General features: G+C 55.3%; 58 protein-coding genes, 1 tRNA gene and 1 pseudogene (1 of these 60 cut by a window edge). 30 read left to right on the forward strand and 30 right to left on the reverse strand.

What is annotated here, in order from left to right; translation table 11 throughout:
* Together AB4Y96_RS06240 and AB4Y96_RS06245 are read right to left on the reverse strand one after the other, a co-directional pair.
* Nucleotides 1–1,695: the 5' portion of a DUF2339 domain-containing protein gene (locus tag AB4Y96_RS06240; RefSeq protein WP_441916296.1), read on the reverse strand. The gene continues 1,146 nt to the left of window position 1, outside the view; only the first 1,695 of its 2,841 coding nucleotides appear in the window; its start codon is at nt 1,693–1,695; its stop codon lies beyond the left edge, outside the window.
* A 71-nt stretch (nt 1,696–1,766) separates the two neighbouring features.
* Nucleotides 1,767–2,558, reverse strand: a complete 792-nt coding sequence (locus AB4Y96_RS06245) for a transglycosylase SLT domain-containing protein (RefSeq protein ID WP_441916297.1) — start codon at nt 2,556–2,558, stop codon at nt 1,767–1,769.
* Nucleotides 2,559–2,821: 263 nt separating this feature from the next.
* Between AB4Y96_RS06245 and AB4Y96_RS06250 the strand changes: the two genes are divergently transcribed.
* From AB4Y96_RS06250 to AB4Y96_RS06290, 9 genes are all read left to right on the forward strand, one after another.
* A complete protein-coding gene (locus AB4Y96_RS06250; RefSeq protein ID WP_441916298.1) occupies nt 2,822–3,571 on the forward strand; it encodes a FadR/GntR family transcriptional regulator in 750 nt (249 codons plus the stop codon).
* Nucleotides 3,572–3,594: 23 nt separating this feature from the next.
* On the forward strand, nt 3,595–4,569 hold the full coding sequence (locus AB4Y96_RS06255; protein ID WP_441916299.1) for a sialic acid TRAP transporter substrate-binding protein SiaP: 975 nt from the start codon (nt 3,595–3,597) through the stop codon (nt 4,567–4,569).
* Between the two features lie 65 nt (nt 4,570–4,634).
* Nucleotides 4,635–5,207 (forward strand): TRAP transporter small permease, encoded by a 573-nt coding sequence (locus AB4Y96_RS06260; protein WP_441916300.1) that lies wholly within the window; start codon nt 4,635–4,637, stop codon nt 5,205–5,207.
* A 3-nt stretch (nt 5,208–5,210) separates the two neighbouring features.
* Nucleotides 5,211–6,617, forward strand: coding sequence for a TRAP transporter large permease (locus tag AB4Y96_RS06265; RefSeq protein WP_091878780.1), 1,407 nt, complete (start codon nt 5,211–5,213; stop codon nt 6,615–6,617).
* A complete protein-coding gene (locus tag AB4Y96_RS06270; protein ID WP_441916301.1) occupies nt 6,614–7,654 on the forward strand; it encodes an L-idonate 5-dehydrogenase in 1,041 nt (346 codons plus the stop codon). The genes AB4Y96_RS06265 and AB4Y96_RS06270 overlap by 4 nt, the downstream gene beginning before the upstream one ends.
* 146 nt (nt 7,655–7,800) lie before the next feature.
* Nucleotides 7,801–8,673, forward strand: a complete 873-nt coding sequence (locus tag AB4Y96_RS06275; RefSeq protein WP_441916302.1) for a D-alanyl-D-alanine carboxypeptidase family protein — start codon at nt 7,801–7,803, stop codon at nt 8,671–8,673.
* A gap of 117 nt (nt 8,674–8,790) precedes the next feature.
* On the forward strand, nt 8,791–9,375 hold the full coding sequence (locus tag AB4Y96_RS06280) for a hypothetical protein (protein ID WP_441916303.1): 585 nt from the start codon (nt 8,791–8,793) through the stop codon (nt 9,373–9,375).
* Entirely contained in the window at nt 9,375–9,962 is a 588-nt protein-coding gene (locus AB4Y96_RS06285) for a hypothetical protein (RefSeq protein ID WP_441916304.1), read from the forward strand. Before AB4Y96_RS06280 ends, AB4Y96_RS06285 begins: the two co-directional genes overlap by 1 nt.
* Before the next feature lie 4 nt (nt 9,963–9,966).
* On the forward strand, nt 9,967–10,542 hold the full coding sequence (locus AB4Y96_RS06290) for a hypothetical protein (RefSeq protein ID WP_441916305.1): 576 nt from the start codon (nt 9,967–9,969) through the stop codon (nt 10,540–10,542).
* A gap of 3 nt (nt 10,543–10,545) precedes the next feature.
* On the opposite strand, the gene AB4Y96_RS06295 is transcribed toward AB4Y96_RS06290, so the two are convergent.
* Together AB4Y96_RS06295 and AB4Y96_RS06300 are read right to left on the reverse strand one after the other, a co-directional pair.
* Nucleotides 10,546–11,847 (reverse strand): hypothetical protein, encoded by a 1,302-nt coding sequence (locus AB4Y96_RS06295; protein ID WP_441916306.1) that lies wholly within the window; start codon nt 11,845–11,847, stop codon nt 10,546–10,548.
* A gap of 151 nt (nt 11,848–11,998) precedes the next feature.
* The gene (locus tag AB4Y96_RS06300) at nt 11,999–13,183 is read right to left on the reverse strand and encodes an MFS transporter (protein WP_441916307.1); all 1,185 of its coding nucleotides are present in this window, start codon (nt 13,181–13,183) and stop codon (nt 11,999–12,001) included.
* A gap of 223 nt (nt 13,184–13,406) precedes the next feature.
* On the opposite strand from AB4Y96_RS06300, the gene AB4Y96_RS06305 reads away from it, so the two are divergent.
* A complete protein-coding gene (locus AB4Y96_RS06305; RefSeq protein WP_441916308.1) occupies nt 13,407–14,042 on the forward strand; it encodes a glutathione S-transferase in 636 nt (211 codons plus the stop codon).
* Here the strand turns inward: AB4Y96_RS06305 and AB4Y96_RS06310 are convergent.
* Entirely contained in the window at nt 14,023–14,925 is a 903-nt protein-coding gene (locus tag AB4Y96_RS06310) for a DMT family transporter (protein ID WP_441916309.1), read from the reverse strand. The genes AB4Y96_RS06305 and AB4Y96_RS06310 overlap by 20 nt on opposite strands.
* A 6-nt stretch (nt 14,926–14,931) precedes the next feature.
* Nucleotides 14,932–15,345, reverse strand: a complete 414-nt coding sequence (locus AB4Y96_RS06315) for a VOC family protein (protein ID WP_441916310.1) — start codon at nt 15,343–15,345, stop codon at nt 14,932–14,934.
* Nucleotides 15,346–15,561: 216 nt separating this feature from the next.
* Between AB4Y96_RS06315 and AB4Y96_RS06320 the strand changes: the two genes are divergently transcribed.
* A complete protein-coding gene (locus tag AB4Y96_RS06320; RefSeq protein ID WP_091878764.1) occupies nt 15,562–15,723 on the forward strand; it encodes a Thivi_2564 family membrane protein in 162 nt (53 codons plus the stop codon).
* 35 nt (nt 15,724–15,758) lie between these two features.
* Here the strand turns inward: AB4Y96_RS06320 and AB4Y96_RS06325 are convergent, their stop codons facing one another.
* From AB4Y96_RS06325 to AB4Y96_RS06340, 4 genes are all read right to left on the reverse strand, one after another.
* Nucleotides 15,759–16,646, reverse strand: a complete 888-nt coding sequence (locus AB4Y96_RS06325) for a LysR substrate-binding domain-containing protein (RefSeq protein WP_091878762.1) — start codon at nt 16,644–16,646, stop codon at nt 15,759–15,761.
* Between the two features lie 368 nt (nt 16,647–17,014).
* A complete protein-coding gene (locus AB4Y96_RS06330) occupies nt 17,015–17,203 on the reverse strand; it encodes a hypothetical protein (RefSeq protein WP_091878761.1) in 189 nt (62 codons plus the stop codon).
* Between the two features lie 109 nt (nt 17,204–17,312).
* Nucleotides 17,313–17,714: a (R)-mandelonitrile lyase gene (locus AB4Y96_RS06335; RefSeq protein ID WP_441916311.1), complete on the reverse strand. Its 402-nt coding sequence runs from the start codon at nt 17,712–17,714 to the stop codon at nt 17,313–17,315.
* The gene (locus AB4Y96_RS06340) at nt 17,705–18,085 is read right to left on the reverse strand and encodes an ArsR/SmtB family transcription factor (protein WP_441916312.1); all 381 of its coding nucleotides are present in this window, start codon (nt 18,083–18,085) and stop codon (nt 17,705–17,707) included. Before AB4Y96_RS06340 ends, AB4Y96_RS06335 begins: the two co-directional genes overlap by 10 nt.
* A 121-nt stretch (nt 18,086–18,206) precedes the next feature.
* On the opposite strand from AB4Y96_RS06340, the gene AB4Y96_RS06345 reads away from it, so the two are divergent.
* Nucleotides 18,207–19,382: an MFS transporter gene (locus AB4Y96_RS06345; RefSeq protein ID WP_441916313.1), complete on the forward strand. Its 1,176-nt coding sequence runs from the start codon at nt 18,207–18,209 to the stop codon at nt 19,380–19,382.
* A 43-nt stretch (nt 19,383–19,425) separates the two neighbouring features.
* Here the strand turns inward: AB4Y96_RS06345 and AB4Y96_RS06350 are convergent, their stop codons facing one another.
* Nucleotides 19,426–19,887 (reverse strand): YidB family protein, encoded by a 462-nt coding sequence (locus AB4Y96_RS06350; protein ID WP_441916314.1) that lies wholly within the window; start codon nt 19,885–19,887, stop codon nt 19,426–19,428.
* Nucleotides 19,888–20,049: 162 nt separating this feature from the next.
* On the opposite strand from AB4Y96_RS06350, the gene AB4Y96_RS06355 reads away from it, so the two are divergent.
* Together AB4Y96_RS06355 and AB4Y96_RS06360 are read left to right on the forward strand one after the other, a co-directional pair.
* The gene (locus AB4Y96_RS06355; RefSeq protein ID WP_091878753.1) at nt 20,050–20,304 is read left to right on the forward strand and encodes a GlsB/YeaQ/YmgE family stress response membrane protein; all 255 of its coding nucleotides are present in this window, start codon (nt 20,050–20,052) and stop codon (nt 20,302–20,304) included.
* A 160-nt stretch (nt 20,305–20,464) separates the two neighbouring features.
* Entirely contained in the window at nt 20,465–20,932 is a 468-nt protein-coding gene (locus AB4Y96_RS06360) for a VOC family protein (RefSeq protein WP_091878751.1), read from the forward strand.
* A gap of 15 nt (nt 20,933–20,947) precedes the next feature.
* Here AB4Y96_RS06360 and AB4Y96_RS06365 read toward each other — a convergent pair whose 3' ends face one another.
* From AB4Y96_RS06365 to AB4Y96_RS06380, 4 genes are all read right to left on the reverse strand, one after another.
* Nucleotides 20,948–21,958, reverse strand: a complete 1,011-nt coding sequence (locus AB4Y96_RS06365; RefSeq protein ID WP_441916315.1) for a DUF930 domain-containing protein — start codon at nt 21,956–21,958, stop codon at nt 20,948–20,950.
* An 86-nt stretch (nt 21,959–22,044) separates the two neighbouring features.
* Nucleotides 22,045–22,545 carry an ankyrin repeat domain-containing protein gene (locus AB4Y96_RS06370; RefSeq protein ID WP_441916316.1) on the reverse strand — a complete coding sequence of 167 codons (501 nt, stop codon included), beginning with the start codon at nt 22,543–22,545 and terminating at the stop codon, nt 22,045–22,047.
* 177 nt (nt 22,546–22,722) lie between these two features.
* Nucleotides 22,723–23,637, reverse strand: a complete 915-nt coding sequence (locus tag AB4Y96_RS06375) for a hypothetical protein (RefSeq protein ID WP_441916317.1) — start codon at nt 23,635–23,637, stop codon at nt 22,723–22,725.
* Between the two features lie 222 nt (nt 23,638–23,859).
* A complete protein-coding gene (locus AB4Y96_RS06380) occupies nt 23,860–24,885 on the reverse strand; it encodes a fatty acid desaturase (protein WP_091878745.1) in 1,026 nt (341 codons plus the stop codon).
* Between the two features lie 218 nt (nt 24,886–25,103).
* On the opposite strand from AB4Y96_RS06380, the gene AB4Y96_RS06385 reads away from it, so the two are divergent.
* The gene (locus tag AB4Y96_RS06385; RefSeq protein ID WP_441916404.1) at nt 25,104–25,886 is read left to right on the forward strand and encodes a membrane-anchored protein; all 783 of its coding nucleotides are present in this window, start codon (nt 25,104–25,106) and stop codon (nt 25,884–25,886) included.
* 322 nt (nt 25,887–26,208) lie between these two features.
* Nucleotides 26,209–27,237 (forward strand): porin, encoded by a 1,029-nt coding sequence (locus AB4Y96_RS06390; protein WP_091878742.1) that lies wholly within the window; start codon nt 26,209–26,211, stop codon nt 27,235–27,237.
* Between the two features lie 146 nt (nt 27,238–27,383).
* Here the strand turns inward: AB4Y96_RS06390 and AB4Y96_RS06395 are convergent.
* Nucleotides 27,384–27,460, reverse strand: a tRNA-Arg gene (locus AB4Y96_RS06395).
* A gap of 20 nt (nt 27,461–27,480) precedes the next feature.
* Between AB4Y96_RS06395 and AB4Y96_RS06400 the strand changes: the two genes are divergently transcribed.
* Nucleotides 27,481–27,693 carry a hypothetical protein gene (locus tag AB4Y96_RS06400; RefSeq protein ID WP_441916318.1) on the forward strand — a complete coding sequence of 71 codons (213 nt, stop codon included), beginning with the start codon at nt 27,481–27,483 and terminating at the stop codon, nt 27,691–27,693.
* Nucleotides 27,694–27,702: 9 nt separating this feature from the next.
* Here the strand turns inward: AB4Y96_RS06400 and AB4Y96_RS06405 are convergent, their stop codons facing one another.
* The 5 genes from AB4Y96_RS06405 to hglS form a co-directional block, all read right to left on the reverse strand.
* Nucleotides 27,703–27,888 (reverse strand): hypothetical protein, encoded by a 186-nt coding sequence (locus tag AB4Y96_RS06405; RefSeq protein ID WP_091878739.1) that lies wholly within the window; start codon nt 27,886–27,888, stop codon nt 27,703–27,705.
* Nucleotides 27,889–27,929: 41 nt separating this feature from the next.
* The gene (locus tag AB4Y96_RS06410) at nt 27,930–28,175 is read right to left on the reverse strand and encodes a hypothetical protein (RefSeq protein ID WP_139210409.1); all 246 of its coding nucleotides are present in this window, start codon (nt 28,173–28,175) and stop codon (nt 27,930–27,932) included.
* 301 nt (nt 28,176–28,476) lie between these two features.
* Nucleotides 28,477–30,864 (reverse strand): bifunctional diguanylate cyclase/phosphodiesterase, encoded by a 2,388-nt coding sequence (locus AB4Y96_RS06415; RefSeq protein WP_441916319.1) that lies wholly within the window; start codon nt 30,862–30,864, stop codon nt 28,477–28,479.
* A 289-nt stretch (nt 30,865–31,153) separates the two neighbouring features.
* A complete protein-coding gene (amaB, locus tag AB4Y96_RS06420) occupies nt 31,154–32,665 on the reverse strand; it encodes an L-piperidine-6-carboxylate dehydrogenase (protein ID WP_441916320.1) in 1,512 nt (503 codons plus the stop codon).
* A gap of 88 nt (nt 32,666–32,753) precedes the next feature.
* A complete protein-coding gene (gene hglS, locus AB4Y96_RS06425; protein ID WP_441916321.1) occupies nt 32,754–34,157 on the reverse strand; it encodes a 2-oxoadipate dioxygenase/decarboxylase HglS in 1,404 nt (467 codons plus the stop codon).
* 124 nt (nt 34,158–34,281) lie between these two features.
* Between hglS and AB4Y96_RS06430 the strand changes: the two genes are divergently transcribed.
* Both AB4Y96_RS06430 and AB4Y96_RS06435 read left to right on the forward strand, forming a co-directional pair.
* Entirely contained in the window at nt 34,282–35,187 is a 906-nt protein-coding gene (locus AB4Y96_RS06430) for a LysR family transcriptional regulator (RefSeq protein WP_441916322.1), read from the forward strand.
* 136 nt (nt 35,188–35,323) lie between these two features.
* A complete protein-coding gene (locus AB4Y96_RS06435) occupies nt 35,324–36,607 on the forward strand; it encodes an NAD(P)/FAD-dependent oxidoreductase (protein ID WP_441916323.1) in 1,284 nt (427 codons plus the stop codon).
* Between the two features lie 30 nt (nt 36,608–36,637).
* Here AB4Y96_RS06435 and AB4Y96_RS06440 read toward each other — a convergent pair whose 3' ends face one another.
* The gene (locus AB4Y96_RS06440) at nt 36,638–36,871 is read right to left on the reverse strand and encodes a type II toxin-antitoxin system HicB family antitoxin (protein WP_091878729.1); all 234 of its coding nucleotides are present in this window, start codon (nt 36,869–36,871) and stop codon (nt 36,638–36,640) included.
* A gap of 407 nt (nt 36,872–37,278) precedes the next feature.
* Here AB4Y96_RS06440 and AB4Y96_RS06445 point away from each other — a divergent pair, with 407 nt between their 5' ends.
* Nucleotides 37,279–38,124: an endonuclease/exonuclease/phosphatase family protein gene (locus tag AB4Y96_RS06445; protein ID WP_441916405.1), complete on the forward strand. Its 846-nt coding sequence runs from the start codon at nt 37,279–37,281 to the stop codon at nt 38,122–38,124.
* Here the strand turns inward: AB4Y96_RS06445 and AB4Y96_RS06450 are convergent.
* Both AB4Y96_RS06450 and AB4Y96_RS06455 read right to left on the reverse strand, forming a co-directional pair.
* Nucleotides 38,096–39,556: a phospholipase D-like domain-containing protein gene (locus tag AB4Y96_RS06450; protein WP_441916324.1), complete on the reverse strand. Its 1,461-nt coding sequence runs from the start codon at nt 39,554–39,556 to the stop codon at nt 38,096–38,098. The genes AB4Y96_RS06445 and AB4Y96_RS06450 overlap by 29 nt on opposite strands.
* Nucleotides 39,557–39,570: 14 nt before the next feature.
* The gene (locus AB4Y96_RS06455) at nt 39,571–41,070 is read right to left on the reverse strand and encodes an ATP-binding protein (RefSeq protein ID WP_441916325.1); all 1,500 of its coding nucleotides are present in this window, start codon (nt 41,068–41,070) and stop codon (nt 39,571–39,573) included.
* A gap of 242 nt (nt 41,071–41,312) precedes the next feature.
* Here AB4Y96_RS06455 and rpmH point away from each other — a divergent pair, with 242 nt between their 5' ends.
* The 4 genes and pseudogenes from rpmH to yihA all read left to right on the forward strand — a co-directional run bounded on the left by rpmH (nt 41,313) and on the right by yihA (nt 44,536).
* Nucleotides 41,313–41,447: a 50S ribosomal protein L34 gene (rpmH, locus tag AB4Y96_RS06460; protein ID WP_040853797.1), complete on the forward strand. Its 135-nt coding sequence runs from the start codon at nt 41,313–41,315 to the stop codon at nt 41,445–41,447.
* Between the two features lie 48 nt (nt 41,448–41,495).
* Nucleotides 41,496–41,895 (forward strand): annotated as a pseudogene (rnpA, locus tag AB4Y96_RS06465) (ribonuclease P protein component).
* Nucleotides 41,879–43,720, forward strand: coding sequence for a membrane protein insertase YidC (gene yidC, locus AB4Y96_RS06470; RefSeq protein ID WP_441916326.1), 1,842 nt, complete (start codon nt 41,879–41,881; stop codon nt 43,718–43,720). The pseudogene rnpA and the gene yidC overlap by 17 nt, the downstream one beginning before the upstream one ends.
* Before the next feature lie 192 nt (nt 43,721–43,912).
* Complete coding sequence (gene yihA, locus AB4Y96_RS06475; protein WP_210275799.1) at nt 43,913–44,536, forward strand: ribosome biogenesis GTP-binding protein YihA/YsxC; 624 nt, start codon at nt 43,913–43,915, stop codon at nt 44,534–44,536.
* Nucleotides 44,537–44,549: 13 nt separating this feature from the next.
* Here yihA and AB4Y96_RS06480 read toward each other — a convergent pair whose 3' ends face one another.
* Together AB4Y96_RS06480 and AB4Y96_RS06485 are read right to left on the reverse strand one after the other, a co-directional pair.
* A complete protein-coding gene (locus tag AB4Y96_RS06480) occupies nt 44,550–45,269 on the reverse strand; it encodes an anti-sigma factor (RefSeq protein ID WP_441916327.1) in 720 nt (239 codons plus the stop codon).
* Entirely contained in the window at nt 45,266–45,805 is a 540-nt protein-coding gene (locus AB4Y96_RS06485) for a sigma-70 family RNA polymerase sigma factor (RefSeq protein ID WP_091878719.1), read from the reverse strand. Before AB4Y96_RS06485 ends, AB4Y96_RS06480 begins: the two co-directional genes overlap by 4 nt.
* A 169-nt stretch (nt 45,806–45,974) precedes the next feature.
* On the opposite strand from AB4Y96_RS06485, the gene argB reads away from it, so the two are divergent.
* Complete coding sequence (gene argB, locus AB4Y96_RS06490; protein WP_091878718.1) at nt 45,975–46,868, forward strand: acetylglutamate kinase; 894 nt, start codon at nt 45,975–45,977, stop codon at nt 46,866–46,868.
* On the opposite strand, the gene AB4Y96_RS06495 is transcribed toward argB, so the two are convergent.
* Nucleotides 46,869–47,351, reverse strand: a complete 483-nt coding sequence (locus tag AB4Y96_RS06495; protein WP_091878716.1) for an Lrp/AsnC family transcriptional regulator — start codon at nt 47,349–47,351, stop codon at nt 46,869–46,871.
* A 122-nt stretch (nt 47,352–47,473) separates the two neighbouring features.
* Between AB4Y96_RS06495 and phhA the strand changes: the two genes are divergently transcribed.
* Nucleotides 47,474–48,307: a phenylalanine 4-monooxygenase gene (gene phhA, locus AB4Y96_RS06500; protein WP_441916328.1), complete on the forward strand. Its 834-nt coding sequence runs from the start codon at nt 47,474–47,476 to the stop codon at nt 48,305–48,307.
* On the opposite strand, the gene AB4Y96_RS06505 is transcribed toward phhA, so the two are convergent.
* Nucleotides 48,304–48,981 carry a GGDEF domain-containing protein gene (locus AB4Y96_RS06505; RefSeq protein WP_441916329.1) on the reverse strand — a complete coding sequence of 226 codons (678 nt, stop codon included), beginning with the start codon at nt 48,979–48,981 and terminating at the stop codon, nt 48,304–48,306. The two genes, phhA and AB4Y96_RS06505, sit on opposite strands and share 4 nt — an antisense overlap.
* A 242-nt stretch (nt 48,982–49,223) precedes the next feature.
* Here AB4Y96_RS06505 and AB4Y96_RS06510 point away from each other — a divergent pair, with 242 nt between their 5' ends.
* Nucleotides 49,224–49,949: a pyrimidine 5'-nucleotidase gene (locus AB4Y96_RS06510; protein ID WP_091878713.1), complete on the forward strand. Its 726-nt coding sequence runs from the start codon at nt 49,224–49,226 to the stop codon at nt 49,947–49,949.
* Nucleotides 49,946–50,818, forward strand: coding sequence for a DUF817 domain-containing protein (locus AB4Y96_RS06515; protein WP_441916330.1), 873 nt, complete (start codon nt 49,946–49,948; stop codon nt 50,816–50,818). The genes AB4Y96_RS06510 and AB4Y96_RS06515 overlap by 4 nt, the downstream gene beginning before the upstream one ends.
* On the opposite strand, the gene AB4Y96_RS06520 is transcribed toward AB4Y96_RS06515, so the two are convergent.
* Nucleotides 50,803–51,645, reverse strand: a complete 843-nt coding sequence (locus tag AB4Y96_RS06520; protein WP_112523569.1) for an LOG family protein — start codon at nt 51,643–51,645, stop codon at nt 50,803–50,805. The two genes, AB4Y96_RS06515 and AB4Y96_RS06520, sit on opposite strands and share 16 nt — an antisense overlap.
* 154 nt (nt 51,646–51,799) lie before the next feature.
* On the opposite strand from AB4Y96_RS06520, the gene dapD reads away from it, so the two are divergent.
* A complete protein-coding gene (gene dapD, locus AB4Y96_RS06525; protein WP_091878709.1) occupies nt 51,800–52,654 on the forward strand; it encodes a 2,3,4,5-tetrahydropyridine-2,6-dicarboxylate N-succinyltransferase in 855 nt (284 codons plus the stop codon).
* A gap of 84 nt (nt 52,655–52,738) precedes the next feature.
* Complete coding sequence (locus AB4Y96_RS06530; protein ID WP_441916331.1) at nt 52,739–54,034, forward strand: MFS transporter; 1,296 nt, start codon at nt 52,739–52,741, stop codon at nt 54,032–54,034.
* A gap of 5 nt (nt 54,035–54,039) precedes the next feature.
* On the opposite strand, the gene AB4Y96_RS06535 is transcribed toward AB4Y96_RS06530, so the two are convergent.
* Complete coding sequence (locus tag AB4Y96_RS06535; RefSeq protein WP_441916332.1) at nt 54,040–55,068, reverse strand: 2-dehydropantoate 2-reductase; 1,029 nt, start codon at nt 55,066–55,068, stop codon at nt 54,040–54,042.
* Nucleotides 55,069–55,098: the final 30 nt, after the last annotated feature.

Here is a 55,098-nt window from a genome sequence, read left to right on the forward strand (position 1 = left end):
AAATAGCGCAAGAACGGCAAAGCCGATGGATGCAGTATCAAACAGCCATGCGGGCGAGATTGGCTTGATGTCGTCTTTCCATGCGCGTGCCAGCCACGTCGCAGCGCCAAAGCCGATGATTGCCAGCGCCACGGTCAATATTTCTTCGGTTGAAGCCGGTGTATTGCCGAAGATGTAGATCATCACGATGATCATGACGAATGGAACAGCAGTTCCCAATGCCGCATAGGCAAGTCCGCGTATGATGTCAGGTAGCCGGGCAAGCACGGTTGCCGCAATAACGCCGATAGCTGTGAAAGCAAGCGCAATGAAAATGGCAAAGCTGCGATATTTCATCGGGTCGTAGAGCGATAGGCCTGAATTGTCGAAGCCGCTATCCAAAAACTGGTGCATGTCCAGAAGGGTGAGTGGTACGAGCGAGAGCAGGGCCGCCGGAACAAGGAAGGGCAAGGCACGGCGTATAAAGAGCGGTGCCAGTGTTGATACGGCGATGATGATCGTTGCAAGGATCAGATAGCGCGAGGACGCCAGTCCGAAAAGATCGTGCGAGATATAGCCAAGTCCGAGAAGAACCGCGCCAGCGGCACCCGCTATGGTAACAGGGTCGAAATAGGGCTCCTCTATCCGGTCGAACAGTTTGTAGCTTGGCTTCAGATGGCTAAACACCGATAGAGCCAACAGGCTGACCGTTAAAAGGCCGAGCGCGCCGCCATTGGGCAGGGGATCGAAACCCGTATAGGCCGCGCCCCAGAGCGCTGCGAGAATGATTGCGCCGCCGCCGATCAGTGGCCAGTTTTTCGCGCGCGACAGAACAACCGAGACGAGCGTAACAACCGACAGATAGGTCATGAAACTGTAGGGTGCCGGTGCTTGCGAATTCACCAGAGCCGGGGTGAGGTACGAACCGATAAGGCCAAGCCCGGCAATCCACGGGCCATGTTTGATGGCCAAAGCGAGTGTCGCAAGGCCAACAGCTCCGAGCGCAACAAAGGCAGTGGAGGTGCCGATAAAGCCATAGATGCCATGGGCGGCATAGGCGACGGCAAAGAGTGCCGCCGAACCTGCGGCGGTCAGGACACCGGGAATATAGTCAGGACCGCTAACAGAAAGGCCAAGTGGCTTTTCTTTGCGTCGCAGATATTCACCCGCGCCCAAGAGCAGTAGGCCAAAAAGAGCGCCGAGGCAAAGCCGGATACCGGGGCCAAGCAGCTCATTTTCAATGGAATACTGCACGACGAAGATACCGCCGAGGAAAAGCGCGACACCGCCGATCCAGACTGGCCAGTTGCGGCCAAGCGACCGCTCGAAATCGCCATAGGATTTCTTTTTTGGCTGCTCGACTGGAATGCCGGTTGCAGGCGTCGCTTTGACTGTAACCGGCTCAGCTGAGGGTTTGCCGGACATGATCTCGGCGACCTTTTTGGGGTCGAGTCGAGTGGAGGCGGCTACTGCTCGCATCGGCGGCCCTACGGGCTCGGCGGCGGGTAGCTGGGGTGTGACGACGGTCGTTAAGGGTTCATCTTCCCGGAACCGGCGAGCCGTTTTACTATTCTCGCGCCCTATGGGCGCAGGCTGGAGTGTCCCGGCAATTTGCTGCTGCAATTGCTCAACCTGCTTGCGCAGCACACTGATTTGCTGCCGCGCAGTTGCCGCAACAATAAGCGCGACGATGGAAATAATGATAGAAAGAAACATTCATGTGCCCCCGATTGAGCACACAACGCCATGAATCGGCTAATTATTCAACTAGCGTATTTATAGCCCGTTCAGAATGGGCGGTCCGCAGGAATGGCAACGAGGCTGAGACGGACAGGAGCCGGATCAGCCATTGCAATGGCAGCGGCGGGTTGGATGATTGCGGCTGTCTGCTGCTGGGCAATGGCTGGAACCGGAGCCATGGGCAGGGAAGCAATCTGGGTCGACACGACAGGCGTGCCACCCTTCAGACCGGTTTCTTCGAGCATGCCCTTACGCTTGGCCTGATAGTAATAGCCTCGCGAATAGAGCCGCACGGCCTGATCTGGATTGCGGTCGGCAACGCGATAGGCACCGGCCAGATATTTCACACCATATTTGAGGTTGGTTTCCGCATCGAGCAAGTCTTTGGCGGTGCCATTGTGGCCCATGGCGCGAGCCGTGGACGGCAATAATTGCATCAGGCCCCAATATTTGCCGTTACGCGCTTCCGGGCGGCCACGGCTTTCACGGTGGACGACACGGCGCACAAGTGATTCAGGCACGGCATAAGCGGCTGAATATTGCGAAATAAGGGTGTCGACTGGCGTGCCCGGCGCAGAAAACTTGGCAGGTTCCGCAACCGAAGCCACTTCGACAGCTGCGCTCGGCGTCATCGTTGTGGTTTTGACCGCCGGGCCCGCATAGGCCATCTGGACTGGGGCGTCCGTTACCGTCAATGCAGTGGTGCGGGGGGCTGCAGCAGGAACCGGAATCGACGCTGTAGCGACTGGAAGTGTCGGGTTGCCCGTGGTGCAGGCAGCCAGGGTCAATACCAGACCAAGACAGGCCAGAGGGCGCAGCAATCGAATGTCAGAAACCATTGTCCACCAGTTTTATGCGGCCGTTTACGACCCGTTAATTTTCTCTCTACCCTGTTCGGGGGCATCTGCGGCAATCACTTTGCGCAACAAACTGTAACAAATGCCCTTTCCACAGGCCTGTGCGGCGGTTTTGGGCGGTGAAATTGGTTGCAAAATTGAACAATTGACTCTGTCATATATATCAATGTATCAGTTGAATATTGGTAAGGCCAATTTACCAGTGGTGCGTGTGATCGGGAGGATGTACGCACAGGGGAGGGTCCATGTTTGCAGCCATCCAGCCACGCCGGCTCTACCGGCAGGTCGCCGACCAGATACGCGCGCTCATCGAAAAGGGTGAGTTTGCGGTTGGCGAACGCTTGCCCGGCGAGCGCGAACTGGCTGAACAGCTTGCGGTCTCCCGCCCAACCATACGTGAAGCCCTGATCGCCCTCGAAGTGGAAGGTTTTGTCCATATCCGCATGGGTTCAGGCATCTATGTCATCCAGCAAAGACCACGGCGGAGTGCCTTTCATCCGGAAGATCTGGAGGGCCCATTCGAGCTTCTGCGCGCCCGTTCATTGATTGAATGCGCCATTGCCGAAGAAGCGGCACGGGTGGTTACGCCAGCCCATGTTGCGGCGCTGGATGAGGTGCTGACCCGCATGGCGGGTAATTTCCATAGCCCGCAAATATCCATTGGTTATGACCGGGATTTTCACACGACAATCGCCGGCATCATCGAGAATTCCGCACTGAACCGCTTTGTCGGCGAGTTGTTTGACCAGCGCATGACGCCCTATTTCGAAAAGCTCGCAAGTTATTTTGAAGGTCCGGCGTCGTGGCAGCAGGCGTTCGCCGAACACCGCGCCATTCGTGATGCCATCGCGGCTGGTAATCCTGTGGCGGCCAAAGCGGCCATGCAATTTCATCTTCTGCAATCGCAGGCAAGATTTTCCGAAAGTTTCGGTGAGGAGCCGGACACGGAGAGGGGGCAACCTGAGGGGCGCGCCAAGAGAAGCAACACGATCTGATTTCAATCTGGGAGGAGAAAGACATGAAGATCAAACTGACAGCCATTCTGGGCGCTGTGGCAGCGCTTGCCTTGTCCGCCGCAGCGGCGCAGGCGCAAACAGTGCTCAAATGGGCCCATGTTTACGAAACATCCGAACCGTTCCACACGCAATCGGTCTGGGCCGCCGAAGAAATCAACAAGCGCACCAATGGTCGCTACAAGATCGACGTTTTCCCGGCTTCGCAGCTCGGCAAGGAAGCCGACATCAATCAGGGCCTGAAACTCGGCACCGTTGATATCATCATTTCCGGTTCCAGTTTTGCCGCCCGTGACTTCAAGCCGATTGGCGTTACTTATTTCCCCTATATTTTCCGCAATCCCGAACATCTGATCGCCTATACAAAGAGCGATATTTTCAAGCGTCTGGCCAAGGGCTATGAGGACAAAACGGGCAACCACATTGCCGCCGTCAGCTATTACGGCACGCGGCACACCACATCCAACAAGCCGATTGCCAAATGCTCCGACATGCAGGGCCTGAAAATCCGCGTGCCTGATGTGCCCGCCTATCTTGCCATGCCGCGTGCCTGCGGTGCCAACACCACGCCGATTGCCTTTGCCGAGGTCTATCTCGCCTTGCAGAACGGCACCGTCGAGGCGCAGGAAAACCCGCTGACCACGATTGAAGCGAAAAAGTTTTTCGAGGTGCAGAAGAACATTGTTCTGACCGGCCACATTGTTGATCACCTCAACACGGTGATCTCCAAGACCCGTTGGGCCAGCCTCTCCGATGAAGACAAGAAAATCTTCGGTGATGTGATGCAGGAGGCGGCGGAGAAGACGACGAAGATCATCGAGGACAAGGAAAAGCAACTCGTCACCAGCTTCAAGGAACGCGGTCTGAACGTTACCGAAGTCGACAAGGCTGACTTCGAGAAGAATGTCATGGAAAAAGTGAAGTTCGAAGACTTCGGTTACGAAAAGTCCGATTGGGAAGCCATTCGCGCCATCAATTAATTCTGGCGATGACCGGGGAAACTCTCCGGTCATCTCTCCCCATGGTTTTTGAACGGAGAGATTGCATGACAAAGGAAGTTCATACCCAGACAACCGCCGAGGAACTGGCGCATTCATTTGAAGATGCGGCGCCCAGCGCCAATTTGTCCGATTATGCGGTGGAGGATTGGCTGACGCTGATCATCTTCTGGCTGATGACCGGCTGCGTTTTTCTGCAATTCTTCACGCGATATGTCCTCAACAACAGTTATGCCTGGACAGAGGAAATCGCGATCAACTGCCTGATCGGTGTCGTGTTCCTTGGTTCCGTCATGTGCGTGCGCGTCTCCCGGCATATTCAGGTGGACGTGCTTTACCACTACATTCCGGCACCTCTTGCGCGCGTACTGGCAATTTTCGTTGACCTCGTGCGCATGGGCTTCTTTGTCTACGCCTGCTGGTTGATGTGGCGCTATGTCGACATTGTTGCCGACGAGCAGATGGTCACTGTCGATCTGCCGCGCAATATCGTTTTCTATTCCGTCCTGCTGGCATTCGTCCTGATGCTGTTTCGATCCATTCAGGTTTTCATCAGCAATTTGCGCCGTGGCTATTCCGTTCTGGAACGGCCGGAGGAATTTCAGAAGGTAGAGGATTAATCCATGCTGCTTCTTGTTGGATCGTTTCTTGTTCTCATGATTATCGGCGTGCCGGTTGCCATTTCCATGGCCGTGGCCTCGGTGCTCTATCTCGTCCTCTACGGCGTCGCTCCTGACATTATCGTGGCGCAGCGCATGATTGCCGGTGTTGAAAGTTTTCCGCTGCTCGCCGTGCCTTTCTTCATTCTCGCTGGCAATTTGATGAATTCCGCCGGTGTTACGGGCCGCATCTATGCCTTTGCTGTCGCGCTTGTCGGGTGGATGAAGGGTGGCCTCGCGCAGGTCAATATCATCGGTTCCGTGGTATTCTCCGGCATGTCTGGTACGGCGCTTGCCGATGCGGCGGGTATCGGCACCATCGAAATCAAGGCGATGAAAGACCACGGCTATCCCATCGAGGCAGCCGTTGGCGTGACCGCCGCTTCTGCAACGCTCGGGCCAATCTTCCCGCCATCACTGCCTTTTGTGATTTACGGCATGATGGCTAATGTCTCCATTGGTGCATTGTTCATGGCCGGTATCATGCCCGGTGTTGTCATGACCGTGTTGATGATGCTGACGGTTGCCGTCTTTGCCTATGTTTACAAATGGGGTTCGGACGCACCCTTCGAGATGAAGCAACTGCTTGAGGCAGGGCTCGAAATCCTCGTCGTCTTTTCCATACCGGTCATCATCTACATCGCGACGCTTCTGGGCTTTTCCGTTAATGCCTCGGTTGGTATTGCCCTTCTTATTCTGCTGGCGGTCGACTGGTATTTTGACTTCTCCGCCGTGATGGCCCTGATGACCCCGGTTATTCTGATCGGCGGTATGACCATGGGCTGGTTCACGCCCACTGAAGCCGCTGTAGCAGCTGTGCTCTGGTCATTGTTTCTTGGCCTTGTGCGCTATCGCACCATGACTTTGGCAAGCCTCGCCAAGGCGAGTTTCGACACCATCGAAACAACAGCCTCGGTGCTTTTCATCGTAACGGCGGCATCGGTGTTCGCTTGGTTGCTTACGGTCAGTCAGGCCGCACAATTGCTGTCAGCGACAATCCTGTCGATCACCGATAACAAATGGGTGTTCCTCATCCTCGTCAATCTGCTGATGCTGTTTGTCGGCTGTTTCCTCGATACGATCGCCGCCATTACCATTCTGGTGCCGATCCTGCTGCCGCTTGTCCTCAAATTCGACATTGATCCGGTACATTTCGGGCTGATCATGACGTTGAACCTGATGATCGGCCTGCTGCATCCGCCGCTCGGCATGGTGTTGTTCGTGCTGTCGCGTGTCGCCAAACTTTCGGTTGAGCGTACCACCATGGCAATCCTGCCCTGGCTTGTTCCGCTCTTCATCGCCCTTATTGCCATTACCTTCATACCGGCGATCACCCTGTGGCTGCCGACACAACTGGGACTAATCAAATGAATACCATAGCTGCTACCCTTTTTGGCCCTGAGGATCTGCGTGTTGTCGAAGGTACGCTCTCGACACTGAAGCCCAATATGGTGCGCATCAAATTCGGGGCGGGTGGCATCTGTGGCTCTGATATGCACTATTTCCGCCACGCACGAACCGGCGATTTCGTGGTGACATCGCCGCTCATCCTCGGCCATGAGGTGGCCGGGGAAGTGGCGCAAATCGGGTCCGACGTTGCGGGGCTTGCTATTGGCGACCGGGTTGCAGTCAATCCGTCGCGCTGGTGCGGTACCTGTGTCTATTGTCACGAGGGCCGCGCCAATCTGTGCGAGAATATCTACTTCATGGGTTCCGCCTCAAAGACCCCGCATATGCAGGGCGGTTTCGCCAGTTATTTTGATGCAACACCGGCGCAATGCGTGAAGGTGCCGAAAGATTTTCCGTTTCAGGCAGCGGCGCTGGCCGAACCTCTTGCCGTCTGTCTTCACGCGGTGCGGCGTGCCGGGCATGTCAAAGGCCACTCAGCCATCATCTTTGGGGCGGGGCCTATCGGCCTTCTGACCTTGCTCGCGCTGAAACATGCGGGAGCTGAATCGGTGGCGATGGTTGATCTGGCGGCAGCACCCCTCAAATTCGCGCTTGAACTCGGCGCTAACAAGATATTCGACCTGTCAGAAGGCGAGGAGAAGCTTGCCAAACTGGCTGTGGCAACGCCTTTCGATATTGGCTTTGAAATTTCGGGCACCGCCGCTGGTCTTGCCTCGGCCATACGCACCGTACGGCGTGGCGGTACGGTCGTGCAGGTCGGCAATCTTCCCGGCGGGTCTATTCCCGTGCCTGCCAATGCTGTCATGGCAAGGGAGATCGATCTGAAAGGCACGTTCCGTTTCGGCGAAGAATTCTATGAAGCGGTCGAGTTGATTGTCTCGGGCGAAATTGATGTATTGCGGCTTGTGACGGGTGAATTTCCGCTCAGCGAGGCTCCGGCGGCATTCGCTGAGGCTCTGGACCGGTCCCGTAGCGTCAAGGTTGTACTGACCGCTTGAAGCCCAGCGACAATTTAGTGATGGGAACACCGCTTGGTCTTGATCAAGAAATCAGCTAACAGGATGGCGGTGCAGCGTATTATTAACAATACTACGCTAGAAACTGCCTGTTTGCACTCTTGGAAATCAGACACCGGAAAATGAACGTGCCGCGAGTTTTTTACCCTCTGTCGCTGATGTCGAAATGCCTGGCATTGTTTGTTCTGGTCGTTGGTGTGGCGAGCGGTTGCACCACCACTTCGGCATTGCAGCCCGTAGCGACGACGACCCCAACCATAATGACGGAGAAATCCGCTTCGATCGTCGTGGATAGCAGCACCGGTGCGGTGCTCTATCAGGCGAGTGCCGATCTGCCCCGCATTCCGGCATCCCTCACCAAGATGATGACGTTGTATCTGACCTTCGAGGCGCTGGAATCCGGCCGCCTCACCAAGAATACAATGCTTCCGGTTTCGGCCCATGCCGCATCTCAAGCGCCGAGCAAGCTTGGTTTCAAGCCGGGGCAGTCGATCGACGTAGATACGGCCATCAAGGCCATCGTAATCAAGTCTGCTAATGACGTTGCCGTCGCTCTTGCCGAAGCCCTCGGTGGTTCCGAACCGCAGTTCGCCGCGCTCATGACAGCCAAGGCCCGCCAACTCGGCATGAAGGGGACGACCTTCAATAATGCGTCGGGCTTGCCTGATCCCGCACAGATCACTACTGCCCGGGATATGGCCCTTCTTGGCATGGCACTGCGCAAGCATTTTCCCAACCAATATTACTATTTTGCCCTGCATGAATTCACGTTCAACGGGAAGCTTGTGGAAGGCCACAACCGTGTATTGGCAAAGCTCAATGGTGCTGACGGGATCAAGACAGGCTATGTCCGCGCTTCCGGTTTCAACATTGTCACTTCCGTCTATGACAATGGCCGCCAGCTCGTCGCTGTCGTGATGGGCGGTGATACGGCAAGAGCGCGGGATCAGCAGGTCGTCGATCTGGTCCATAGTTATCTGCCCATGGCCGCCTCACGCTAAGCACCTTCGATCTCCACCCAAGGACTTGCCATGCAACGCGCTTACGTTGCATGGTCCGCAGAAAGCGACTCAGAGTTTAGCGCGATTGTATCGCGCTGATGGGAGGATGATCGCCCGATGTGGTCCTACATGCGCAATCTCAGCAGCAAGGCGCTTGCCTGGATAACAGCTGGTATTGGTGGTTTCGCGGCAATCGCCGTTGCCGTAGCGTTGGGGGTTTCCGAAGCCCGGTCGCCAAATGAAATTCCCAAATTATCGCCAGGGCAATCGCTCGATGCGGGCAGGTGGCAGATCAAACCACTGAAAGTCTGGGCGACCGATCAGAAAATTTATGGTCTGACGCCAAAGCCCGATCAAAAAGCACTGGTATTTGAAGTTGAGTTGATGAACCGGACGGCCCAGTCCGACAGAAGCTATTACAGCGCGTTCCATTTGCCCTCGGAGATTGAAACGAAGGCGGAAAAGCCGATGGTCTATCTTGCGCGCGATCAAGCCTTGATGCCGTCTCTACAGCCGGGTCTGCCGGAAAAACTTGTCTATGTCTGGCTCATACCAGCCACCGCAGTGCCAAAAGGCGATGTATCTCTGAGTATCGAGGCCGATAAATTCAAACCACAGGATAATCTGTACGGGATGCCCGGCTGGTACAACAAATATACCGCGGCTACGGTCAGTTTGCCGCTCGCCGGAGGGCAGGGCTGATGCGCCTTGCCGCTAACATTCTGGCGGTCTGCCTTGCTGTCGCTTTGCTCTATGGCATGCAACAGACGAAGCCACACTATATGGATTTAACCGGCCCCATTCCCGTCTATGGCAAGATGCATGACAAGGTGCTTACCCGCCGCTTCGATGTAACATTGGATCAGGTGGAGTTTGCCCGCGTGCTTACATTCACCCAGTATGGGCAGAGCAAGACCCTGACCACCTCAGGTCTGTGGGCTATCGCAACGGTAGATTTGGCGGCAACAGACGCTTCGACAACAGTGATTGCCGCGACATGGCAGGGACCGACTGGCCTGCGTTACCAGAGGTCTGATCGTCTCGGGACGTTGGCGAGCATGATGCCTCCGATGCTTGAGCCCGGCATGCCCAAAAAGGTCCGTATTGTTTTCGAGATCATTCCCGATCAGGTCAATGGCGCCACATTTGTGCTCGCCAACCAGATCGAACCAAGGCTTGATTCAGAGGCGCGTATTGCCATCAATGATTTCAGAAAATTCAATGATGGCCAGCCGCTCATAGCCGACACCTATGATCTTTCAAAACCCATGCTTGTTTCAGGGAACTGACAAGATGAGCGCTCTATACGAGGAAACACCTGACCTTTCCGAACGCTGTTGGCGACGGCGCAGCCTTTGGGCGCTGATCCTGCTCGTTCCCCTGACTTTGCTTGTTACGTCCTATGATGATCTCAAGGAAATGGGAAAAAGTAACGACTTTCTGCCTGTTGACGTCGCCCCGGGTCAAAGCGCACGCTATGGTGGCAGCGACTGGCAGTTTGTCGAATTCCGCACGGTCACTGATGGCAAAAATTCCAAGTCACTTCCGGAAAATTCAGTACCTGTTATCGCGCGCTTCATTGTCGAGATTGGTGATCCCGATCTGAGAAACCTTTGGGTGATGTGCTCCATCCGGCTTGTCGATGCGTCAGGGCGTTCGTGGTCGCCAACGTCAGTTCCGGGTCTGCCACCTCGGGCCGAGGGTATAGAGACGTGTGTTACCACTATCTTTGCCGGTGTCAGCAAGGGAAACCGGCGGGTGGTGGAGGAAACCTATCTTGTTCCTGCCAATGTGGTTGGTGAGTTGCGGCCGACAATCGGTATGCGCACCGAGCGTCCCTATTATCTGCGCTTTGCCCGCCCGCAATAGGGCTTAGCTTGCAGCTTGTACAGGCTCGGCTACCACGTCCTTGGGTTTGCGGGTCATGGAGAATGCAGTTTCCAGAACAGCGGCCAGAAAGCAGATGCGCAACGGTTCAATCAGAATACCGGTTGAGGAGTCCTGTAGGGAGCTGCCAAACAGAAACGCTACGCCATTCGAAAGCGCGCGCCACACGTCAAATGAATGCGGCCCGATTAGTCTTGCCGTCCCCAGCCATAACCATGCCCCAGCCCATTCGATAAAACGATAACCGAGGATCAATGTCAGGATCAGAAGCAGTCCGGAATTGAGGGTCAGCTTGACGCTGTTGGCGATGGGCAGGTAGCGCGAGCGATAGCCGCCGATGAAATGTTCGATGAAATCACGCAGGAATTTCGGGATCGTTTTATAACGCTCGCCGAAACGTTCGACACGGTGATGGATGCGCAGAAGTTCCTTTTCGTCGCGCACGTCGTAACCATAGACCAACGCCACCATGACGAGCCAAATGACAGGTATCAGCGCATGGAAAAACAGGCTCACCGCAACCGTGCTGAAGGCTTGCGGGGTCTGTTCGACCGGTATGAAACCCACCGCAGCATAGGCAGACGAAACCGGCTCGGAGAGGCTTGCAATCAGTGACTTGAAATAGCCCCACAGATTGCCTTCGCTCAACGCCTTCATCCAGCTGTCTTTCCAGCGGCTGACAATATAGAGACCGATAAAAACCCAGTTTGTCTCGCACACGACCATGATGATCTGCCAGACAGACTGACCGGTCTTTTCCTTCATGATCTTTGCTAGCTGGCGCACCGCCCATGAGACGGCGACGGACAAGAGTATCCATCTGGAATCCAGTACGTCGAGGACATTGCCGCCGCTTTCGCCGAAGGGCATCTGCTCAAGCGCCGCACGCGAATATTGCCGCACGGTATTGGCAAGAAATCCCCATGCGGCGTAATAGGCAAAGAAGGGAATGAGCGCGACGGACACCATGGTAACCAGTCTTGAAAGGCTCTTGCGTGCGGTATCTTCCCCGCTATCAGGCTGTCTCTTTTCTTGAGCCGCATTGAGTGCCGGAAGGCCGGGCCTGATAATCTGGATCATGCAAACGGTGGTTACCAGCTGCGCCAGTGCAACCAATGTCAGCACCGCCAGTCCCGCATAGTGATTGGCGAAGGCGGCATCGACTGCCAATTGCATGAGTATGTTGGAGGCAATGACGCCGAGCAGAACCACGGCAAACAGTTGCGGCCAGAATCTCCACCACAGCCGGAATGTCAGCTTGATAGGCAATACCGCTTCAGCCAGCATGACAGGTCCCTCCCGAATCTCATGCGGACCTTAGCAAAATTGACGGCCCTGTCACCCTTGGGCGCGCTTTGGATTTCTGTCGCAAAGGACAGACAATGAAAAACTGCGCCGGATATCCAGCGCAGTTTGCTTGGCGTAATCAGCGTTCTGGTTAGCAGGCGGCAAGAGCCGTTGTAGCCGCGCGCCGGTCAAGTGCCTGGCTCCAGATCGTCAGGCCAAGAGCACCGACCACGAGGATCGCACCGACCCATGGTGTAGCGCCAAGGCCAAGCGGCGAAGCCACGATAAGGCCACCGAGGAATGCACCACCGGCAATGCCGAGGTTGAAGGCGGCGATGTTGAGAGCAGATGCCACATCGACGGTCTCCGGCGTGTGTATCTTGGCAAGCTGCACCACATAGAGCTGCAAACCGGGCACGTTTGAGAAGGACAGTCCACCAAGTGCAGCAAGTGTGACCAGTGACCAGATCGGCGATACAGCCGTGAAGGTGAAGATTGCAAGCACGAGAGCCTGCAGGGCGAACATTACAATCAGCGCGCCAACCGGGTTGCCGTCGGCAACGCGTCCGCCAACCATATTACCCACGGCAATCGACAGGCCATAGAGCACGAGGATGAGGCTGACTGTTGAACCGGCATAGCCTGTGATTTCCTGCAATACCGGTGCAAGGAACGTGAACATCACGAATGTACCGCCATAACCAAGAGCCGTCATGGCAAAGGCAAGAAGCAGGCGGCCACTGCCGAGAACACGCACCTGATCAATCAGGCGGGCAGGAGCGGCCTTGGCGATCTTCGAAGGCAGAAGCATGGCAATGGCGAGGAATGCAATGACGCCGAGGGCAGCGACAGCCCAGAATGTTGCACGCCAGCCGAGCTGCTGACCGATAAAGGTGCCAAGCGGAACGCCGGTAACGATGGCAACGGTCAAGCCGAGGAACATCATGGCAATGGCCGATGCGCGCTTATTGGGCGCAACCAGATCAGCGGCAATTGTCGCGCCGACGGAGAAGAACACACCATGCGCAAAAGCGCTCAGGACACGGGCAACCAGCAGTAGCTCATAGGTCGGTGACAGGGCCGCAGCCGTATTGCCGACGATGAAAAGGGCCATGAGACCAAGCAGCAATGGCTTGCGTTCAATCTTGCCGGTGAGGGCGGTCAGAACAGGTGCGCCGAAAGTGACGCCAAGCGCATAAACACTGACGATAAGTCCGGCGAGTGGCAGGGTGATGCCGAGATCACCGGCAACGGTAGGCAGGAGGCCGACGATCACGAACTCTGTCGTGCCGATGGCATAGGCGCTGATTGTCAACGCCAGAAGTGCGAGAGGCATTGTCTTATCCTTTGAAATGGCAGGTCAGATTTCAGTCCGGCCCGTAAATGGAATGATGACGGATAGCGATCCGGTTGCGCTGAATATGGTCGAAGTGCATTCCATTGATAATCCGGTGATATTGCGTGACACCCGTGAATTAAATTCATAAATCAAACAATTGCCGCCTAAGACTTGTTATCGCGCGCCGTTTCATGAAAACTCGCAGCAATCGAGGCACTCCATGACGCGTGATCTGCCAATCCTATATTCCTTTCGCCGCTGCCCCTATGCCATGCGGGCAAGGCTGGCTGTCCACGCCTCGCATCAGACCTGCGAGCTGCGGGAAATCATGCTGAGGGACAAGGCACCAGAGTTTCTGGCCGTCTCACCCTCGGGAACCGTGCCCATGCTGCTATTGCCGGATGGCACGGTCATCGATGAAAGCCTCGACATCATGCGCTGGACCCTAAGCCAGCACGATCCCGAACATTGGCTTGGGGTGGATGATGGCGGCTGGATTGCCCGCAATGATGGACCATTCAAGCGCAGTCTTGACCGCTATAAATATCCGGCGCGTTTTGAAAAGATCGATCCGCTTGCCGAACGGGCGAAGGCATTGGCCATTCTGGATGATTATGAAGAGCGCCTCGCCTGGTCGCGCTATCTCTTCGGTGCATCACCATCGCTTGCTGATATGGCAATCCTGCCCTTTGTCAGGCAATTTGCCAGTGTGGATACGGATTGGTGGGACGCACTTGCCCGGCCCAATGTGAAACGCTGGCTGGGCGAGTTTGTATCATCCGGCCGGTTTGAAGCCGTCATGCTCAAATATCCGAAATGGCAGGCGGGTGATGCGCCTACGCTGTTCGGTCAGTAGCAGCAGGTGAGGTCTGTGGCACGCGCGGAACACTCCTGTTTTTCAGGTTCAGAAGATTGCCTGAAAGGATCAGCGCTGCCCCGAGCGCGGTATAGATATCAATCCGCTCCGCATAGATAAGCCAGCCGAGCACCGCCGTGAGAGGTACACGCAGGAAGTCCATCGGGATCACGATGGTGGCATCCGCATAGAGCAGGGCTTTTGCCATGCAGAAATGCGAAAAAGTGCCTGTGAAAGCAATGATAACAATCCACGGCCATGCATGCACAGTCGGCCATTGCCAGACATGCAGCGCTGGCAGCAATCCGATACCGGACTGGATGACCAGCATCCAGAAGATGATTTTCACCACGCTTTCCGTGCGGGTCAACGATTTGACCATGGTGAAGGAGATGCCGAACGTGAAGGCCGCTCCAAGCACGATCAGCTGGCCAACTTCAATCGTCCCAACGCCGGGTCGCACGATAATGATGACACCGACAATGCCAAGCAGGATTGTCAGCGTTCGCAAAAGGTTCATCCGCTCGCCAAGAAAGGCGACAGCCATGACCGCTGTCCACGCAGGCGTCGTAAATTCAATGGCGATTACCTGCGCCAGCGGGATGAGGGATAGGGCCTGCAGCCACGCAAACTGACCGGCATAATGCGCGGCATTGCGGCCAAGATGCTCCCAGATGCGGCCTGTCTTCATCGCCCGCACGCCGCCGGAGGAGCGGATCAGCGGGTAGAGCATGGCCAGCCCGATCAGCGAGCGCATTTCCATGATCTGGAAGACGTTGAGTTCTTTTGATGCTTCCCGGCCCGAAATTGCCATCAGGAGAATGGCAGTCAACGACCCGGTCATCCAGAACGCAGCCTTCAGGTTCGACGGCTTGAATTCCATGATGGATTATTTGGCGTAGACGCTGGCGAAATCGGCAAAGCCTTTGACTTCGATGGGATTGCCTGATGGATCGCGAAAGAACATCGTCCATTGCTCGCCGGGTTCGCCCTTGAACCGCACCACCGGTGGCATGACGAAATCAACCTTCGCCCCTTTCAACCGTTCCGCAAGGACGTTCCAGTCTTCCAGTGGCAGGATCACGCCGAGGTGCGGCATGGGCACCATATGGTCGCCAACCTTGCCCGTATTGGTTGTTTCGAACGGCTTGCCCAGATGCAGCGAAATCTGGTGACCGAAGAAGTCGAAGTCGACCCAGCTATCCGTGCTCCGCCCCTCCTCGCAGCCAAGAATGCCGCCGTAGAAGCCGCGTGCTTCATCGAGATCATGGACGTGATAGGCAAGATGAAACAGCGAGCGCATGGGAAGAATCCTGAGAAGCGGGAGTGATGACAACGCTATCAGCAAGTTTACGGGCAATGCAACGCATGACAGTTCGAAATGCTGCGAAACATTGTCCTGCCGGGAGCAATCAGCAATCTTGCCGGGGTCTAATTACCTGCTTTCATGGAACAAAATAGCCAGCGAAGAGTTTTGTCAGGCTACGATTGTTCAGATCCCGAAAACAGGAAGTTTGTGATGTCCATACTTATCAGCCTTTTGATCACCGTTCTGGTGATTTTTCTTGTGCTCTATCTTGTCCAGATGCTGCCGCTTGATGGCCGCGCCAAGCAGATCGTTCAGGTGATCGTTGTGGTGATTGGTATTATCTCGTTGCTGCGTTATCTCGCAATCTTCTAAGGATCACTATGGCGGGGCTTTTGAGCCCCGTCTTTTCACATTTTTATCTCGTCTATGTGGCTGAGCACCCAGTCGCGGAACGCGCGGATTTTTGGAACGTTGCGCCGCGCCTCCGGGTACACAAGCCAATAAGCGTGCTTGCCTGACCCCACAACATCGAACGGTTGGATAAGCTGTCCTTGTTGTAGTTCCGATTGGAAAAAGACCGGCGTCAATATGCCGACGCCTTGTCCAGCCAATACTGCCCGTCCCTCCAGATGCTGATCACCCAGCCGGTTGCGCACATCGCCGCGCAGCTCCGGCTTTTCGATGCCGACGAGCTTGAACCAGATGGTCCACCATGGATCACCGGGGTCAAGCACCGGCAGTTTGAGAATATCCTGCGGTGTTTTGATGCCACCTATGGAGGCCGCCAGCGCAGGCGACAGCATTGGCGTGAAATTCGCATAGAAGAGCTTGTGGCAGACCAAGCCGGGCCATTTTGTCTCACCGCTGCGAATGCCCACATCGGCCTCCTGACGGGCAAAATCCAGCATGTCCCGGGTGGATTTCAATCGTACAGCAAGTGAAGGGTGCTCCATCTGAAACGAACCGAGGCGTGGAACCAGCCATGTGGCGGCAAAGGTCGGGATGGTCGTGATGGTCAGGACACCATCAGCGCTTTCCCGTGTTGTCGCAAAAGCGGCGCGCAGGATTTCGAAGGCTTCGGTCGTTGAAGGTGCCAGCCGCGCGCCCACCTCAGTCAGCACCACCTGCCGCGGCAACCGCAGAAACAATGCCGTGCCGACGCGCTCTTCCAGAAGCTTTATCTGATAGCTGACGGCGGCCTGTGTCATGCCGAGTTCTTCCGCCGCCTTGGTAAAATTGCCATGACGGGCAGCGGCTTCAAAAACCCGGATGGCGGCAAGGGGTGGAAGATTCATGATGGCGATCCATAAGGTGTACTTATGGAAGATACTCGCGGTTTTGTTGGAAAACAAGCGCGATCAGGCGCATCTATTCTCCACCCAAGACGCGGATGCGCGTAGAACCCGGAGTTGAGGTTATGAACCCATCGCCATCACACTGCACACATATAGACAATACCAGCTCCCGTTGGGGCTGGCTTGTGAACATTGGACGATTGCTGGCCCGGCCAACAGTGCCTCCAACCCTCAATGCTACGGATTTTTCCAGTCACATGCTGCGTGACATGGGCATGCTGGATGGTCGACCCCTACGCGGCGAGGCTCCTGCATCCCATGATGATCTACAGAAAGATATCTTCAAAGGGTCTGTCTGAGCGTGCCCGTCAGGAATCAAAATCCACTTCAAGCTGCTTCTCGAGGGCCACGAGGTCCTCGGGAAGCGGCATTCCCATGGCTTTCAGTTCGTTGAGGTGCTCGCGCAAGCTTTCATGAATTTCATGAGCGTCCGCTGGCCGCTGCACCATCTCTTCAAGCAAGAGTGCGATCTGTGCCTTGATGTCTTCGAACGCCATGGTTTTTCCTCTCAATTCATCTGCAATGCCTGCTTCCACACCCAGGGGCATGCTAGCAGATTAGGCCATCAACGCATATCATTTCGATGACATTTGAGCGTTTGCGGCGCTACTCCGCGCCGGAATACTGGCTATCGGAAACCTTTTCCATCCATTCGACGGCATTGCCATCCAGTGCTTCCTGCATGGCAATATGTGACATGGAATTTGCCGGGCCTGCGCCATGCCAATGTTTTTCTCCCGGTGGAATCCAAACCACGTCTCCGGCTTTGATTTCACGGATTTTTTCACCCCAGACCTGCGCCAGTCCAGAACCCGAAACCACATAAAGGGTCTGGCCGAGTGGATGGGTGTGCCATGCGGTGCGGGCGCCGGGTTCAAAATGCACGACGACGGAGATCAGCCGCGCTGGCGCTGGGGCCTGAATGATCGGGTCCTGCCACACCGTTCCGGTGAACCAGTCTTCCGGCGCGCGGCGTGAGGGTATGGAGCCGCAAGTCTTTACGTCCATTCGGTTTCTCCTGCTGGGTCGGGCGCATTGGCCGCGATGGGGTTCTCGCGCAATGGAATAGTGTTAGCCGAGGCGATGATCGAATCGAGAAAACCCGGAAATCGCCCCTCCAGATCGACACGGCGCAAGGTCAGCAGCCGCTTCGTCCCATCAGGCCGCACATTGATCACACCCGCTTCCCGCAGCTTGGCCACATGATAGCTCAGAGCGGTTTTGGAGCCGAGTTCAAGAAATTGGCCGCATGTCATGGCGCGTTCACCGTTACGCGCAAGAATAGCGATGATGTTCAGACGTGTCTCATCGCCAAGTGCTGTGAGGATGGCTGGAAGCGAAATCTCTTCGGCGTCCGGATGAAAAAGCGGATGGGTCATGGCTTCTACCTAGCAACATCAGGCGAAAAGTTCAATGTTCAATAATCGTTGAACTTTGTTCTTGACTTCACATCCCGGTGAGTTCAATAGTTCAAGGATCATTGAACAAAGGATTACTCCCATGGACATTCGCCTCGTTGGTCTGGCGTTGGGTACATTCGCCATTGGCATTGAAGGCTTCGTTGTCGCCAGCCTTCTGCCGCAGATTGCCGGTGATACCGGTGTCACGCTTGTGCAGGCCGGTTATCTCGTCGTCATGTTCGCTTTGGCCTATGCGCTGGGTGCGCCTATACTGGCGGCCCTCACTGGTTCGGCTGACCGTCGTGTCATTCTGGCGGGGAGCGCGACGACATTCGTTATCGGCGCGATTCTTGCCGCGCTTGCTCCATCCTATGCCTTTCTGACCGCCGCCCGGTTGATTATCGGCATGTCTGCTGGTCTTTACGCCGCCACGGCACAGGCAACAGCGGTTGCCATTTCTGAATCGCACCACCGGGCGCGGGCGATATCGGTCATCGTCGGTGGTACCACGCTGGCCGTGGCCTTTGGCGCTCCGCTTGGCGCGTTGATTGCGTCTTTTGCCGGATGGCGCGGCACTTATGTGTTTGTGGCATTGATTGGCGCTGCCGCAACGACTTTCGTGTGGTTCCTCCTTCCAAGCGGGCTGCGCGCCGACAAGCTGACGCTGAAACAGCGGCTCGGCGTTATCGGGCATCCCGGTCTTTTGCCCGCACTCGTAACCATGCTCCTCTATATGGCCGGTGGTTTTATAGTGTTCACCTACATTGCGGCTATCGCGGTGCAGGGCACGGGTCTTTCCCGCGAAATGGTCCCTCTGGTCCTGCTGGCTTTCGGTCTCGGTGCTGCCCTCGGCAATTTCGTTGGCGGGCAATTATCCGATCGCTTCGGGCCGACGCGCACGGTCATCGCGGCTTCGTTTCTGAATGCTGCCTCATTGATGGCAATCAGCTGGATCATGCAATGGCCCAATGAAATCGCTGGTCCTGCGCTCATTGCGGTTATGGTTCTTTGGGGTGTCGCCGCCTGGATGTTCCCACCGGCACAGGCCAGCAGGGTTCTCGCCATCGCACCGGAAAGCGCGCCGCTGGCGCTTTCGTTAAACGGTTCGGCACTTTATCTCGGGATAGCGTCAGGTTCGCTGGTCGGCGGATTGATCATCGCCAATATCGGCCTTGAATATCTGGGCTGGATCGGTGGAACATTGCCGCTGCTGGGCCTTGTGGTGATGCGGCTTGCCAGTGTCGGTGCGCGCAAGACGGAACTCTCCGTCGCGTGAGAAAAACCGCTGGCCGAAGGGATCACTTCGGCCAGCGCTATTGTCAGGAAGACGTTTTCAAAAGCGAAGCGATCTGCTGAGTGGTCGGGACCTGACCATTCGGGGTCAGTTTGTCGACGACGCCGGGCAGGACTTTAGAGAGCTGCGCCAGCAGTTCATCTTCACTCATTCCCGTCTGCTGGGCGATCTCACTGATTGCCTTTTTGCCGAGAGCCACGCCAAGCTCATTGGGCGCGATGGGTTTGTTTTCACCGGGCTTCACCCAGGAATCGGCTGTTTCCCCGTGACCGGCATTGGTCAGACTTTCCAAAAGGCCGCCAAGACCGCCAAGAAGGCCGCCGCCACCAGCAGCGTTGCCGTTGTCGGCTGTCTGCGGATTTGCCGGAGTTGGAGCGGGCTGGCTCGAACCGCCACTGAACATTTTCCCAACGAGAACGGCTCCAAGCGCTATCAAGAGCGGCTTTGAAATGTTTCCGCCCGGTACCGCATTATCGAAAATTCCCATCTCGATCTCCTTCAATGTTGCTCGGTTTTCACTCAAATTCTGTATTGCGTCCCCCCAAAGGAGTTTATTCATTCAGGGGCAAAGCACAACATAGCTTGATTTTATCCAATCTATGCGAAAACATGACGACATTATGCCAATGGATAGGGAAGGAATGCGTGCATGTCTGTTATCGGTTGGATTGTACTTGGACTTGTTGCGGGGTTTATTGGCAGCAAGATCGTCAACAAGAGCGGTCAGGGTTTTATCCTTGATATCGTTCTCGGCATTGTCGGCGCCGTCGCCGGCGGTTTTATTTTCAGCTTGTTTGGTGCAACCGGCGTGACCGGTTTCAACATTTACAGCCTGATTGTCGCGGTTATCGGTTCCATCGTCGTGCTCTGGCTCTATCACGCGATTACCAACAGATCTGCTTAAGCCAAGCCTGTATCACCCTGTGGATTAAAATAGCGCGGCACCCGTCGTGTCGCGCTATGGTCTTTAGCAACAGCTATGATTCACGAAACCTGCGACTCATCCGGCAATAAAGCGCATATCAGCGCCCAAAGGCGCGCTGTGACGAAGGAGGATATGTTTCATGACAACCAGCCAGAAAATCAGAACCTTCCTGTGGTTTGACAAGCAGGCCGAGGAAGCCGCCAATTTCTACGTATCGCTGTTCAAGGATTCGAAGATTGTTGACATTCTTCGGCCTGCCGGGTCCGAGCGCGCGCTCACGGTTGTCTTTCAACTCGGCGGGCAGGAAATCGTCGCCCTCAACGGCGGACCACAATATAAATTCACCGAAGCCATTTCCCTCACCATCGATTGCGCCTCTCAGGAAGAAGTCGATTATTTCTGGGAGAAACTGTCCGCAGGCGGGGAGGAACGCGCATGTGGCTGGCTCAAGGATAAGTATGGGCTGTTCTGGCAGGTTGTGCCTTCAAGGATGATCGAACTGCTACAGGATAAGGACCCCGGCAGAGCCCAGCGCGCCATGAATGCCATGATGCAAATGGTAAAGATTGATATTGCCACGATTGAAAAAGCGGCGGATGGCGAGTGATGCGATAATGCCGTGCTAGCGTCGAGTGTCCAATTTGCGGGCTTTCCACTCACTGACAGGAATGAGACCGCCAATTCTGAAGCTGAATGATACCACACGGCTGATACGCGCATCGACCGAACATCTGTAATCCATATTGTACCAGTTTGAGCCGAGGCGAAAAGCAGCGCCGGTGCCATCAAACGATGTCGCCGAGATGACGCCTCCAGAGGGGCCGTTTGGAAGCAGTGCGTCTCTCGACGCCGTGCTGGGGCTTGAACGCAATCGTGACAACGCCTCCGAGGTACAGAGACTGGCAAGCCGCTCTTCCGGTGAAAGCCTGGCAACAATCTGCCCCATCCTTGGATCAAGGCTGGGTAGAAACTGTTGATTGAGATCGGCAAATGGATCGGAACTTTTCATGGCTCTTGATCCATTGGGCTTGAATGCCGGACCGGCTTTTTTGGGCTGAGGTTCGGACGTTTGTTGCGGTGTCGGAGCGTCCTTATGAGACGCAGTCGGGGTGGGGGATGGTTGTGCCGCCTGTCCCGCTGTTTCACTGGGTGTGGGGGTTGATTGCATTTCCGCCACATCGGGCACCGCTGGTTGTGCCTCGACCGGAGTGGCGCCAGGTCCAGCGTCTGCTTTTGCTTGTTCAGTGGCAGAGTCCTGCGGTGTCGAAGCCGCGTCTTGCGTCTCACCCTCGCCGGAAGGGGGCTTTTTGTCTTCAGTGGATTCTTTTTCGGATCGCGGCAGAAGTTTGAGGAGATGGTCCGAAGACGCCGCAGGCGCAGGAGCGGGGGCGGGTGCAGGCTGCGGCTTGGGTGCTTCTACCTTCTCTTCTTTCTTTTCCGGTTCAGGCTTTGGCTCCGGTTCGGGTTTTGGCGGGGGAACAATCTCAACCTTGACGCTCTCCTGTTCCGGCGGTGTCGGTTTCCATTCCGGTAGTTGAAACAGCAACAACGCCGCCACCAAAAGATGCAGGACCACAGACGTCAAAACGCCTGCTCCAAGTTCGGCCCGCAGCTTCTTGGTAAATTGCAGCATTGCTTAGACGATTATCGACCACATGCCCGAAACCTAGGAGCTTGAACGGCTCGCAACAAGTGGCAAAGTCGGATGAATGTTCAACCTTACTTCAACAGTTTGGCAATCGCCGGTTTGTCCGCCGCCAATTCCAGTGCAGTCTTGCCGCTCTCTGTCTTGGTGGTCTTGTCGGCACCATGCTTGAGAAGTGCTTTGATAACTGCAGGATCATCGCCGTAACTGGCAGCCATATGCAGCGGCGTCATCTTGTCATAGTCACCCTTGGCGTTGACATCAGCGCCCTTGGAGACGAGCAGATCAATCACACTGGCAGGGCCATAATAGGCTGCAGTATGCAGCGGCGCCCATCCCTCCTGGGATTTCAGATTCACGTCAGCGCCGCAGGCCAGCATTTTGGCAACCAGATCAGCTTTCTTGTCCCGGATCGCAATGGCGAAATGCGGATCGCCGCCAGAATCCCGTCCATTCGGGTCGAGCTTTTTGCATTCAGCCGCTGTCGGAGCCGCGCTTGCAGCTGTCGCGGGAACCAGACCGCCTGTGGTCAGCGCCAAGCCAAACAAGACTACGCTTGAAATCAATCTCGACATGCTATCGTCCTCACCAATTTGATTGCTTCTGCCGCCCGTTACACAGTCGGATCTATGCCAGCCTTCTACAGGGCTTCTCATCAGCTGAGCAAGGGAGGACAAGCGGATTTCACAGGGGTGACAACGCGATAAAAATCCCGCAATTTGTACTGCGGGATTTTTTTAAACGGCAAAGACTCAATGATTGCGGCGAATGCCCGCCGCACCGCCGATTGCCGCGGCAATTGCGCCGATCAGCATGGCGATAAAGGCTGCAAAGCTGCCACTGGCGGCAAGTTTCGCAGTTTTGTCGGCAGCCTGTTTGGCCTGAACTTTCAGTTCTTCAACCTTTGCATTGGCTTTGGCCTTTACGTCATCGATCTTGGCAACAGCCGCGTCGTAACGCTTGTTGGCTTCATCAGGCGAAATGCCGAGTTGCGCCGCAATAATACCGGTAACGCGCTGTTTGGTTTCCGCAGTCGTCTCTTCACCCAATGCATGACTGGTCAGAGCCGAGACGATTTCCTTGCGCGCCTGTTCCGGCGTCAGGGATGTCGTGCCGGATGGGTCGCGGTTAAGAACGCCGTCAACGAGGCGGTCAACTTCAGCGCCTGCCTGTTCCTTGGTGATGCCGCTGGCTTGTGCCGCTTGCGGGATCATGTCTTTGGCGGTTGAGGCAGCACCGGATACGGCCTGACCTGCTGTCGAACCGACCGAGGAAGCGACGCTACCGAGAACGCCAAAAGCACCACCAACGGCTGTGCCGAGCAAATAAAGGCCGATAACCAGACCAGCGGCCCAGACAACCAAGCCGTGCAAGACACCACTCCAGCGCGCGTACTGACCGGAAAAATACGCAGCGACATAGCCGCCGATCGCCAATGCGATGATCATTACAATGGCGCTCCAGATGCCGCCGCCGATGCCAAGGCCTTGCGCCGAAGCGCCATCACCCGTTGCACTGACTGTGCTCAGTCCGATGCCAAGCCCAAGGGCTGCAAACAGGACCTGCACGGCAATCGTCAGAAGTGTGCCGCCGAAAATACCGCCCCAGGCCAGCCGCTGCCCGTCCACTGCAATTGTATCCACTGTGCCTCGTTCATACGAAACCATGGTACGTCTCCATTCATTTTGTTCTTCAGATAAAATTGCCCGCAGGACGTCGCTGTCCGGCGAGATCACGGCGAAAACACGTCGGAACAAAGTTGGTTCCGGATCGACAGCCGGATATATTTTATATTGATCAGGGAACAAAAAGGGCGTGGAGACGTACGCCTGCGCAAAACGCGCAGGCGGCAAAAAGGTCTGGATAATATTTTTGTGAAATTGCTTGCGCTATGCCAGCGCGCGAGCTTCCCGGAATGAGATCAACCGGCGCCGCCCCTCGTCCCAGAGAACCAGCTTCACGCAGCGCAGGCTTTGCATGATGGTGATGCGCCCGACATCGCCAAGCTCCGGATAATCGCGCAGAACTTCCGGCAACCGGTAATAGGGAACGCGGCTGGAAAGATGATGCACGTGATGAATGCCGATATTCCCGGTGAGCCAGCGCAATACCAGCGGCAGGTCGTAGTGAGACGAGCCATGCAGCGCTGCTTCCTGGAATTTCCAGTCGGCGCCTTGCGACCAATGGGTTTCTTCGAACTGGTGCTGGACATAAAACAACCAGATGCCGGCTGCACCAGCCAGAACAACAATCGGCAGATGGATCATCAGGAAGGGAATGACACCGACAAACCAGATAAGGATTGCCGCCAGAAGCGCGATGGCAAAATTGGTTGCCATGGTTGAAACCCAGGGCTGGACACCGGAGCGCATCATGCCGAATGGCAAGCGCTGCTTGAAAATAAACAGCCAGGCGGGACCCACGCCGAACATGATAGCCGGATGCCGGTATAGCCGATAACCAAGCCGGCCCCAGCGTGACAGAGCACGATACTCGGTGACAGTCAGGGTGGTGATATCGCCAACGCCACGTTCATCAAGATTCCCCGCCGAAGCATGGTGCAACGCATGGGCGCGGCGCCAATAATCATAGGGTGTCAGGGTCAAAACACCGATTACCCGGCCGGTCCAGTCGTCGGAATGCCGGTGGGCAAAGAACGAACCATGCCCGCAATCATGTTGAATCATGAACAGGCGAAGCAGGAAACCAGCTGCCGGAATGATCAACAGCAGCCCCCACCAGAAACCATAATGCACGGCCGCCCAGCACAAAGCCCAGAATATTGCGAAAGGAATAACCGTCACAGCCAGTTCAAATGCGCTGCGACCGCGATTTGGTTTGCGGTAATTCAAAAGGATTTTCGGCCAGGCGCGTTCGCCGGAACCAGCGTCAGAATTCAAGGAGGAGTTTTTCATCGGCCATTATAGGCTTGCGCCACAGGTCCGCACAAGGGACGGCACCGTTCTTTTGTCGTGTGGATCGGATTTATGTGCACCTCAGAAGAAATGACGCTGCGCGCTGGCGGATGCCGATACGCATTCGCCCATTTCGCAGCGATTTTGCGTGGTTTGCACGGGAACCTCCCACGCCGAAGAGGCGTTGTGACACCAGTGCAACTGAGGTGAACAGCCACATGCAAAGGTTCGTTTTAGAGAAACGTTTCAACACAAAGAGATTTCTACGCAAGTTGCACTACCATCTTCTATGCCCGAAGGTTCCAGTTCATCCCGAGCCTTTCAAAGGGCCGGTGCTGGTGGCGGGGTCCGCCCCCGCATCGCATCTGCCTGAAGGGTTCGATGACCGCTTTCGCGTTATTACAGTCAATGGCTCCCAGAGCGTTACAAAGCGATGGGGCATTCCGGTGCCCGATGTAACTTTCATGCAATTTCGCCAGGTCTACGGCATGAACGAAAATGCGAGGGAAGTGCGGCGTGTGCTGAATGGGGAGCGGACCAGGCTGCTATATGTCATGCGCTGGCCAGAAAGCCGGCGGCGGTTAACCGATGGCCTTAATGCTTTCAACTACAGTTATGACCGGTTGCAGACGATTAGCCGGTATGAGCGAATGGCGCTTTTTAAAAAGGCGACGGGTCTCCTCAACAGTGAAGATGATCTCGATACAAAGTTTTCAAACGGTGTCACCGCAGTGCTCTATGCGCTGGCAAACGGTGCGACATGCGTTGTTATTTCAGGAATTGATCCTGCCTCGACAGGCCATGTCTACAATGCGCTTGAGCTTACCCGTCATCACAGCCAGTCAGATCGCGACATCCTTTTATTGTTGAGCGCGCGGGGGCATAAAATCTACACCGCCGATCCGGATGTGGCTGTGGCAACGGGACTTCCGCTCTGGACAGAAAAGACGCTCGCCGCGCATTTAGCTTCAAAGGCTGCAACAGCAATTCAAATCCCGTAACCCCCGCCTGATGACCGGGAGCCCGAACTGAATTCCGATGATGGAATGACGAATAATTGGTCATTTGGCTTGACCAAAGACGAACCAGCACCGCATTGCCCGTCCGATTCTCATCCCTTCCCCGCGATGGCGGGGCGTGATGCGCAAGCAGTTTGCGTCCTTGCATGAGCTGAAGCATGTCAATTCTGTGACATATTGGCAACGCAGGGTTGTGAAAGATCGATAAGATCGGAAATGACGGACAAAATTGGGTGCATTCCTTGCAGAACTAAGTCAGCTTACACGTGTAAAAGTATTACTATTCCAATTGAGGGGGAAGTTCATGAATATAAAGTCGCTCTTGCTGGGTTCCACTGCTGCGCTTATCGCAGTCGGTGGCGCGCGTGCCGCAGATGCTGTTGTTGTCGCCGAACCGGAGGCTGTTGAATATGTTCGCGTCTGCGATGCGTATGGCACAGGCTTCTTTTACATTCCGGGAACTGAAACCTGCCTGAAGGTCAGCGGCTATGTGCGCTATGACGCCAAGGGCGGCGATGATGCGTATAATGGTGGCGAGCGCGGTACATGGTACAAGCAGTCGCGCGCCGAATTGCGCTTTGATGCCCGTTCAGAAACTGAACTGGGTACATTGCGCTCATACGCAGAAGTGCGATTCAACTACACGGATGGTTCAAACAGCACCACCGAACTCAATCAGGGCACCATCGAACTTGGTGGCTTCCGTGTTGGCGCCGCCGACTCGCAGTTCACTTCCTATCTGGGTTACCTGGGCGACATCATCTCCGATGACGTGATTGCTCCCGGTGCTTATGTCACAAATCAGATCAGCTACACCTTTGCCGGAAGCAATGGCTTCTCTGCAACGATCGGTGCCGAACAGGGTGACAAGGGTTATCTGATCGACGATTACATGCCACACGTTGTGGCTGGTGCGAAATATGCACAGGGCTGGGGCTCAATCGGCGCAGTTGTCGGTTACGACTCGGTCGCTGAAGAGTGGGCAGGCAAGGTTCGCCTGGATGTTAAATTCACGGATACTTTCTCCGCTTGGGTGCAGGGCGGCTACAAGTCAAATGGCGATGAGCTCAACAACAACTATTTCGGTCGTTGGAACGGTGATTACGCGGTTTGGGGTGGTGTTGCTCTCAAAGTATCGGAAAAGGCAACTGTCAATGCACAGGCCTCCTATGAAGATGCTGGTACATTTGCTGCAGCTTTGAACGTTGGCTATCAGTTGACACCCGGCTTCAAGATTGTGCCGGAAATCAACTACACCTCGTTTGATGGCGGCCGTGGCAACGGCAATGACGATGCCTTCCAGGGTATCATTCGCTTCCAGCGCAACTTCTAATTGGCTGTTGATGGAATTTGGCGGTGCATGACATGTGCACCGTCAAATAGCGAAACAATATGATCTCCAGTCATTGAATCGCAGAAAGCGGCGGACCCAAAGTCCGTCGTTTTTTTGTTTTGGCAGGATTCATATGGTGAAGAGAATGGCGCACCCGACAGGATTCGAACCTGTGACCTCTGCCTTCGGAGGGCAGCGCTCTATCCAGCTGAGCTACGGGTGCATGGGGCTGCGATAGCTCGCATGCGCGAAGCGGTTCTAGCTGATGCGGGGCAAGGCTTCAATGGTCAATTTTGCCAAACAGCAAGATGCTCGATTGATATCGTTGAAGTCGCGTGGTTCGCTTGCGCTGTAAATCTGGCAAGACGCAGGCGCCGTCATTTCGGCAGAAACACAAATGATGCCGATCAGCATTATCCGCTGACCAGCATCATTTCAAAACTATTCCAGATTTAGTCGCTGCTATTACATCTTCTTTGCATGATGACGATGATGCTTCGCATGATGGCGATGATGCTTCATGTGATGCCGCATGTGATGATGCTTCTTCATCGGTGCTGCCGATGCAGTCGTGCTGCTGGTGGCAAGAACCGGTGCAGAGAATGCAAGAGCAAGTGCGAGACCAAGTGCTGTGTAGAGTGACTTTTTCATAATAGCGTTTCCTCTCAGATGGGGCTGTTGTGATACAACCGTCAATTATTGACCGGTTGCACACCGAGTGCTTTCAATGCCTTGGCAAAAGTCCTGACACCCTGCGCCTGCCTGTTGCTTGCACAAAATCGGATCGCCTTTTTCTGCAGTGATTTCGCCTTGGCCGCCCGGGGAGCCTCGGCATGCTCGATGATTGCCTGATGAACTTGTGTCTGGAATTTCGCGCAAAGTTCTTTGCGCGACAGTGGCCGCTCTTCAGCCGATACTCCATAGAGGCCAGTAGACATTATCGCCCCGGCGAGAAGTATCGTTTGTAGGGTAGAAATATTTATCACGGCCACCTGCAAGAAAGAGAAATGTATTCTGAAGATTTGCGAGAATACAAAACCATTTTACTTGCTCTTTATCGGCGAGCATTGTTTCAACGATATTTCTGGGATGTGGCGTTTTGTTTCTGTAATATTTCTGAAATAAGGCTATTGGCCTAACTATCTGAATGAAATGAATAAACTTGTATTTCTATGCAGTAAAGGCATGTCGCGAAGCGGTTATGGATGCGGCTCGATAAAGGAGCCGCATCCATTTGTGTCAAAGCGCAATGAGCTTCTTGGCTGTCGCCTGGATGTCGTCGCTGGTGAGGTGACGAAAATCTTCCATCGGGCTCGGCATGCCCAGATAGAAACYTTGTCCCGCGCTGCATGATTCGCCCATCAAAAATTCCAGCTCATCCGGCGTTTCAATGCCTTCTGCAAGGACAGGCATGCCGAGACCCCGGCCAAGACCGAGCACTGCCTTGACGATGGCGGCGGCCTGCTCGTTTTTGTCCACGGATTTGATGAAGGAGCGGTCGATCTTGATCATGTCGAAAGGGAAGGCGCGGATATTCGACAGCGAAGAATAGCCGGTACCGAAATCATCCATGGCGATGCGCACGCCTAATGCTTTTAACTGCCGCAGCGTGGTCAGGGCGCGATTTGTATCCTTGATAAGGGCAGTCTCGGTGATTTCAAGTTCGAGGCGATGCGGCTGCAAACCCGTATGCAGCAAGGCGTGGTGCACGCGCTGCGGGAAATCGTGGCTGTAAAGCTGCACGGCAGAAACATTGACCGCCACGGATAATGGCCTGTCCCAACTTGCTGCTTCCCGGCATGCTTCACGCAAAGCCCATTCGCCGAGCTGCAGGATCACGCCGCTTTCTTCTGCGATTGGAATAAAGATCGTCGGCGAAATATTGCCCTGGCGCGGGTTGTGCCAGCGCATCAGCGCTTCAAAGCCGGTGACGGCGCCCGTATCCATCCGCATTTGCGGTTGATAGACCAGCCGGAGTTCATTGCGCGGCAGAGCGTTGCGCAGGTCATGTTCGATCATGCGGCGTTCTCTCGCCTCCGCTCCCATCTTGGCTTCAAAGAAGCGATAGGTATTCCGGCCCTCTGCCTTGGCCTGATAAAGAGCAGTGTCAGCCTGATTGAGCAATGTCTCGCGGTCTCCCGCATCGACAGGAAAGATCGCAATGCCGATACTGGTTGAAATCAGGAAACCAATGGGTGAGTTCAGGTTTTCGGACTGGAGTGCTTCCAGAATCTTGTCGGCTAACCGGCTTGCGGCTGTCGGTGTGACGAGGCCCGGCACGATAACGGCAAACTCATCGCCGCCCAGCCGCGCCAGCATTTCATCCTTGCCGAGCAGCTTGGTGATGGCACTTGAAACGCGCTGCAGGATATTGTCGCCGGCTGCATGACCAAAGAGATCATTGACCTCCTTGAACCGATCGAGATCGAGGCAGAACAGGGCCAGATAGGTTTCATCGCCGCCCATTGAAGCGGCAATCAGCTGATCCAGACGAGCGTTGAAATTACGGCGGTTGGGCAGGCCGGTCAGCGCATCATGGTGCGCCAGATAGTTGATATGGGCTTCAGCCTCCTTGCGTGAACGCAAATCGCGAACTGCGACAGCCCTGTGCCATTTGCCATTGAAATCGATGGTATGCGCTATCAGTTCGACTGGAATGGTTCCGCCATTCTCCGTCATAAGATCAGCTTCGATCAATTCGTTCTGGTCGCTGAGAAGTTTTGAACGCAATCGGGCGTCGGGCAGAAACGCCGCGATGGAACTGCCCGCGAGCCTGGAATCATCAGTGTCAGTCAGGGCACAAAAGCTCTCATTGGCAGTCACAATGATCTCACCGTCGCAGATGACCAGTCCTTCAACCGCTGCATTGACCAGTTTGTGCATGCGCCGCAATTCAAGTCTGTATCGCCGATTGCGAACGTCGATGGTCAGGGCGATGGAACTGCCAACAAGAATCAGTGTGCTTACCAATGCCACCGTTACGGCCACAAAATTGGCGGGAATGGCATTCTCGGGAACGAAGATCGAAGAATCCGGCGTGATGGACACAGCACTCATGGCGATGAAATGGTGACCGCAGATTGCAAGGGTCAGCAACCCGGCAGCCGCATGGCGGGTCTTGTCTTCGGCTTGCGACAGCGCAAGCCGGATAGCAAAAGCACCAAGGACAATGCCAACGCCAAAAGCTGCAGCAACGAATATCGGGTCCCAAGCGATCCTGCCTTCCACTTCGAAGGCGGACATGCCGGTGAAATGCATGGCCGCAATGCCCGCGCCGATGATGGCTCCGCCGGCAAGGTCAGCATTTTTCCATTTGGCTGTTAGCGCAATGAACGAACCAAAGCCGGTCACAAGAATAGCGATGAACAATGACAGGACAGTCAACAAACCATCATAGCCGTTAGGCAGGCCCGGCGAAAAAGCCATCATGGCAATAAAATGCGTGGCCCAGATGCCGAAACCACAGGAGGCGGCAGAAACGCAAAGCCAGACTGTGCGTTGGGCTGAGTAACGCGCATGCCTGAGAAGGTCCACCGCCGTCAGGCAAGAAAAGATACAGATAGCTGCTGCAAGAAAAACAAGTCTGACATCATGCTCATTGACGATACAATTGTATACTGTCAGCATATTTTTGTTCCCTGTCCCGTATTCTTTTCTTCAACGACACTGTGTTTCTTTGTCTTAAACCAGACTTAAGAAGTATTTTATTCGTGAGTTTGAAGTGATTTGGAACGGTGATGATGAGAACGAAGTAAACAAAAATGAAACAATTCACAGAGGGCTTTAAGAAAACTGAATAGATAGGATTGTAGTGAAGTATAAAATTGTAATTATCTTTGAGTTGGCGCTGCCTCCAGGGCAATAAAAAGCCCCCGGTCCGCAGAGACCGAGGGCTTGAATTGAAGTGGTCAGGGTATCAATCGATGTCGAAGGAAACGCCCTGCGCCAAAGGCAGCGCCTTGGAATAATTCACCGTGTTGGTTGCACGGCGCATATAGGCTTTCCACGCATCCGAACCGGATTCACGCCCGCCGCCGGTTTCCTTCTCGCCGCCAAATGCGCCGCCGATTTCAGCGCCCGATGTGCCGATATTGACGTTGGCAATACCGCAGTCCGAGCCGTCGGCGCTGAGGAAACGTTCCGCTTCCTGCAGGTCGAGCGTGAAGATGGAGGACGACAGGCCTGCGCCAACAGCGTTGTGATCGGCAATCGCCTTGTCGAAATCGCTATATTTCATCACATAAAGGATGGGCGCAAAGGTCTCTTCCGTCACAGGACCGGCCTGCTCGGGCATTTCAACAAGAGCAGGGCGAACGTAATAGGCATTCGGGTGTGCCGTATCGATCCGCGCACCGCCGGTCAGCTTGCCGCCATGGGCAACAGCTTCCTGCACGGATTTCTGCATGTTGTCGAAGGCTGCCTTGTCGATCAATGGGCCGACCAGCGCCGATGTCTCGATCGGGCTACCGACGGAAACGCTTTCATAGGCCTTCTTCAGGCGTGGAACGAGCGTGTCGTAAACGCTTTCATGCACGAAGAGACGGCGCAGAGTGGTGCAACGCTGACCCGCGGTTCCCATGGCACCGAAAGCAATGGCGCGCAGGGCCATGTCGAGATCAGCAGACGGGCAGACAATACCGGCATTGTTGCCGCCAAGTTCAAGGATTGACCGGGCAAAACGTTTTGCAAGGCGCGGACCAACTTCACGGCCCATACGGGTCGAACCGGTTGCCGAAACGAGCGCGACTTTTGGATGATCCACCAGAGCTTCGCCAATTGTCCGGTCGCCCATCAGTGTCTTGGTCAGACCAGCAGGCACATCGCCAAAGCGGGCAACGGCGCGGTCAAAGATTGCCTGACAGGCAAGGGCCGTCAGTGGTGTCTTTTCCGATGGCTTCCAGACAACAGCATCGCCGCAAACAAGGGCGAGGGTCGTGTTCCAAGCCCAGACGGCGACGGGGAAGTTGAAGGCGGAAATGACGCCGACCACGCCGAGGGGATGCCAGGTTTCCATCATGCGGTGCCCGGGGCGCTCGGTTGCAATCGTCAGGCCGTAAAGCTGACGGGAAAGGCCGACTGCGAAATCGCAGATATCGATCATTTCCTGCACTTCGCCGAGGCCTTCGGACGGAATTTTACCGGCTTCAATCGAGACGAGGCGTCCAAGTTCCGTCTTCAGGGCGCGCAATTCTTCACCAAACAGGCGAACGAGTTCACCGCGCTTTGGCGCCGGAACAAGGCGCCATTCGCGGAATGCAGCGTCAGCCTGTTCAATCGCTTTTGCGGTGTCAGCAGCTGAATGAACAGCGATATCGGCGATCTTTTCGCCAGTAACCGGGCTGTAGGAAGCCATCTGGCCGCCAGTATAGGCAGCCTCTGCTACGCCAAGCTTTCCGAGGAGCGTTTTTACGTCTTGAGCAATCGTCATTTTGACTTCCCTTTACTTATCTTTTGTCTGACCGTGCGGCGAGAGCCGGACTTTTGCCGGAGAGGCCGCCATAAGGTCAAATGAGCGTTCAACTTGCAAGTGCTGCGGGGCGCAGTGCTTGCAGGCATTGTTCGATGGAGCTTTGTTCAAGCCCGGCATAATGGGCAAACTCGTCAAGAACGGCTGTGCCGAGATCATTTTCAAATTCGCGCTGGCTGGGGCTGGCGACAAATTTCTGACTGGCTTCATCACCAAGGTTCGATTGGAAAATACCTGCCGCGCTGACGGGGAGAAAATCCTCGTAGACGATGGGATCAAACCGCACGGCTCCAAGCGCGATCAACGCTTGGATATCCGATGCGCCGCGTGAGGTCACGCGACCGGTAAAACTCTCGACCACGGAATAGCGGAAATAGCCGAGACCCTCGCGGCGAATATCAGCCCAATTATCAGGGAATGCTTTGAACGTGTCGGACAGGGCGGCGATATAGGCTTTTGCATTGGACCCGTCGGCAGCCGGCCGAATGATCTTGCGGGTATCATTCAACAGCTTGTCATAGAGCGCCCGGCCTTTGGGCGTCAGCGCAATGCCGCGTTGCTCGATTTCGCCGAAGCGTGCGGTATGTGTGCCGGTTTCCCATGTGCCATCGGCATTCTGGAAAGACACATTTTCTTCCAGCGCCTTGAAGGATGTCTGGCGCAGAAGGATGGGGCAGGCGCGGGTGGGCGGGCCTTCAATAACGGCTTTGGGTGAAATGCCGTGTTCGGGCATCAGGTCCTGCACCGCATCAATATCGAGCGTGCGCGGGGTCAGGTGATTGATGTGTGGACCTTTGAAGGAAACCACATCGGCGATCAACCGGTGGGCATCATGCAGGCGCTGGTAAAGCGCACCACTGACGTTTGCCCGGTCATGCCAGCGGAATGTCTCAAGAATTTCACCCACGAAGGTTTCGGCATCCTCGGCATCAAGGCCGCCTTGTGCTTCGGCTTTTTCGACAAGAGCAATTGCCTTGTCAGTGAAAATCTGGCGAGCGGCAAGGACAGCGCGCGCCTTTTTGCGCAAACCCGCATCGCCAATCAGGTTGAGGCGCAGCAGGGATGTGAAAACCCGGAACGGATTGATCTTCAGCGCAGCATCGCCCACGGGACGAAAAGCGGTGGAATGAACAGGAACCCCAGCTTCGCTCAAATCATAATAGCCAACGGGATACATGCCCATAACGGCAAAGACCCGGCGCAGCATGGAGAGTTCTTCCGGAGTGCCGACGCGGATCGCGCCATGGCGTTCTTCCGAAATACGGTCGAGCGTATCGGTTTCCTGCAACTGATCTTTCAGGTCAGGTGATGCTGCGAGCGTTTTACTGTTCACCTCGGCAACCAGTGACATCAGCGTGCCATAGGCTGGAACCTCGGTCCGGTACATGGATGACATGGCGGCCGAAAAGGACGCCCTGATCACGTCAGTTGACGTAAACGTGCCTGATTTCATCGTGTCTCATTCCGCGTTGTTGCTGCGACGGCGAAAACTATCGCTGTCATGCTCAATCTGGATTATAGAGGGGTGATATCGCCAAAGATTGCGATGATTTGAACTGGGTTGATGCGAGATAAGAATGAAGTTGAGCCGCCGCCTGATCCCGGACATTGATATCCTGCAAACCTTCGAGTGCGCTGCCCGCCATGGCAGCTTCACGCAGGCCGCCAAGGAGCTGAACCTGACCCAGAGCGCGGTCAGCCGCCAGATGAGCGAGCTTGAAAGCCAGATCGGCGTACTGCTCTTTGAGCGCATCAGGCAAAGGGTGGTTCTCTCCGATGCCGGGCAAAAATTCTTGCCCGAGGTGCGCCGGCTCCTTGGGCTCACCGAAGAAACGATGCTGCGCGCAATGGCCGCGTCACAGTCAGCGTCGTCGTTGAGCATTGCGACCTTGCCGACGTTCGGCAGTCGCTGGCTCATGCCACGCCTGCCGGATTTCCTGCGGATCTATCCTGATATGGCGCTGAGCGTGGCTTCGCGTTCGCAGCCCTTTGATTTTGAAGAAGAACCGTTTGATCTGGCGATCCATTATGGCCAACCGGTTTGGGCCCATGCCACATGCACTTATCTTTGCAGTGAAATGATCGTCCCTGTCGGCAGCCCGGAGCTGTTGGCGGCCAATCCGGTGGCCACACCGGCACAGCTTGCGAACTCGGCGCCACTCCTGCATCTGTCGACACGGCCAAAAGCCTGGGCGGACTGGTTTGAATCGGTACAGGCGGACGTGGTCAGCCCCTATAAGGGGCATCGTTTCGAGCATTTCTCCATGGTGATTGAAGCTGTGCTGGCTGGATTAGGGTTTGCCCTCGTGCCGCGTTATCTGATTGAGCATGAGTTAGCATCCGGCCGTTTGCAGGTGTTGTTTGATCAGCCGTTGATGACGGAGAACAGCTATTATCTCGTGGTGCCGGACCACAAGAAAGAGAATCCCATGGCGCAAAGCTTCTTTGGCTGGATCGCCGATCAGGTCAGCGAACGGCAATAAACCAAGATCATTCATTTCTCGCATCACCTGTTCGAGGAATTTCACTTCCGTTGCCAAAAACGCGGCTTATAAGCAGAATTGACTTCGAGTCTTTGCAAGATTGCCGGTAATTCCGGACCGACCTGACGGTGACCCCATGCTGAATGATGAACGCTCCCACGGCCTTTGGGAAAAGACGGCGCCGCCAGCCCCTGCGACGCAGAAGCTAGGCGGTGATATTTCCGTTGATGTCGCTGTCATTGGTGCCGGTTTCACCGGTCTGTCTGCGGCGTTGCATCTGGCAGAAACCGGCACGAAAGTTGCCGTTCTTGATGCTGTCGAAATCGGCTTTGGCGGGTCGGGTCGCAATGTCGGTCTTGTCAATGCAGGCATGTGGGTGATGCCCAATGATTTACCTGAAGTGCTGGGGCAGGTACATGGCGAACGCCTGCTGGAATTGCTCGGCAATGCGCCGCAATCGGTGTTCAACCTTGTCGATAAACACAAGATCGCCTGTGAGCTTGAACGCAACGGTACATTGCACTGCGCGGTGGGCAAAAGCGGCGTGAAGCAGTTGGAACAGCGGGCGGAGCAATGGCAGACACGCGGCGCAGCTGTGCGCTTGCTCGGTGCTGAAGAAACGGCGCAAAAAGTTGGCTCGACAGCCTATGCCGCCTCATTGCTCGACAATCGCGCCGGTACGATTCAGCCGCTCGCCTATGTGCGCGGCCTTGCGACTGCGGCCATTGCTGCAGGCGTTACTATTTATACGGGAACACCTGTCACCTCAACCACACGTTCCGGCGACCGCTGGATCGTCAACACACCAACGGGCAAGGTTTCTGCTGAATGGGTTGTCGTGGCGACCAACGCCTATACGACATCACCCTGGCCGGAACTGCGAGCCGAAATCCTGCATCTGCCCTATTTCAATTTCGCCACGACACCGCTTCCCGAAGAGGTGCGCAACACGGTTCTCCCCGAAAGGCAGGGCGGCTGGGATACCAAGGATATATTGAGTTCCTTCCGTATGGATCAACGTGGCCGCCTTGTGTTCGGCAGCGTCGGTGCGCTGCGCGGCACGGGGATGGCCGTTCACAAGGCATGGGCCGCACGCTCCATCCGCAAGCTGTTTCCGCAAATCAAGGATGTCACCTTTGAAGCAGGCTGGTATGGCCAAATCGGCATGACCAATGACAACCTGCCGCGTTTCCACACGCTTGCGCCGAAGATCATCAGTTTCAGTGGTTATAATGGCCGGGGCATTGCTCCGGGAACAGTGTTTGGCCGGGTATTGGCCGAACATATTGTTGGAAAGCTATCCGACGCGGATTTGCCCTTGCCGGTCACCAAGCCACGGGAAGAAGGTCTGCGGGCCTTGCGCGAAGGCTATTACGAAGTGGGTGCGCAGCTGGCGCATTTTGTCGGAAACCGGGTTTGACCGGCGGAAGCTGTCAGGGACTATTATGCCCTAGCAAACTTTTGCGTCCCTAGCGAACTTTTGTGACGGCAGAGGAATTGTCAGGCCATGATCGCTCGCAGCCTCAAGCCATGCCGCGATGGCATCGTGGGCATTATGAACTGCTTCCTCCGGCGTGTTTCCATCGCTCATGCAACCGGGAAGATCGGGAACATACGCAACGAATCCGCCTCCATCGTCTGGTGACAGCGGAGAAACAACGACTGGGTAGTCATAATAGGTCATGTTGCATCTCTGACGGCTTCAATGAACTCAATGAGCTTTCGTATATATACAGGCTTGATGGGTCTATTAAAAGGCACAGTCAAAATCGTACGTTGCGACGAGTGAGAGATTTTATAATGGGAACTCCCGGATCGCGGTTTTTCGCATTGCAGTTCGAATTCCTTGCAGATCGCTGCAATGTCCTCGATGCGCCAATCAGCTTTCGGGTTTTGGCGCATTCGTTCAAGACGTTTGTTCATACTCTCATGTCAGTCACTATGACCAGAGACTATGTATCAACATTCGATTTCTAAAGAAATTAGCAATTAGTAGCAGAGATGAAGCCTGTCCTGATGATGGGGTCGCTGCATTTGCTTGCCATTCCATCATTCCCGACATATCTCTTATGGATGGACAGCAAGAAGCCAATGCGGCACACAAGACCCAGTGTCTCAGCCAGCATCCTCGCAGCGGTGAAGAACCGCAACAAACGCCCGACAGGCGTGACCAAGGTCGTGCGAAATGACACCGTCATCGCGTCCTACAATGTCCATAAATGCGTTGGCATCGACAAGAAATTTGATCCGGATCGCATCGCGCATGTCATCGGCGAGCTTGGTGCGGATGTAGTCGCTGTTCAGGAAGCAGACAAACGCTTTGGTGAACGCTCTGGCCTTCTCGATCTCGACAGGCTTGAACGCGAGAACAATCTCGTGCCGGTTCGCGTTGCCTCGCTTTACCCCAAGGGGCATGGCTGGCACGGCAATCTGCTGCTCTTCCGAGAAGGTGTTGTGCGGCGCGTACAGCAGTTGAAGCTTCCGGGACTTGAGCCACGCGGTGCGCTTGTCGTTGATCTTGATCTTGAAGCCGGACCATTGCGCATCATCGCTGCGCATCTCGGGCTTTTACGCCATTCGCGCATGCAGCAATCGGAAGCTATTCTGAACGCCGTCCATGCCGATCCGTCACGCCCAACGCTGTTGCTTGGTGATTTGAATGAATGGCGCGTTGGCAAGGGCTCGTCGCTGCATTTCCTGCATCCGGTGTTTGATCCGATGAAAAATGCGGTGCCGAGTTTCCCCTCACGCTTCCCGGTTCTGGCGCTGGACCGGGTGCTTGGCCATCCGCACAGTCTGGTCACTGGTATTGAAGTGCATGACACGCCGCTCGCCCGCGTTGCATCCGACCATCTGCCCATAAAAGCCTATATCGATCTGAAAGGTGCCTTGGCAGAAACCGTCGAGATCAGAGATATGGCGAGCCTAGCCAGATAATCCGGTCGAGCAACCGCACCCAGAATGAACGGGCTTTCAGGCTTTGCAGCAGCACGGGTTTTGCCGATTCCATGGCGGCATGGACAAGTGCCTCCACTTTGGCGGCAAATTCTGCATTCATGATTTCAAGATCAACCTCGAAATTCAGACGCAGCGAACGCGGGTCGAGGTTCGATGAGCCCACATAGGCCCATTGCCCATCAATAGACAATAATTTGGAATGGTTGAAATTGCCGCTGGCGCGCCAGATGCGGCAATGACTGTTTAGAATCTGGTCGAACTGCGCAGTCATGGCACGGTCGACAAGCTTGAGGTTGTTGACGGCCGGAATAACGATGTCGACCTCGACGCCGCGCCGGGCCGCAGTCACCAATGCGCTGATCAGCTCGCGGTCGGGCAGGAAATAGGGCGACATGATGCGGATACGGTTTTGCGCTACCGAAAACGCGCCCATCAGCATCCGATGATTGGCTTCCACGCTTCTGTCGGGTCCCGATGGAACCGCCCGGATGAACACAGGATCGCCCGCATGCGTATCCGGCGAGGTGATCAGCCACGGCTCTCCAGCCAATTGTTCACCTGTAGTGAAACGCCAATCTTCCGAAGCGATATGAAACAGGTCCGTGACAATGGGGCCAGTCAGGCTGAAATGCGTATCGCGCGCATTGTCTTCCCCGACGATTTCTGCGGAAAACCCGGCGCGAATGTTCATGCCGCCGGTAAAGGCCGTTGTGCCGTCGACAATGAGGATCTTGCGGTGGGTTCGAAGGTTCGCATAGGGCAGGCGCAAGCCGATGATGATGTTGCCGTTGAACACATCGGTGCGTACACCGTTTTTTTGCAGATAGCCGACAATGCTCGGGATTGAATAGCGGGCGCCGACCGCATCGATGAGAACCCGGACTTCAACACCGCGTTTAACGGCGGCAATCAGGGCATCGGCCAATCGCAGGCCGATCTTGTCCCGGTCAAAGATGTAGGTTTCAACGAGGATGCTGCGTTTGGCATTGTTGATATGTTCCAGCATCGAACGGTAGGCGTCATCACCACTTTGCAGCATGGTGATGTTGTTGCCGGTTGTCAGGCGGCAGCGGCTCACGCGGTCTCCCAGCGTTTTCATCGCTGCAAAGCGCTTTTCGAAATGATCAAGCACGTTCTTCTCATTTGCATCAAAGCGCATGAGATGGTCCTGGCCGATTTCATGCAGGAAGGCGCGCTGCGAACTGATGGAGGAGCGCCTGATCCGGTTGATACCGGCAACTGCATAAATAACTGCGCCGATAACCGGCGAGAGAATGATAACGCCAACCCAACCAATGGCCGCGCGCACTTCTTCCTTCGTCATGGTCGCATGAACCGCGGCAGGAACGCCAAGGACGATAGAAAGAACAAAGAATATCTGGGGCCAATAGGCAGGAAGATAATCACTCATTTGTGAGTGTCATATCACGATATTGAATCCCGGCGCGAGCGCCATTCGGCAAGAGAAACCGGCTGATCCGGAATACGGATTTCAAAACCGGTTCCGGCGCCTTCACCGCCGCGCAGTTCAATTGTGCCGCCATGGGCGCGCACCAGCTCGTGGACGATGGCAAGGCCGAGGCCGGTGCCGCCCGAGCGGGCCGAACCCTTGAACGCTGTGAACAGATTCTCGCGAGCCTTGGGCGGGAGCCCCGGACCGGTGTCCTCAATGCTGATGATGGAGGTGGTGCCAATTTGCCCCGCGGTAATTGTCAGCCGTTTGATAATTGACGTGTCGCTACCCGTATCGCCGCTCATTGCCTGAACCGAATTGCGGCAGAGATTGGAAATGACGCGGAAGAATTGATCCGGATCGGCGTCGATTTCGAAATTTTCAGGAACGAGGTTTTTGAATTCAATTCCCGACTTTGCATCAAGATTGAGCATCTCTTCCACATCACCGACGATAGTGTGAAGTTTAACGCGCCGCCGCTGCGGCGGTGGTTCCTGTGTTCCGCCATAGGCAAGCACGGTCTGCGAATAATTGATGGCGCGATCAATCGTCCGAACAAGCTTCGGCACCATGCGCTGAATGGCCGGATCGCTGGCATTGGCAAGGTGATCGGACATCAGCTGGGCGGATGCCAGAATATTGCGCATGTCGTGGTTGATCTTGGAAACGGCAAGACCAAGGTCGGCAAGGTGCTTTTGCTCGGAAAGCGTGCGTTGCAACCGTAGCTGCATGTCGGCCAGTTCGCGCTGCGCAATACCAAGTTCGTCTTCACGATTATCGGGCTGGATGACCCTCTGCGGATCATCAGGCTGCTGGGCGAAAGCCAGCATGTTGGCGCTCATGCGCTGTATCGGCCGGATAAGCAGATGGCTGATGGCAAGAAAGACGAGACCGGCGGTAATAGCCGAAATGAACATCGAGATAAGCGCGACATTGCGGGCGTAACGCAGCATCGCATTGCGCAAGGGCGCGTCCGACGTGATCAGCTCGATGACTTTGCCCGTGTCTCCAACAGGGCCGTAGACAAGGATGATGCGGTTACCACCATTGATAATAGTGTCGAATGCGTCGCGCAGCGTCGTCCATGGGTCAGTCACGGTCATGTCGATATGCCGGTCGACCTTGGATGGCATTTCCGAAACCGCAAGCAAGCGCGAAGCCCCCATTTCACGCAGGGCAATCGCTTTGGTGCCCGTGGCGAGAAGCACATCGTTCTGCACGCTCTGGGGGATGTCCTTGCCATCGCTTGCAGCGAGCACGACGCTGGCGGCAGCGACCGTATTCAGGCGGTCCGAAAGCCAGCGCATCCGCATATCGGCCATGATGGGAACGAAAATCATGACTCCGGCCAGAAAGCCGAACAGCAGCGTCAGGCGCAACAGCTTACCCGAAAGCCGTTTGAGAACAGGCAAACGCCGCCCCGCCTGCATTTGCACGCGCGACCGTTGCTCTTCCTGTTGCGTTACCGCCATATTTGCTCCATCAACGCCCGATGTAGGTCAAACGTTGCGACGGTACAATAAATCACTTCCTGATTTTTGCCTATTTGTGAATCTTCTTGTATGAATTGACTTATCACCATCATGCCTCTATAAGCCGCGCACGTCCGGGTTGACCGCCCCGGCGGCGTATTTTTATGCGCTAATGGCGGTCCTGATATGCTCCTGTCAAAGAACAGACCACAAGAAGGGCCGCACACCGCGGTATTAAACAAATGAAGCGTACTTATCAGCCATCCAAACTTGTCCGCGCACGTCGTCACGGGTTTCGCGCCCGTATGGCTACTGCAGGCGGCCGCAAGGTTATCGCAGCACGTCGTGCTCGCGGTCGCAAGCGGTTGTCGGCATAAGGCATTCCGCGCAGGTTTGCGCGGTTGGCCAACGTTGGCATTGCAGGAATGAATGATCAAAAACCACTCCGCCTTCGCAAGAGAGCGGAGTTTTTGGCTGTTCGGGCCGGAGAAAAACGCCGTGGCGGCTTTTTCCTGCTCGAAGTCAAGCAGCGTGAAGACCGGGAAGGTCCGCCGCGTGTTGGTTTTACAGTCACAAAAAAGAACGGAAATGCCGTTGTCCGCAATCGCATCAAGCGTCGCCTGAGAGAGGCTGTACGCGTCAAAGTTGCAGGTGACATGGCCCCCGGAACCGACTATGTGATCGTTGCTCGCCGCGACGCGCTTGATGCGCCGTTTGCGGACTTATCCCGGGAACTCTCGAAACGGGTTTCCAAAAAATACCAAACCGGCGTTTCTCCAAGACATGACCGGCCCAACAGGACCCGATAATGGAAACCAATCGTAATTTCTTTATCACCATTGCTTTGTCCGTCGTTATTCTGGGACTTTGGCAGGTGTTCTATATGGGCCCCAAGATCGAGGCCGAGCGCCAGCAGGCACAGGTTGAAGCCTCGCGGCAGGCTCAGGCAGCTAAAACAGCGGCACAGCCAACGCCAGCGGCCGGAACAACCGCCAACAATCTGCCGGGTACGACACCAGCAGCGCCGGGTGCGAATATTCCGGGGCAGACGCCGGATGCCACACAGCCGGGTTCCCTGAGCCGCGCTGCGGTTCTCGGACAGACTTCGCGCGTTGTCATCGACACACCGAGCCTCAGCGGTTCCATCAGCCTGACCGGCGCGCGTCTCGATGACCTGCAGCTCAAGCAGTATCACGAGACTGTCGACAACAATTCGCCGACCATTCAGCTGTTGAGCCCTTCGCAGATGGCGGACGGGCAATTTGTTGAGATCGGGTTCACCGGTAACGACACCACAGGAACTGTGCCCGGTCCGACAACCGTCTGGACTGTTGACGGCAACAACAAGTTGACCCCATCCACCCCGGTTACCCTGGCCTTTACCAATGAAAAGGGCCTGACTTTCAAGCGCACGTTCAGCGTTGACGACAACTATATGTTTACCGTCAAGGACGCTGTGACGAATGGCACGTCAGCTCCGGTGTCGTTGGCCTCCTATGGCCGTGTCACACGCTTCTACAAGCCTTTGCATGCCAGCACCTACGTGTTGCACGAAGGCCCAATCGGCGTGATCGCCGGAAAGCTGGTCGAGTACAAATTCGCGGCGATCGAGAAAGAAAAAGAAGTCGCTCCGGAGAAGACGGACACTGGCGGCTGGATCGGCATTACGGACAAATATTGGGCCGCAGCTCTCGTTCCAGCACAGTCAAAGCCGTTCAAGGCCCGCATGTCCTACTTCGACAATGGCCGCCCGCAGTATCAGAGCGACTATCTGTCTGACCCGACAACAATTGAACCCGGTCAGTCCACAACGATCGAGAACCTCGTCTTTGCCGGTGCCAAGGAAGTTGGCAAGATCAATGGCTACATGAACAATCTGCATATTCCATTGTTCAAGAACCTGATCGACTGGGGCTGGTTCTATTTCATCACCGAGCCGATGTTCTATCTCATCGACTGGCTCTACAAGGCTATCGGCAACTTCGGTGTCGCCATCCTTGTTGTTACCGTTCTGCTCAAGGCGCTGTTCTTCCCGCTTGCCAACAAATCCTATGCTTCGATGGCACGCATGAAGATGGTTCAGCCGAAGATGACTGAAATCCGTGAGAAATATGCGGATGACAAGGTCAAGCAGCAGCAGGCCATGATGGAGCTTTACAAGACCGAGAAGATCAACCCGATCGCCGGTTGTTGGCCAATCGTCATCCAGATTCCGGTTTTCTTCGCGCTGTATAAGGTTCTGTACGTGACCATTGAAATGCGCCATGCGCCGTTCTTTGGCTGGATTCAGGATTTGGCTGCGCCCGATCCAACATCCGTGTTCAACCTGTTTGGCCTCATTCCATGGACGGTTCCGGCATTCCTGATGATCGGCGTCTGGCCATTGATCATGGGCGTCACGATGTTCCTGCAGATGCGCATGAACCCGACACCGCCAGATCCAACGCAGGCAATGATTTTCAACTGGATGCCGCTGATCTTCACGTTCATGCTGTCCAGTTTCCCGGCGGGTCTGGTGATCTACTGGGCATGGAACAACTTCCTGTCGATCACCCAGCAGGGTATCATCATGAAGCGGCAGGGTGCGAAGATCGAACTGTGGGGCAATCTCGCAGGGCTCTTCAAGAAGAAACCGAAGCCCGCCGAATAGGCGGGTTAACCCGGAATTCCAAAAGCCCCCGCTCATACCGGGGGCTTTTCATTTGTCGTTGAACAATCTCGTTCAGTTGACAAGGCGGCGATAACATTGAATGCAGGTGGCATATGGCTGCCCAGTGAACGGACGGAAAAGAACGTGAGTGAAACCAACGACAATACGAACAGGCTGATCGAAAAGGGCCGGATGCTCTTTGCGCAGGGCTGGGTTTTCATTCGCGGTGTTCCTGCAATGAAGTTCCTGCCGCCGGAAGGGCCCATCGAAATCGCTTTTGCCGGTCGCTCCAATGTCGGCAAGTCATCGCTGATCAATGCGATCATTGGCCAGAAGGGCCTCGCACGCACGTCCAACACGCCGGGGCGCACGCAGGAGCTGAACTATTTTGTACCGGATGGCCATTCGGGGGAAAATGGTGACCTGCCGCCACTCGCGGTAGTCGATATGCCGGGATATGGTTTTGCCGAAGCGCCGAAAGAACAGGTCGACGCATGGACGCGCCTTGTTTTCGATTATCTGCGCGGTCGTACCACGTTGAAGCGTGTGTACCTGCTCATCGATGCACGCCATGGTGTAAAGAAAAATGACGCCGAAGTGCTCGACCTTCTGGATCGCGCGGCAGTGTCCTATCAGATCGTCCTGACCAAGATCGACAAGATCAAGCCTGCCGGTGTTCCGCGTCTCATGGAAGAAACCGCACAGGCCATCAAAAAGCGCGCAGCCGCCTACCCGACCATTTTGGCCACATCATCGGAAAAGGGCGCAGGTCTGGATGAACTGCGCGCCGCAATAGCGCTTCTTCTCGAAGAATAAACCGCTCGGTTTTCTAAATGCTGCTCACCGAGCCTGCGGCCACAACTGCACCGGTGGGCGCCCCGCTCGGCGAGCCGCCGACTGGTTCAACGGAGATGGCCAGCGTTGTGCCATCACGCAGTTTTGCCGCGACCGGGGTCGATACCGCAAACTCGGTTATCTTGGGCGACTTCAGTACACCAAGCGAGACCGGAGCGTCTTTTCCGGCGATCAGCCAGAGTTCGAGTGATTTGCCCTGCGGGATTTCTCCGGCAACAAGGGTCACTTTCAGCTTTCTCGACTTGTCGTCAAAGATTGCCACGCTTCGCAGCGGACCGGTGTCGCTTGCCATGGAAGCAATCAGTTGCGAGGGCGCAGAGCCCGCCTGACGTTGGACGTACTCGCGACTGACGTTGAATATAACAAGGGCAAGTGCCGCAACGGCGACCGTCCGCCAGAAGGCCAGGCTATTCCAGAATGAAGCGCCCGCTGCGACCCGCCCGGAATCGATGCCGAACAGACGCTGGTCGACCTGACCTTTCAGGTAATTGGGCGCTGTGACCGGCTGGAACTGCTCGTTCAGCGGATCGAAGTGGCGCTGCCAATTGGCAACAAGGCGGGCAAATTCAGGGTCGTTTTCAATACGGCGGACAGCGTCGCGCCGCTCCTGTTCCGGGAGCACGCCCAGCACATACTCGGCAGCGACGAAATCGTCGCCTTCGGGCATTGTGTCATCGGGTGGTATCGTGCTCATCGTTCCAGACATTCCTTCAGTTTCATCAGGCTGCGGCGTAGCCATGTCCGCATTGTATTCAGTGGTACTCTATGGCGTATCGCCAGAAGGTCGTAACTTTCGCCGTTCAGATAGGCACCCCGCACCGCCGAGGCCCGGTCAGTGTCCAACTGGTCGAGACATTCATTGATGCGCTTTGTCTCACCCGATGCAATTGCAGACTGTTCGGGATTGGGCGATGGTTCAGCAACACCCACGGCTTTTTCCAGTTCGGCTGCAGCGGGTTTGCGCGCGCGCAGCACATCAATCGAGTGATTGCGGGCAATGGCCACCAACCATGAAATAGGGCTGGTATCAGAGACTGCAAACCGGTCTGCCTTGTTCCAGATCTTGACGTAGATATCCTGTAATGCGTCCTCTGCTTCCGAGCGATTGCCCAAGATACGCAGGCATACGCCGAATAGTTTCGCACTTGTTGAGCTGTAAAGCACATCGAACGCCGCACGGTCGCGCAGAGCGACTCGCGAAATCAGTTCCGATATGCCCTCGGGTGTCATGCGGTAGACGTTTCCAACTCTTTGATTAACGAAGTTAAATCGGTGCAGAGGTTCATCTGTCAATGGGCCGCATGCAAAAACGTTCCCGCCAACCCTAAATCATGTTTGCCCATGATCGTCTTTAGGGTTATGAACCCCCGTCCTTTTCAAGCTGGAGCTTGCTTCCCACATGTCCGAGACTGAGCACACCGCAGAAATTCAGGCAAGCCTTCTATCCGCCGCTCTTCCCTATATGCAGCGGTATGAAAACAAGACCGTCGTTGTGAAATATGGCGGTCATGCCATGGGCGATGCCACGCTGGGTAAGGCCTTTGCCCGCGATATCGCTCTTTTAAAGCAGTCCGGTATCAATCCGATTGTCGTACATGGCGGCGGCCCACAGATTGCATCGATGCTGGCGCGCATGGGTATCGAGTCCAAATTCGAAGGTGGCCTGCGTGTCACCGACGCAAAGACGCTTGAGATTGTCGAGATGGTCCTGGCCGGTTCGATCAATAAGGAAATTGTTGCCCTGATCAATGCCGAGGGCGAATGGGCCATTGGCCTGTGCGGCAAGGACGGCAATATGGTCTTTGCCGAAAAGGCAAAAAAGACAATTATCGATCCGGATTCCAATATCGAAAAAATCGTCGATCTTGGCTTTGTCGGTGAGCCGGTTGAAGTGGATCGTACATTGCTCGATTTACTGGCCCGCTCCGAGATGATCCCGGTCATTGCTCCGGTTGCACCGGGCCGCGATGGACATACCTATAATATCAATGCCGATACCTTTGCGGGCGCCATTGCCGGCGCTCTGGCGGCCTCGCGCCTGTTGTTCCTGACCGATGTTCCCGGTGTGCTCGACAAGGACAAGAAGCTGATCAAGGAACTCTCCGTTGGTCAGGCGCGCGCGCTGATCAAGGACGGAACGATTTCGGGCGGTATGATCCCCAAAGTCGAAACCTGCATTGATGCGATCAATCGCGGTGTCGAAGGCGTGGTTATCCTTAATGGCAAAACACCCCATTCGGTTCTGCTGGAGCTTTTCACCGAGCGTGGTGCCGGAACGCTGATCGTTCCCTGATCAGCGTTTCAGGTGGTCGAGCGGTATCTTGCCCGGCCCCTTGATATTTTGCAGAACGAGTTGGGTGTGTACATCGCGCACACCCTTGAGGCGCATCAGTCTGTGCATGACGAAATCGTTGAGATCATCGACGGTTGGCACCATGACATGCAACAGAAAGTCGTGCTCGCCGGTCATTGTCCAGCAGGATGACACCTCATCCATACGCTGGATTTCAGTGATGAATCGCTCCGGCGAATCGTCGCTATGGGAGGTAAGCCGCACCTGAACGAACACCTCGACCATTAACCCGATAGATCGCCGGTCGATAACAGCGGCGAAGCCTTTGATAACACCGGTTTCCTGCAATGCGTCGAAACGCCGTCCACAGGGCGTGGCGGAGAGTCCGATGGTCTGGGCAAGATCGGTAATCGGCACCCGGCCATTATCGCGCAGAACTTGCAGCATCTTCACTTCAAATTCGTCAAATCGAGGAGATGTCACTCATTTTCCTCCGTAAGATTATATATTTCTCTCAACAGGATGCTACATTGAGACAATAAGGTCAAATTCACTCGTTTTCCCGACATATTCTTGGTTTGAGAATGGGAATCGAGGAGGAATTCATGACCATCAGTGTTGAGGCCTATGCCCGCGAATGCGCCGCTCAGGGATTGCGCGGCGACTATCATGCCTGCCAGCCGGATTTTACCGTTGAGCAGCAATATGATTATTCGGTGGAAGATCAGGACGTGTGGCGCACCCTTTGCGACCGCCAGACCAAGCTGACCTCACGGCTTGCTCATCACAGCTATCTCGATGGCGTTGATGCTCTGGGTCTTCTCGATCGTATCCCTGATTTTCATGATGTGAGCGAAAGGCTGCGCAAGCTGACCGGTTGGGAAATCGTGGCTGTCCCCGGCCTCATCCCGAATGAACCGTTTTTTGATCACCTTGCCAATCGCCGTTTTCCGGTGACCAATTGGCTGCGCAGCAAGAAAGAACTGGATTACATTGTCGAACCCGACATGTTCCATGATTTCTTCGGCCATGTTCCAATTCTCAGCCAACCAGTGTTTGCTGATTTTATGCAGCTTTACGGTGAAAAGGGTGGCGCTGCGGTCCGCCTTGGCGGTGAACAGATGGTGGCCCGGCTCTACTGGTACACTGCCGAATTCGGCCTGATGCAGGAAGAGGGCGCAGAGCTGAAGGCGTTTGGTGCTGGTCTTATGTCATCCTTCAGCGAGCTGCAATATTCGGTCGAAAGCCCCGATGCCCACCATGTTCCTTTCAATCTCGAAACGGTCATGCGGACCAGCTATGAAATCGACAAATTCCAGCGTGCGTATTTCGTTCTCCCAAGCTTTGCCGCGCTGCGTGATGCCTTTGAAAAAGCCGATATGGCCAGTCTTGTTGCACGATGGAAAGACAGTACGGCGCTGGACCCCTCGGCTATTTAAGCTGCTGACTTCATCACCGGTTTGATGATGACGCAATTGCGGCCATTGCGCTTGGCCTCATAAAGTCTGCGATCGGCGGTCTGAAAATGATCGGCGATCGTTTCGTCTGACAGGTCGATTACTCCGCCAATACTGACACTGAGGGGCACCCGTTCATTCTCGGGCGTCCTGAAATCGAGACGGGCGACTTCCGCACGGATCGCCTCGGCGACCGCCCGCACCTCATTCTCGCGATCCGATGCGAGAAACACCGCAAATTCCTCGCCGCCGATACGGCCAATGCTGTCGTTTTCGCTGACAGTGCGTGAAATGCAATGGGCAATGGCCGTCAGCGCACCGTCGCCATTATAATGGCCGTGCTGATCATTGATCTTCTTGAAATGATCGGCGTCAATAATCAGCAATGATCCCGGCACCTGCATGCGCATCGTATCGACATGTGTGAAGAATGCTTCGCGGTTAAGGAGCCCCGTCATGCTGTCGCGCGAGGCTTTCTCCAGCAATCGTGCGTTGGTCTCTTCCAGCCGCTGCATGACCTCGCCCAGATGGATGAGGGTGATGCGCAATCGCTCCGATTGCTGGAAAACCTTAAACGAGATTGGCGGCGCGATAACAAGCGGGCAAATCGCGGCGATTACAAATCCCATTTTGTTGTGCATGCCGAAAGCAGACATGATGCTTCCGGTGATCAGCAAAGAACAGACAATCGCAATAATTGTGACCAATGCGCATTTGTAGAAAATTCTGAACATTTCGACCCTAACACCGCTTCGTCAGTACTATGCTGGATTGATGACGCTGCTGTTAGTAGAAAATTTAAAAATGGTCGTAGTTCAGTCTTTTTTCGTCTATTGAGTCGATATGGCAACAGAATGCCTGTCTTCTGCTTTATGGTTTCCGAAACGACGAGTTGTGAATGACAAAACATCCTGATCCACTGAATTTTGCCCATATAACGGACTGGATCTTTGATCTGGATAATACGCTCTATCCGCATCACTCCAATCTGTTCTCGCAGATTGATGTGAAGATGACTGGCTATATCGCCAATCTTCTGCAACTCTCCCATACGGATGCGCGCCAGATTCAGAAGCAATTCTACAAGGATTACGGGACCACGTTGAAGGGCTTGATGGATCGCTACGACATCGACCCGGATGATTTTCTGCAGAAGGTCCACGATATCGACTATTCATGGCTGGTTCCTGATCCGGCTTTGGCCATGGCGATCAAGCATCTGCCGGGACGTAAATTCATTTTCACCAATGGCGATCGCGGCCACGCGGAACGGACAGCACGCCAGCTTGGTATTCTTGATCAGTTTGACGATATTTTTGATATCGTCGCTGCGGAACTCATGCCCAAGCCGGCGCGTCAGGCCTATGATCGATTTCTCGATCTGCATGAGATCGACGCCAACAGCAGCGCCATGTTTGAAGATCTTGCGCGCAATCTGGTCGAACCCAAGGCGCTGGGCATGAAAACCGTGCTGATCGTCCCGCATAATTTCGAGCCGACATTCTCCGAGATATGGGAGAGCGACCCTGATTATACCGATCATGTTGATTACGTGACTGATGATCTGGCATCGTTCCTGAACGCCATCCAACCGGGGCAGGTTCGCACGGAAATTCCTGCTTGAAGCGGTTTACATCGGCCGAGGCGGCTATCGATGCGGCGGCGCACCGGGTCCTTGCCCGTTTGCCGCAATCGGGTATCTGTGGCGGCCTTGTCGAGTTTCTGGTTTTTGGTATCAAACAGGCTTGGGCGTGCCTGTTTGGCGGCGTGATGCTCGCCATCATCATGCTCACGCGATTCCATTGGCCTGAACACAGCCCGATAACGCGTTATGATTTTCTGTTTCTTTCGGCTTTGATCATCCAGCTTTCCATGCTGGTGTTCAAACTGGAAACATGGAGCGAAGCCAAGGTTATCCTGATTTTTCACATCGTCGGAACAATCATGGAAATCTTCAAGACCCACGCTGGTTCGTGGATTTACCCGGAAGCCAATTTCTTCCGGATTGGCGGCGTCCCGTTATTCTCCGGCTTCATGTATGCTGCCGTTGGGTCCTATATGGCGCGTATCAACCGCATTTTTGACATCCGCCTCGAACGTTATCCGTCATCCGCCCTGACGCTGGTACTGGCAATCGCTATCTACGCGAATTTTTTCGCGCATCACTTTTTGCCGGATATCCGGATCGTGTTGTTTGCTGCAACCGCTGTCCTGTTCTGGCGTACGACGATGTATTACCGTGTTTTCCGGTTCCGCCACAAAATGCCGCTGCTCGTGGCATTCTTTCTGGTCGCATTGTTCATCTGGGCCGCTGAAAACATCGGAACATGGTCAAGAGCCTGGATTTACCCCTCGCAAGCCGACGGCTGGGCGCTGGTTTCGTTTGCCAAGCTCGGTTCCTGGTATCTGCTGATGATCATATCAGTTGTGCTGGTGACGTGGGTTCATCCACCGCGTGGCAAGGATGAACCCGACGATCAGGCCAATTCGTAGAACGTCTTGATAACGCCCCATGCTTCGTCGGCATCATCGACAAAGGTGATCAGCTCGCGATCCGATGGTGAAATAACGCCCTGCTCAGCCAGAAACTCGAAATTGATAGCCTTTTCCCAGAACGACTTACCGAACAACAGAACAGGAATCCGTTCCATACGGCCGGTCTGAATCAGTGTCAGTGTTTCGAACGTCTCGTCCATGGTGCCGAAGCCGCCGGGGAAAATCGCCAGCGCCTTGGCACGCATCAGGAAATGCATCTTCCGGATCGCGAAATAGTGAAAATTGAAGCAGAGTTCAGGCGTCACATATTCATTCGGCGCCTGCTCGTGTGGCAGGACAATGTTGAGGCCAATGGTCGGGGCGCCGACATCCGCCGCACCCCGATTGCCAGCTTCCATCACGCCGGGGCCGCCGCCAGTGACGACAACAAACTCGCGATTATATGTGGTTGAAGAATAGACCGAGCAGAGCTGCGCAAATTTGCGTGCTTCCGCATAATAGCGCGAATTGGCTTCAAGATTCTTCTTTTGCACCTCGTTCTTTGCGGCCCAGGCTTCACCGCCCGGTTCCGGAATGCGTGCGCCGCCGAAAAGCACGACGGTCGAACGGATACCCCGTTCGGTCAGCGCCATTTCCGGCTTCAGCAGTTCAAGCTGCAGCCGCACGGCGCGCAAATCGCGGCGTGTCATGAACTCAGGATCGGCAAAGGCAAGACGATAGGTGTCTGACTGTGTTTGCGGGGTCTCGGGAGCGGTTTCTACCCGTCTTACGGCTTCTGTGGAGTGGGAAAATGGCGTCCAGCCGTTTTTTTCATCAGTATTCAATTGTTATTCTCCTTCTGCGGACGCAAGTGACGCTTACAGACATTAAATCCTATTCGTCGTCCAACATTGTGACGCTGCGATTGACCCTCTCACAGAGTTATCTTACTAGGCCTTACATCAGCCTTAACCGCCCGTGCAATGGAGTGACCCGAAAATGTCCAAGCCCGATCTGGCCAGCCTTGAGAAGACCATCAACAAGGCCTTCGATGACCGCGATGCCGTAAACACTGAAACACGCGGCGAAATACGCGATGCTGTTGAAACCTCTTTGCTGCTTCTCGATAGCGGCGAGGTCCGTGTTGCTGAACGGCAGGCTGATGGTGCATGGACGGTCAATCAGTGGCTGAAAAAGGCAGTGCTTCTCTCCTTCCGTCTCAATCATATGGGGATTGTTGAAGGTGGTCCGGGTGGCGCGCCGTGGTGGGACAAGGTTCCCTCAAAGTTTGAAGGCTGGGGCGCGACCGAGTTCAGCAAGGCTGGCTTCCGCACCGTGCCAAACGCCATTGTTCGCCGTTCGGCTTATATCGCGCCGGGCGCGATCCTGATGCCTTCCTTCGTCAATCTTGGCGCTTACGTCGGTGAGGGCACCATGGTCGATACATGGGCAACGGTTGGCTCCTGCGCGCAGATCGGCAAGCATGTGCACCTTTCCGGCGGTGTCGGCATTGGCGGCGTTCTGGAGCCGATGCAGGCTGGCCCGACGATCATCGAAGACAATTGCTTCATCGGTGCACGCTCGGAAGTTGTGGAAGGCTGCATCGTGCGCGAAGGCGCGGTTCTCGGCATGGGTGTGTTCATCGGCAAGTCGACAAAGATCGTTGATCGCGCCACCGGCGAGATTTTCTACGGCGAAGTTCCACCCTATTCCGTTGTTGTTGCAGGGACTTTGCCAGGCAAGCCTTTCCCGAACAATGAACCCGGCCCGAGTCTTTATTGTGCCGTCATCGTCAAGCGTGTCGATGAGAAGACACGCTCCAAAACGTCGATCAACGAATTGCTGCGTGACTGATTAGGCGATTTACAACTGGACAGACGGAGATTCTCGACAGAAGCTGGTGCCAAAGCCGATTCCCATTTCAGCTGAGGTATCCGTATGACCGTACAGGCTTCCGTCTCCACCCGTGATTTTGAGGCCAAGCGACGACACGCCATTGCCGCTGCTACGATCGGCAATGGTCTCGAATGGTTCGACTTTACGGTCTACGGTTTCTTCACGCCGATCATTGCGCGGCTGTTCTTTCCGGCCATCGACGATTTGACCTCTATCCTTTTGACAGTCGGCACCTATGGTGTCGGCTTTTTCATGCGGCCTGTCGGGGCTGTCGTTCTCGGTGTCTACGCCGACAAGAAGGGGCGTAAGGCCGCGCTGACCCTGACAATCCTGATGATGGCGCTGGGTACTGCGCTTCTCGGATTTGCGCCGACCTATGCGCAGGCCGGTATTTTCGGGCCGCTGGTCATTGTTCTTGCCCGGCTTATTCAGGGCTTTTCCGCTGGCGGTGAAATCGGCGGCGCCACCGCTTTCCTGATTGAATATGCCCCGCCGGAGAAGCGCGGATTTTATGCCAGCTGGCAGCAGACAAGTCAGGCGCTTGCGGTTGTGCTCGGCGGTATCTGCGGCATGATCGTTACGCAGTTTCTTGACCCGGCCTCCATTGACAGCTGGGGCTGGCGTCTGCCCTTCCTGCTCGGGCTGCTGATCGGCCCTGTCGGGTTCTACATTCGTGCCCGCGTTGACGAGACGCCTGTATTCACCGACAGCCACACGCAAAAGAGCGAGTCGCCGCTACGAGATGCACTGCGTGATCATCCGCGCGGTATCGCGTCGGGTTTCGGCGTGACCATTTTGTGGACCGTATGCACCTATGTGCTCTTGTTCTACATGACCACCTATGCGGTCAAACAGCTCAACATACCGCTGGCCGATGCATTCATTGCAACCACCATTGGCGGGCTTGTCCTGATGTTGGGCTGTCCGATTGCCGGCGCGTTGTCGGACCGGATCGGACGTAAGCGGCAATTGCTGTTTGCCGCCATAGCCATCGGTGTTTTGATCTATCCGCTCTTTGCGTGGGTCAATGCATCACCAAATCTGATGACACTGTCGATTGTGCAGGCCATCCTTGGTCTTCTGCTTGCGGCATTCACAGGACCAGCGCCCGCACTTCTGGCCGAGCAGTTCCCGGCTGGTCTTCGCTCCACCGGCCTGTCGCTCGCCTATAATTTCGCCGTTACCATTTTCGGCGGCTTTGCCGCTGTTATCGTGACACTGCTGATCGAGGCGACTGGTACAAAGCTCGCACCAAGCTTCTATGTGATTGCCGCTGCGGCTGTAAGTGCGCTGACGCTTCTTTCGATGCGGGACAAGACAGGCAAGCCAATCGATTGACGGGGTTATAGAACTGTTTTCTGTCTGATCTCAGCGACCGCATGGCTGCGGATGGGCTGGCCTTCAGCCTGTCTGACACAAGCGATAACCTTTTCTGCCAGCGGCGTGGGAATGTTCTTTTCCCGTGCCAATTGCACAATGACGCCCTGCAGATAATCGATTTCAGTGGTGCGGCCGCGGGAAAAATCCTCCCACATGGATGACCGGGCGCGCGGATCAATTGCCAGCATCTTGCGGGCAACGCGGCGAAAGAGAAAATTCGGCAGAAGCAGAATCAGGCGCAATAGGGCTGGTGATACGCCCTGCACCGGCGCCGCGACGATACCATGCGCTTGCATGACCTTCAGCCCTTCGCCCATCTGGTCCGCCAGCAGAACACGCCAGTCGCGATCCGCAAGCTGTGTGGCAAGTGGCAGGTTCGACAAGGCGTTAAGCGCGTTGTTGAGGTTCATCATCAGCTTGCCCCACAAAATGCCCTGCATATTATCGTGGGCACTGACAGGAAGGTCTGGCGTGGACAAAGCTTCGGCAAGGCCTTCCACTCTGCTTTCGATTAAAATCGTGCCTGCCGTCGTTCGGCGTACGGTCAGCGGCAACTGCCCGCTCTCCGACTGAACAACGTTGAATGGAACCATGCCAGCAATGACGGTCATGCTTTCAGGCAGGTTTTTCCGCAACACCTGCGCATTGCCGACGCCATTCTGAAGGCTGACGACAATGCATTCGGCCGGAGCGTGTCTGGCTATGAGCCCGGCCATTTCCCCGGTGGCACCACTTTTGACAGCAACGAGAATGATTCCAGCACCTTCAAATGCGGTGGCAGGATCGGCTGTCACCGAAAGCTGGTCTGCACGGATGGTATGCTCTGTTCCATCGAGATTGATGATTTTCAGCCCGGCCTGCCTGATTTCCGTTTCAACACGCGGGCGTGCCAGAAAGGTAACGGCTTTCCCTGACGCGGCAAGATGGCCACCCACATAGCACCCGATGGAACCTGTTCCAGCGACAACAATACGGCTATTGTTTTCAATCATCATTTGGTCCCGGCCTGAGGTAGGTACAGA

The sequence above is a fragment of the Phyllobacterium sp. TAF24 genome (genome assembly GCF_052113785.1).
Taxonomy (GTDB): Bacteria; Pseudomonadota; Alphaproteobacteria; order Rhizobiales; family Rhizobiaceae; genus Phyllobacterium.

What these genes read in the sequence shown, in the direction of transcription:
- AB4Y96_RS06245 (WP_441916297.1), bottom strand. Translation starts at nt 2,558, where the DNA reads ATGGTTTCTGACATTCGATTGCTGCGCCCTCTGGCCTGTCTTGGTCTG.
- AB4Y96_RS06250 (WP_441916298.1), top strand. Translation starts at nt 2,822, where the DNA reads ATGTTTGCAGCCATCCAGCCACGCCGGCTCTACCGGCAGGTCGCCGAC.
- AB4Y96_RS06255 (WP_441916299.1), top strand. Translation starts at nt 3,595, where the DNA reads ATGAAGATCAAACTGACAGCCATTCTGGGCGCTGTGGCAGCGCTTGCC.
- AB4Y96_RS06260 (WP_441916300.1), top strand. Translation starts at nt 4,635, where the DNA reads ATGACAAAGGAAGTTCATACCCAGACAACCGCCGAGGAACTGGCGCAT.
- AB4Y96_RS06265 (WP_091878780.1), top strand. Translation starts at nt 5,211, where the DNA reads ATGCTGCTTCTTGTTGGATCGTTTCTTGTTCTCATGATTATCGGCGTG.
- AB4Y96_RS06270 (WP_441916301.1), top strand. Translation starts at nt 6,614, where the DNA reads ATGAATACCATAGCTGCTACCCTTTTTGGCCCTGAGGATCTGCGTGTT.
- AB4Y96_RS06280 (WP_441916303.1), top strand. Translation starts at nt 8,791, where the DNA reads ATGTGGTCCTACATGCGCAATCTCAGCAGCAAGGCGCTTGCCTGGATA.
- AB4Y96_RS06285 (WP_441916304.1), top strand. Translation starts at nt 9,375, where the DNA reads ATGCGCCTTGCCGCTAACATTCTGGCGGTCTGCCTTGCTGTCGCTTTG.
- AB4Y96_RS06290 (WP_441916305.1), top strand. Translation starts at nt 9,967, where the DNA reads ATGAGCGCTCTATACGAGGAAACACCTGACCTTTCCGAACGCTGTTGG.
- AB4Y96_RS06295 (WP_441916306.1), bottom strand. Translation starts at nt 11,847, where the DNA reads ATGCTGGCTGAAGCGGTATTGCCTATCAAGCTGACATTCCGGCTGTGG.
- AB4Y96_RS06300 (WP_441916307.1), bottom strand. Translation starts at nt 13,183, where the DNA reads ATGCCTCTCGCACTTCTGGCGTTGACAATCAGCGCCTATGCCATCGGC.
- AB4Y96_RS06305 (WP_441916308.1), top strand. Translation starts at nt 13,407, where the DNA reads ATGACGCGTGATCTGCCAATCCTATATTCCTTTCGCCGCTGCCCCTAT.
- AB4Y96_RS06310 (WP_441916309.1), bottom strand. Translation starts at nt 14,925, where the DNA reads ATGGAATTCAAGCCGTCGAACCTGAAGGCTGCGTTCTGGATGACCGGG.
- AB4Y96_RS06315 (WP_441916310.1), bottom strand. Translation starts at nt 15,345, where the DNA reads ATGCGCTCGCTGTTTCATCTTGCCTATCACGTCCATGATCTCGATGAA.
- AB4Y96_RS06320 (WP_091878764.1), top strand. Translation starts at nt 15,562, where the DNA reads ATGTCCATACTTATCAGCCTTTTGATCACCGTTCTGGTGATTTTTCTT.
- AB4Y96_RS06325 (WP_091878762.1), bottom strand. Translation starts at nt 16,646, where the DNA reads ATGAATCTTCCACCCCTTGCCGCCATCCGGGTTTTTGAAGCCGCTGCC.
- AB4Y96_RS06330 (WP_091878761.1), bottom strand. Translation starts at nt 17,203, where the DNA reads ATGGCGTTCGAAGACATCAAGGCACAGATCGCACTCTTGCTTGAAGAG.
- AB4Y96_RS06335 (WP_441916311.1), bottom strand. Translation starts at nt 17,714, where the DNA reads ATGGACGTAAAGACTTGCGGCTCCATACCCTCACGCCGCGCGCCGGAA.
- AB4Y96_RS06340 (WP_441916312.1), bottom strand. Translation starts at nt 18,085, where the DNA reads ATGACCCATCCGCTTTTTCATCCGGACGCCGAAGAGATTTCGCTTCCA.
- AB4Y96_RS06345 (WP_441916313.1), top strand. Translation starts at nt 18,207, where the DNA reads ATGGACATTCGCCTCGTTGGTCTGGCGTTGGGTACATTCGCCATTGGC.
- AB4Y96_RS06350 (WP_441916314.1), bottom strand. Translation starts at nt 19,887, where the DNA reads ATGGGAATTTTCGATAATGCGGTACCGGGCGGAAACATTTCAAAGCCG.
- AB4Y96_RS06355 (WP_091878753.1), top strand. Translation starts at nt 20,050, where the DNA reads ATGTCTGTTATCGGTTGGATTGTACTTGGACTTGTTGCGGGGTTTATT.
- AB4Y96_RS06360 (WP_091878751.1), top strand. Translation starts at nt 20,465, where the DNA reads ATGACAACCAGCCAGAAAATCAGAACCTTCCTGTGGTTTGACAAGCAG.
- AB4Y96_RS06365 (WP_441916315.1), bottom strand. Translation starts at nt 21,958, where the DNA reads ATGCTGCAATTTACCAAGAAGCTGCGGGCCGAACTTGGAGCAGGCGTT.
- AB4Y96_RS06370 (WP_441916316.1), bottom strand. Translation starts at nt 22,545, where the DNA reads ATGTCGAGATTGATTTCAAGCGTAGTCTTGTTTGGCTTGGCGCTGACC.
- AB4Y96_RS06375 (WP_441916317.1), bottom strand. Translation starts at nt 23,637, where the DNA reads ATGGTTTCGTATGAACGAGGCACAGTGGATACAATTGCAGTGGACGGG.
- AB4Y96_RS06380 (WP_091878745.1), bottom strand. Translation starts at nt 24,885, where the DNA reads ATGAAAAACTCCTCCTTGAATTCTGACGCTGGTTCCGGCGAACGCGCC.
- AB4Y96_RS06385 (WP_441916404.1), top strand. Translation starts at nt 25,104, where the DNA reads ATGCAAAGGTTCGTTTTAGAGAAACGTTTCAACACAAAGAGATTTCTA.
- AB4Y96_RS06390 (WP_091878742.1), top strand. Translation starts at nt 26,209, where the DNA reads ATGAATATAAAGTCGCTCTTGCTGGGTTCCACTGCTGCGCTTATCGCA.
- AB4Y96_RS06400 (WP_441916318.1), top strand. Translation starts at nt 27,481, where the DNA reads ATGCGCGAAGCGGTTCTAGCTGATGCGGGGCAAGGCTTCAATGGTCAA.
- AB4Y96_RS06405 (WP_091878739.1), bottom strand. Translation starts at nt 27,888, where the DNA reads ATGAAAAAGTCACTCTACACAGCACTTGGTCTCGCACTTGCTCTTGCA.
- AB4Y96_RS06410 (WP_139210409.1), bottom strand. Translation starts at nt 28,175, where the DNA reads ATGTCTACTGGCCTCTATGGAGTATCGGCTGAAGAGCGGCCACTGTCG.
- amaB (WP_441916320.1), bottom strand. Translation starts at nt 32,665, where the DNA reads ATGACGATTGCTCAAGACGTAAAAACGCTCCTCGGAAAGCTTGGCGTA.
- hglS (WP_441916321.1), bottom strand. Translation starts at nt 34,157, where the DNA reads ATGAAATCAGGCACGTTTACGTCAACTGACGTGATCAGGGCGTCCTTT.
- AB4Y96_RS06430 (WP_441916322.1), top strand. Translation starts at nt 34,282, where the DNA reads ATGAAGTTGAGCCGCCGCCTGATCCCGGACATTGATATCCTGCAAACC.
- AB4Y96_RS06435 (WP_441916323.1), top strand. Translation starts at nt 35,324, where the DNA reads ATGCTGAATGATGAACGCTCCCACGGCCTTTGGGAAAAGACGGCGCCG.
- AB4Y96_RS06440 (WP_091878729.1), bottom strand. Translation starts at nt 36,871, where the DNA reads ATGACCTATTATGACTACCCAGTCGTTGTTTCTCCGCTGTCACCAGAC.
- AB4Y96_RS06445 (WP_441916405.1), top strand. Translation starts at nt 37,279, where the DNA reads ATGCGGCACACAAGACCCAGTGTCTCAGCCAGCATCCTCGCAGCGGTG.
- AB4Y96_RS06450 (WP_441916324.1), bottom strand. Translation starts at nt 39,556, where the DNA reads ATGAGTGATTATCTTCCTGCCTATTGGCCCCAGATATTCTTTGTTCTT.
- AB4Y96_RS06455 (WP_441916325.1), bottom strand. Translation starts at nt 41,070, where the DNA reads ATGGCGGTAACGCAACAGGAAGAGCAACGGTCGCGCGTGCAAATGCAG.
- rpmH (WP_040853797.1), top strand. Translation starts at nt 41,313, where the DNA reads ATGAAGCGTACTTATCAGCCATCCAAACTTGTCCGCGCACGTCGTCAC.
- yidC (WP_441916326.1), top strand. Translation starts at nt 41,879, where the DNA reads ATGGAAACCAATCGTAATTTCTTTATCACCATTGCTTTGTCCGTCGTT.
- yihA (WP_210275799.1), top strand. Translation starts at nt 43,913, where the DNA reads ATGCTCTTTGCGCAGGGCTGGGTTTTCATTCGCGGTGTTCCTGCAATG.
- AB4Y96_RS06480 (WP_441916327.1), bottom strand. Translation starts at nt 45,269, where the DNA reads ATGAGCACGATACCACCCGATGACACAATGCCCGAAGGCGACGATTTC.
- AB4Y96_RS06485 (WP_091878719.1), bottom strand. Translation starts at nt 45,805, where the DNA reads ATGACACCCGAGGGCATATCGGAACTGATTTCGCGAGTCGCTCTGCGC.
- argB (WP_091878718.1), top strand. Translation starts at nt 45,975, where the DNA reads ATGTCCGAGACTGAGCACACCGCAGAAATTCAGGCAAGCCTTCTATCC.
- phhA (WP_441916328.1), top strand. Translation starts at nt 47,474, where the DNA reads ATGACCATCAGTGTTGAGGCCTATGCCCGCGAATGCGCCGCTCAGGGA.
- AB4Y96_RS06505 (WP_441916329.1), bottom strand. Translation starts at nt 48,981, where the DNA reads ATGTCTGCTTTCGGCATGCACAACAAAATGGGATTTGTAATCGCCGCG.
- AB4Y96_RS06510 (WP_091878713.1), top strand. Translation starts at nt 49,224, where the DNA reads ATGACAAAACATCCTGATCCACTGAATTTTGCCCATATAACGGACTGG.
- dapD (WP_091878709.1), top strand. Translation starts at nt 51,800, where the DNA reads ATGTCCAAGCCCGATCTGGCCAGCCTTGAGAAGACCATCAACAAGGCC.
- AB4Y96_RS06530 (WP_441916331.1), top strand. Translation starts at nt 52,739, where the DNA reads ATGACCGTACAGGCTTCCGTCTCCACCCGTGATTTTGAGGCCAAGCGA.
- AB4Y96_RS06535 (WP_441916332.1), bottom strand. Translation starts at nt 55,068, where the DNA reads ATGATTGAAAACAATAGCCGTATTGTTGTCGCTGGAACAGGTTCCATC.